This window comes from Agromyces sp. ISL-38, from assembly GCF_018613935.1.
Lineage (GTDB): Bacteria > Actinomycetota > Actinomycetes > Actinomycetales > Microbacteriaceae > Agromyces.
The window spans coordinates 1-41,978 of record NZ_JAGGPF010000017.1; the positions used below are offsets into that span (position 1 = coordinate 1).

The following is a 41,978-nucleotide window of genomic DNA, read 5'->3' on the forward strand; positions in this document are numbered from 1 at the left end:
CCAAAGCCTCAGCAGACCCCAGCTTCCAACCTGACGGACAAGTCGCCACGATCACCACCGCGGCCGATGCTCGGAAGCCCGCGAACCCGATCCTTACGTACCGAGCGGACGGGCGTCTGGACCGGATCAGCGACCCGCTCTCGAAGGTCACCGGCAGCGACCCCGCCCAGTACAATCGGGAGGTGCGGTTCGCGTACGGCTCGGACACCGCCACTAGTGTCGGCCTGTCCGGCTCGGACACCGACGGCACCGGCAAAGCCTGCCCGACGCCATCCACCGGCGGGTACGGGGCAGCACCGAGTGAGCAGCTCTGCCGGATCATCTACCCGGGCCATGTCGCCGGCGATGATGACACCACCAAGCTCCTCTACTCCACGACCGGGCAGCTGGTGCGAATCCTGGACCCGGGCAGCGCGAGTGCATCGTTCGGGTACGACATCAACGGCCGGCTCAGCGCAATCCGGAACGGCTTGGAGAACGACTGGCTTGCTGTGAATCAGGCCACTCCGGACCCGAACCTCAGCCGCACCGACATCACCTACACCAGCACCGGCAAGGTCGAAACCGTGACTCTCGCCGCCCCCGATGGGACTACCGCGGCGAAGCGACCGAAGAAGACGTACACCTACCAGACTGGGACCACGTACATCGACGTCCTCGGGCTGACTGTCCCGAACACGGCGCCATCCAACGGTCACGCTCGAACGGTCACCTTCGACGGCGCGCTCCGCCAGCTCACCGACTTGAGCGCGTCGGGGTTGATCGCCCAGACAGAGTGGAATCAGAAGGATCAGGTCCTATCCACCACCGACCCGGTGGGTGTCAAGTCCACCACCATCTACGACAGCCAGGACCGACCGACCGAAGCCTATGGTCCCGCGCCCGCCGCGTGTTTCAACCCATCCACACGCGTCCCGGTGACCCCATGCGCAGTCACCCCGGCACACTCCAAAACGGCATACGACGAACAGCTCACAGGGCTTGCCGCGACGTGGTACCAGAACGAACGCTTCAGCGGCGCACCCGCCTTGCACAGTCTCGGTATCGGACCGACCAGCGGGAACATCGACAAGACGTTCGGAAGCGGTGCGCCCATCACCGGGATCGACGCCGACGACTGGTCCGTGCGCCTCACCGGACTGATCACCTTCCCCACCACGGGCACGTACAACATGCGCGCCTACTCCGACGACATCACAAAACTGTGGATCAATGACGTTCTCCTGATTGATCACGAATCGTTCGACGGACCGGTGTGGTCCACGAGCGCCACAATCCAGGCCACCGCGGGACAGGTCGCCCGAATCCGGGTGCAGTACCTGCACACCGGCGGTGATGCGGCCCTGCGCCTAGCCTGGACCAAACCGACCGGCGGGGAAGTCATCATCCCCGGCACCGCCCTCGCACCGGCATACAACCTGATCACCTCCACGACCGCAGACGACAGCGTCCCCAGCAACAGCTACGGGCTCACCAATAGCGCAGCCCCGGCGATCAAGACAGCGACGAAATTCGGCACCAGCCCTTGGTTGGGCATTGCCCGGGAGTCGATCCTCGACCCCACTGGACTCGCGTTGAACACCCGCACCGATTACGAAGCCGAAGGCAGCGGTTACCTTCGCCGCACCGCACGCTACCTCCCAGGTGCTGCGGGAACATCCGCGACCGGCACCCTGTCCACGTACTACGGTGACAAGGAAGGCCTCGGCGCCGCCACATGCGGTGTCCCTGCTGGCACGAACCAGGCCGGGCTGGTGAAATCGGTCCGGCAACCTGTCCCTGGCGCAGGTCAGGCCGTGGAGACCTTCTATGTCTACGACAAGCTCGGCCGCACAGTCGGAACCAAACACACCGGCGACACGGCCTGGACCTGCACCACCCTCGACACCCGCGGGCGCCCGACCACGACCACATTCCCGGACACGACACTACGAACCGCCACATTGGGCTATGCCAGCGACACCGGTGATCCGCTCGTCAGCTGGGTGAAGGACGGTGCAGTCACAGGCTCGCCGACTTCAGGGAAGGTCACGACCAAGGTTGACCTGCTCGGCCGGACCGTCGAGTACACCGACGTGTGGAACATGAAGACCACGACCACGTATGCCGACCTGACCGGGCGAGTAACCAGCCAGGTAAGCAACGGGTCAGGGACCACGATCACCAACGCATATGAGTACGATCTCGACGGACGCGTCGAGATCGTGAAACTCGATGGCACCACCATCGCCGACCCCATCTACCAGAACGGCATCCTGACCAGCGTCAGCTACCCAGCCGGTGCGGGCAACGGCACCAGCCTGTCCAGCATCGAACACGACGCCACCGGTTCGACCATCGCGATGACCTGGTCCTACCCGGACGGATCCTCCGTCACCGACCGGGTCCTTCGCACCCAATCCGGCAGGATCGTCGCAAACACCCTCGCGCAGAACGGTGCCGCGACGCATAACGCCACCTACCAATTCGACCCCGCGGGCCGGCTCATCACCGCATCGATTCCTGGACATAGCCTCGCCTACAGCTACGGGACCGCCACTTGCGGCACGACCACGGCGGGAAAGAACAACAACCGCACCAAAACGACCGACACCCCCACGGCCGGACTGGTGTGGTCCACGAACTACTGCTACGACCCCGCCGATCGGCTCACCAGCACCACCACCACGAACGCGCCGGGCGCTGCGAACCCCGTCGCGGTCGGCATCGCAGCAGCAGCGATCAGCTACGACGTCCGCGGGAACACGATCACCCTCCCCGGCCAGCAGCTGCAGTACGACATCGCCGACCGTGCGATGAAGACCACAGCCGCCGACGGCACCGTCGTGACGTACGTGCGGGACGTGACCGGCCGGATCGTGAGCCGAACCCAAACCGGCCCCGCCGGCACCAATCCGACTACCACCAATTACCTTCATGCAGGCCCCGGCGAGGCACCCATCGCAATCACCAGCTCCGCTGGGCAGCTCGTCCAGAGCATGCATTCCCTCCCCGGTGGGGCGAGCGTCGCGAAGGACTCTTCCGGCTCGGCGACCTGGTCCTACCCGAACCTCCACGGCGATATCACGGTCACCGCAAACCAGACCGGTACAAGGACCGGGCTGCACGTGTACGACCCATTCGGGCAACCCTTGGATCCGACCACGAACGCGATCGGCATCACCACGTCAGACGATGCCGTCCCTAACAACCTCCCAGGCGATGCGGACAACGCCTGGTTGGGACAGCACAAGAAGCTCTACGAGCACATATCGTCGATCGCGACCATCCAAATGGGCGCCCGCGGATATGTCGCCGCGCTTGGCCGGTTCCTCGAAATCGATCCCGTTGAGGGCGGCGTGACCAGCTCCTATGACTATCCCGCTGATCCGATCAACATGCTCGACCTCTCGGGCGAGCGACTCGATTGCGGAACCTGCAATACGACGTACTACTCCAGTTTCGAGAACTCGCCCGGGGTGACAGGGCAGACCCGCCTAGACCCCTACGTTGCCCCGACGTACATCGACGGTTCGTGGACAGACCCACTTCTATGGACAATCGACGTGCAGGCAAACTTCTGCTTGATCCTCTGCATCGAGGGCGCACTCGGCATCACGGATACCTGGATCGATTGGTCCTTTGGCGTTGGGATCGGCGTCCAAGTCGGCGCCGGGGCGACCTTAGGCGAATCCTTCGGAAAGACACCTGGCTGGTCGCAGAACGTCAGCTGCACCTTTGCTGCCCCCGCCGGCGGCGGGTATTGGGAGGGCGGTGCAGGCTTTTCGGGTGCTCCGTACGCAAGCCCTTCCTCGATGGGATTCGCCGGTGGAGGAGCCGCAGCTGGGGCAGAGGTTGGATGCGCATATATGTTGGGAGGCACTACCAGGACGCGGTACACAGACATTTTTGGCTATTAGAGATGCAGAATGGGATTTGATGACAACGCAAACCTTTGCGGGGCTGGGTGGCATCGTCATCGTTGTCCTCGGCATATGGCTGATCGCGTATCCGAGGGTATTCCTCGACCTGAACGCGAAGGTCAGAAGCAGGACCCCCGGCCTCAGGCAATTCGCGCGGCAAGAGTATCCCGACTGGATCGCCAGAGCAGTAGGGTTCTGGTTCTGCCTCGTAGGCCTCGCCATCTGCTCGCTTTGGATCCTGTCGGCAGTCCGTGGTGCCTAACCATGACCATCACGAAGGGCTGGTGAACGTCGGAACGGACCTATTTTGTGACCTCTATCGCAGTGTTAGTACTCATCGAGGTCGTGGGAGGTGCGCTGGCGAAGTTCCCCGGGCCGATGAGAGCGTTGTTCACGAAGGAACAGCAACGCATGTCGTGGTTGATGGGCGAGCTGGGCCGGATAGAGACGACCGACGTCATGAATCGAACACAGAGGTCATTGCTGTTGCCATGGGGCTGTTCATTTTGGTCGCCGGCGTTCTCATACTCATGCTGAGGTCTGAATCGTGATTGTTCTCTCTGCCGCGCTAATTCTGATCGAATTGGCTATCGGGCTGAACCTGCTTCGAATGAGCCGACGTGAGGATGACTCGAAATCGAGGATGTTCAAGTTCCTCGGCATCGGTGTCCTCGCAACGTCAGTTTTCCCAGTGATCGCAATTATTCAGCTCGCCACTACGTGACCGCAGGAGTAGCGCCTCCCGGATGCCGTAATGAGCGGAATCCCAGCGCGGCATGCAATTAGCGACACGCGGGCTATGAAGGTGCAGTTCGACTGTCACGCTTTTGGGGCCATAGCCGGCGGCAGCGTCGGGAACCCCACGGGGACCTTGAGTTCTTCCGTGAAGACAACACGTTCTGGTTCTACACAATCCCAAGTCACTTGACGGATTTTGGCAAAACATGCAACTGGGACGACTGACGATGTCTATCATCTTGGCCCGAGGAGTCCGTGGACTGTTCGCCATCTCGCTGGTTTGGGTTCTGGCTGGCTGTTCGGTCAATTGGGATTCGAGTGGTGTGCGTGTCGAGTATGACGGACCTAAGCGTGGGCAGGTGAGTGCCTGTGCGAGGTTGTCACGCGGAATGGACCATCGAGCGGATCCGACCCATCTCCCGGAACTGCTGGAAACAAATCAGGTGCAGGTCAGCAACACCGGGCCAAACGAATGGCACGTCTCCGGCCTGACCGAAGCCCAGTTCCATGACCATCACGATGACTACGCCTGGACCTGTCGCGTGACAATAGACGAAGCGCAGCGCATCCTCACCGCCGATCTCCTGTCGATCGAAAAGGTCAGCCCGTGACTCGGGGAACGGCACTGACAACGCATCTGAGTGGTGTGGCCCTCATCACCATTGCGCTGGCGGCATGCACGCCATCTGGTGCTTCCGTCGAACCGACTTCCGTTGAACGCAATTCCTTCGAACTCACCACAGAACTGGGCAAGGGCGAGGAAGAGATCGCAGCGCCATGCGCCGAGCTCGCGATTGAGCTAGCCGGATGGTCAGCCGACGCACGCGACGTCCACGCCGTTGCCGGGGTCGGTCCTGATGGCCAGTACACGAGATCGTTCATCGGGTCCATTGAACTCCGGGGCGAGCGCCTCCAGTGGACTTGTCAGGTGAAGATCTACTCCCCCCACACCACGAAGTTCACTGCCGAGATCACTGAATTGCGGCCGGGATAGCAGCATGTGCCGTTGCGGCATGGCGCCTCTTCGGTTCTCCGAAGTGGGTCCCCGGATGAGGGGGACCCATCCGGGGACCGCTGCGGGGGTATCACGTGACCCGGCAAGGCGGCGCAGGTACGTGATCGGGGGGATCTTCCCGGCACCGCCGCGGAGCTGTCACATGACCGCAGCGAGACGGCGCAGGTACTCGATCGGGGGGATCCTCCTGCGCGCCTCATCTGAGAGACGCTCAGTTGCCCGAATCATGACGCGCGGCCGAAGTTCCGCCTGCTGCGTGGGTGTCGGCTCAGCCGAGCTGCTCCCGTCGGGGCTGCGTCGCTCGCCGGCGGAGCACCACGGCCAGGGAGGTCATCCAGGCGATGAACAGCAGCGCCGAGAGGCTCGCCAGGGGGAACAGTCCCTGTACCACGAACGTCGCGGTGCCGAGGATGCCGAGCCCCGCGATGGCGTAGCCCGAGATCCTCAGCACGCGCCCGGCGAGCCCCGCCCGCGCCAGCAGCACCGCGACGGCGATGAGCAGCACGGCGCGTGGGAAGCCGCTGAGCGCCACCGACAGTGGCATCACGCCGTCGAGCGCCTTGACGACCGCGCCGGCAGCGGCGCTCGTGTCGGCCGCGCCGATCGCCGGTGTGACCGCCGAGACGAGCGCGCCGATCGCCGGGATCAGGAAGCTGAGCACCCCGGCCGAGATGGCGGCGGGAATCAGCGGCCCGTCTACCACGCGGCGGAGGACCACCTCGAGACCGCCGAGGAACAGCAGCGCGAACGGGACGGGCAACATCATGAGGAATGTCCCGACGGCGACCATGGTGCCGGCGTCCCGGAAGCCGACGGCCGCCTCGACGGGCGTGGCATCCATCGCTGGGTGGCTGGTCGCGAAGAAGACGAACGTGAATGCCACCCCGATCAGGTATGTCAGGCCGACGAACAGCCCGCAGAGCAGCATCCGCCGCTCATCGCGAGCCGCGGACCCGGATGGCGCAGCTGCGCCGGGGAGGTGTGAAGTGGTCGTCGTGGTGGAAGGTGTCGTAGTCATGCCGACACTCTCGTGCTGGACCGGTCCGCGGCGCATGAGCCCCAGGTCACGAGGTGCATCGGGACATCCCGTCCCATGACAGCGGGACGCCCATTGCGGGAGGATGGCGGCGTGGGCTTCCTCATGGGTGTGCTGGCGGTCGGATCGGGGCTGGTCGGTGCCGCGCTGCACGCGGTCAGCGCCGCCGCCGGCCGCGGCGTCGAGCCGTCGTTCTGGCTCCTCTCCGCCCTCGGGGCGTTCGCCTTCGGGGTCACCGGTGCGGTCCTCTCCGCCCGCTCGCAGGTTCGGCGGATTCCCCTGCTACTCAGCGCCATCGGGCTCGGGCAGGGCCTAGCGCTGCTGTTCCGGGAGTACGCGCTCCTCGGTGAGGTGCCGCTCGACTGGCTCGCGCTCTGGCTGGGCTCCTGGCTGTGGGCGCCCTCGTACATCGCGTCGGCAGCCCTGCTTCCGCTGCTGCTGCCCGACGGCTTCCTCCCGTCATCGAGATGGCGACCCGTCCTGGTGATCTCCATCGTCGCGCTCGCGGCGCAAGCGTCGAGCTGGGCACTGATGCCATACGACCTCCAAGACGTACCCCTCGTGGTCCGAGACCTCAGGAATCCGGTGGGCGTCACCCTCGCGGCGTCGCCCGTCGTGCTCGTGGTGATCGGTGCGCTGACTGTGCTCGCGGTGGGGCTGGCGCTCACCTCCGTCGCGGTGCGCTGGCGCGGGTCGACAGGGGAGCGCCGGCAGCAGTTGAAGTGGCTGCTCGTCGGCGGCGCTGCGACCGTCGTCATCTTCGCGCTCGGCTTCCTGGTGCCACAGCCCGCGGGAGAGGTGGTCGCGGCGCTCGCGGCGATTCCGGTTCCCGCCGCGTGCGGCGTCGCAGCCTTGCGACACCGACTGTGGGACGTCGACCTCGTCGCGTCAGTCAGCCTCCGCTATGCCATCCTGTCCGCGGTGGTCATCGCCGTCTACGCCACCGTCGTCGCCGTGCTCGGCGCTTCGACGGGAGCGCCGGTCGTCGCGACCGCCGTGGTGGCGCTCGTGCTGCTGCCCCTGCACTCCCGGCTCCAGCGCTGGACGAACCGGCTCGTGCACGGCGAACCCGACGATCCGAGCACGGCACTCGCCCGACTCGGCGAGCGGCTGGAGGCCACCTCCGACCCGGCTGACGTCGCCGACCGGCTGTTGCCCGAGGTCGTGGCGCGGATCTCGGGTCTGCTGCGCTCGCCGTATACCGCGATCCATCTGGCCGACGGCGGCATCGTCGAGCACGGCACGAGGCCGGAAGACCTCGACCGCGTCCCGCTGCAGTACGGAGGGGCCGAAGTGGGAACCCTCGAGCTGGCTCGCCGCCCCCGCTCACGCGGTGAGGCCGGCAGGCTCGACCTCCTCGCTCGGCAGGCCGCCATCGCGGTTCACTCCGTACTGCTCACCCGTGAGGCTCGACGCTCGAGGCAACTCGTCGTCGTGGCGCGCGAGGAGGAACGGCGGCGGCTCCGCTGGGACCTCCACGACGGCGTCGGGCCCTCCATCGCCGCCCTCGCGCTGCAGGCGGAGACCGCGAGGGACCTGGTCGCCGACGACCCGGCCGCCGCCACCGAGATCCTCGACCGCCTCGTGCCGCGCCTCAACGGCGCGGTCGCCGAAGTGCGGGCGATCGTGCACGAGCTGCGGCCGCCGACGCTCGACGAGCTCGGGCTCGCCGGCGCAGTCCGGGAGCTGGCGACCCGCTTCGGCGGGCGCGACCTCCAGATCGAGGTCGACCTGTCCGACGTGGGGGACCTGCCCGCCGCGGTCGACCTCGCCGCCTACCGGATCGTCTCGGAGGCGCTCGCGAATGCCGTGCGGCACTCCGGCGCCGCCACGGTGCGCGTCACGGCGAAGCGAGACGGCCGGTGGCTGAGCGTCGAGGTCGCCGACGACGGCCATGGGATCCAGGCGGATGGCCGGGTCGGCGTCGGGCTGGCATCGATGCGCGCCCGCGCCGAGGAACTGAACGGGCGGTGCGTCGTCGGCGCCCCCGCCGACGGTCGGGGAACCATCGTGTCCGTCGTGCTGCCCCTGACCCTGGAGAATCCGACCCTGGAGAAGGAGCCCCGATGAGTCTTCGTGTTCTCGTCGTCGACGACCATCCGCTGTACCGTGATGGACTGGTCACCGCGATCGCCGCCATGCCCGAGATCGAGGTGATCGGGGATGCCGCCGACGGTGCCGCCGCCGTGCGCGCGGCGAAGGACCTCGCCCCCGACGTCGTCGTGATGGACCTGCACATGCCCGAGCTGAACGGCATCGAGGCGACGCGCCAGATCGTCGCGGAGCGGCCGGCCACCGCGGTGCTCGTGCTGACGATGCTCGACGGCGACGACTCGGTCTTCGCGGCGATGCGCGCCGGGGCGCGCGGCTACCTGCTCAAGGGCGCCGACCGCGCCGAGATTCGCCGGGCACTCGAAGCGGTGGCACACGGCGAGGTCGTCTTCAGCTCGGGCATCGCGTCGCGGGTGCTCTCGTTCTTCGCGGCCGGATCGGCCAAGTCGGCCCTGTCGCCATTCCCGAGCCTGACCGAGCGGGAGCGGGAGATCCTCGACCTCGTGGCCCGCGGTCTCACGAACGCGGCGATCGCGCAGCGGTTGGTGCTCTCGAGCAAGACCGTGCGCAACCACGTGAGCAACGTATTCACCAAACTGCAGGTGGCCGGCCGGGCGGAAGCGGTGGCCCAGGCGAGGGACGCCGGACTCGGCGCTCCCTGAGCACTCAGAGCAGCCCGAGCTCCATCGCGCGAGTCACCGCGCGGGTTCGGTCGTTCACCTCGAGCTTCTCGAACGCGTGCAGCAGGTGGGTCTTCACGGTCGCCTCGCCGATGTGGAGCTCGCGGGCGATCTCGGGGTTCGAGCGACCGGCGGCGACGAGGGCGAGCACCTCGAGCTCGCGCGGCGAGAGCGCAGGCACGTCGACGGATGCCGCAGCCGCCCGCACTCGCGAGACGAGCTTCGCGGCGATCGACGGGGCGAGCACCGTCTCACCCGCGGCGACCGCGCGGATGCCCTCGAGGATCTCCGCTTGCGGCGCCGCCTTCAGGAGGTAGCCGCTCGCGCCCGCTTCGATCGCGGCGAGGATGTGGTCGTCGGTCTCGTACGTCGTGAGCACGAGCACTCGCGTGCCGCTGCCGGCCGCCACGATGCTCGCCGTCGCGCTCGCTCCGTCGACGCCGGGCATGCGCAGGTCCATGAGCACGAGGTCGGGTCGTTCGGACTCGGCGAGGGCGACCGCCTCGGCCCCGTCGGCGGCCTCGCCGACCACCTCGATGCCCGCCGCCGTCTCGAGGAGTCCCACGATGCCGGCTCGAACGATGGGGTGATCATCGGCGACGACGACGCGGATGGGCTCGGTCATGTGGGACTCCCCTTTGCGGTTGGTGTCGACGGCGGCGCCGTGATCGGCGCGCCGGCATCCGTTCGGGGCACGACCACTCGCAGCACCGTGCCGCCCGTCGCGCCCGGCCCGAACGCGAACTCGCCGCCGACGAGCGCGACGCGATCGCGCATGCCGGCGACGCCGAATCCGCCCTCTCCCGGCACGGCGCCTCGGGGGCCGACACCGTCGTCGCGCACGACGAGCACCACCTCGGCGGGCCCCGCGGCGATCTCGATCGTCGCGTGCTCGGCGCGCGCGTGCTTGCGCACGTTCGCGAGCCCCTCTTGCGCACACCGCAGCAGCACGACCTCGAGCTCGCGATCGAGCGCGTCGGCGTCGGCCGCCACCGAGACCCGCACGCCCGTCTCGCGTTCGAAGCTCGTCGCGAGCCGGCGCAGCGCGTCGGCGAGCCCGGCCTCGGACTCGACCGGCGTGAGCGAGGCGACGAGCCCGCGGGCCTCCGTGAGCGCCTCGCGGGCCATCTGCTCGATGAGCTCCACGTCGCTGTGAGCGGATGCCGCAGCCTCGCCCTCGAGCGGTTCGAGCCGGTTGCCCGCCCGCTGCGCGACCATCACGAGCCCGGTCAGGCTCTGCGCGATCGTGTCGTGGATCTCACGGGCGAGCCGGCCCCGCTCCTCGAGGACTCCCGAGTCACGGTGCATCACGGCGAGCTGTCCCTGCGCGGCCTGCAACTCGTCGAGCAGGCGCCCACGTTCCTCGCCGTGCTCGGCGATCCTCGTGATCCACAGGCCGAGGGCGATGCTGAAGCCCACCGAGAACAGCGCTGTCGGCACACCGCTGAAGATGTCCCCGGGTCCGTCGAGCACGGCGTACCCGACGGCGAGCGCGACCGCGATGAGGAGGTTCGCGGCGATGGCGCTTCGGGTGCCCGGCGAGCTGAACCACAGGAACGGGTAGATGAAGGTCTGCATGATGGCGAACGCGGGTTCGAACCCGCATCCGAAGCCGATGATCGCCGCGAACACCACCGCTATCACGATGAAATGGCCCATCGGGGCGCCCGGCCCCGCGCCGGGGATGAACCAGCGCGCGTACGCGGCGTAGAACACGAGGAACGCCCCCAGGACGATCCACGTGCCCCATTCCTCAGGGCCGTAGGGCGGCTCGCGAAGGGTGATCAGCACGGTGACGGCCGTGACGGCCACCGCCGCGAGATCCCACCATCCGAGCCTGCGCATGCTGCTACCTTCGCACGCGGGCTAGGCGTCGCGCCGGATCCACCGGAACGTCAGCCGGCTGATGACGAGACCGATGACGAGCCAGGCGACGAGTGCGATCGCGACCCAGCCGAGGTCCCACTCCTGGTTCTGTTCGAGCACCTTGAAGTCGTCGGGCAGGAATGCGGCCCGCATGCCCTGCGCCATCCACTTGAGGGGGAAGACGCTCGCGAGGTTCTGCATCCATTCGGGCAGGATGTTGAAGCGCAGGTAGACGCCCGAGATGAACTGCAGCACGAGCACGATCGGGATGACGACGGCCGTCGCGCTCTTGCCCGAGCGCGGGAGTGCCGACAGCGCGATGCCGAGCAGCGCCGAGGTCGCGACGCCGAGCACGAAGACCCACGCGAACGTGAGCCATGCGTCCGTGGTGGCCGGCAGCGCGATGCCGAACAGGGTCGCCGAGACGAGCAGCAACAGGCCTGCCTGCAGCACCGCCGTCACGAACACCTGGCCGATCTTGCCGAGGAAGTACGAGACCGGTGAGAGCGGCGTGCCGCCGAGGCGCTTCAGCGTGCCGTCGCCCTTCTCGGTGGCGATGTCGACGGCGAGGTTCTGCACGCCCGAGAGCAGCATCCCCGCGGCGAGCATGCCCGGCAGGTAGTAGGCGCCCACCGAGATCCCTTCGGCGCCCGGTCCGGGCTGGATGTCGCCCGCTGCGCTGAACGCCGCGGTGAAGATGCCGAGCATGATGATCGGGAAGAGGAACGTGAAGAACACGGCATCCGGCGACCGGAAGTAGCCCTTGATCTCGTACGCGATTCGCGAGGCGCCGATCCGCAGCATGCCGGGCCGGGTCGCGCGGCCATGGCTTCCGCGGGCCGCGTGGGCGGCAGCGGTCGTGGTGGTCGTCGTCTCGCTCATGCGAGCGCCTCCTCGTCGTCGCGCGTCTCGGCTTCCGCCGCGCGCACCAGCTGCAGATAGATGTCCTCGAGGCTCGGGCGGATGACCTCGAGCCCCGCAGGCTCGCCGCCGAGTTCCCGGGCGACGGATGCCACGAGCTCGGCCGGTGCCTCGGTGCGCACCTCGCGCGTCACCCCCGAGCGGTCGCGCCACCGCACGATCGGCACTCGTGCCTCCCGCCCGCCGAGCTCGTCGACGCCTCCGACGTCGACGAGGCGGCCGCCGAGGATGATGCCGGCGCGATCGCCGAGCTGGGCGGCCTCGTCGAGGTAGTGCGTCGTGAGGAGGATCGTCGTGCCCTCCGCTTTGAGTCCCCGAATGAGGTTCCAGAACTCGCGCCGTGCCTCGGGGTCGAAGCCCGTCGTCGGCTCGTCGAGGAAGAGCAGCTCGGGGCGGCCGATGATGCCGAGCGCCACGTCGACCCGGCGGCGCTGGCCGCCCGAGAGCTTCGAGATCCGGGTGCCGGCCTTCTCCTGCAGTCCGACCGCCGCGATCACCTCGTCGACGTCGCGTGGGTCGGCGAAGAACCTCCCGAAATGGGTGAGCTGCTCGCGCACCGTGTAGACGCCCGACTCGGTCGCCGATTGCAGCACGATGCCGAGGCGCGCCTTCCAGTCGAGGTCGCCGTGCGCCGGGTCGATGCCGAGCACGCTCACCTCGCCGGCGGTGCGCAGGCGGTAGCCCTCGAGGATCTCGACGGTCGTCGACTTGCCGGCGCCGTTGGGTCCGAGCAGGGCGAAGGTCTCGCCGCGAGCGATGTCGAGGTCGATCCCGTCGACGGCGGCGACCCCGCCGTAGGTCTTTCGGAGCCCGCGGATTCGCACCGCGGCATCCGTGCCGGAGGCTGTCATGTCCATGCTTCGAGCATGCCCCTCCGGAGCGCCGCGCGGCAGCCTCTGCACGACTGATTCCGCCCTCCACCGATCGGTGGATGCCGACGTCAGCGCGCCGTGACCTCGGCGAGCCGGCGCCGCAACTGGCGCTGCTCGGCCTCGGTGGGGGCGAGCGCGAGCGATTCGTGCAGACGTGCCGCCGCGGCATCCGTTCGCCCGAGACGCACCAGCAGCTCGGCTTGCGCTGCGGGCAGCAGGTGATACCGATCGAGGGCGCCGGATGCCTCGAGCCGGTCGAGCTCGTCGAGCCCCGCTTGCGCGCGGCCCGCGAACCCGTGCGCGAGCGCCCGGTTGAGCGCGACGACCGGGGAGGAATCGAGTGCCGCGAGCTCGTCGTAGAACCCCGCTATGCGGTCGAAGTCGGTTTCGTCGGCGGTCGGTGCCGTCGCGTGGCACGCGGCGATCTCGGCCTGGAGCCGGTACGGGCCGCGGATGCCGCCGGTACGGCGCCCGAGGGCGCGCAGCACGGCGAGGCCCGACTCGATCTCGGCAGCATCCCAGCGGGAGCGATCCTGGGCGTCGAGCAACACGAGTTCGCCGTCGGCGTCGACGCGCGCCCGGCGCCGCGAGTCCTGCAGGAGCATGAGCGCGAGGAGCGAGGCGGCCTCACCCTCGTCGGGCATGAGCCGCACCACGAGACGCGCGAGCCGGATCGCCTCGTCGGCGAGCGCGCCGCGCCGCTCCGCGTCTCCGCCCGAGGCGGAGTAGCCCGCGTTGAACACGAGGTAGAGCACGGCGAGCACGCCGCCGAGCCGCTCGGGCAGCGACGCGGCATCCGGAACCCGGTACGGGATGCCCGCGTTGCGGATCCGCTGCTTGGCGCGCACGATGCGCTGCGCCATCGTCGGCTCGGGCACGAGGAACGCCCGCGCGATCTCCTCCGTGGTGAGGCCGCCGAGCGTGCGGAGCGTGAGCGCGACCCGGGCGTCGAGCGCGAGCGCCGGGTGACAGCACGTGAAGACGAGCCGGAGCCGGTCGTCGACGCCGTCATCGGACGAGTCGTCGGCGCCCTCGCCCCAGTCGCCGGCGGGGTCGAAGTCGACGAGATCGTCCGTCGCGGGCAACGGCACACCGGCACGACGACCCACGTTCCTGCCTCCTTCGACCTCGTCCATCTCCGCCGCCTCCCGCACCTTCGCCGCCTCGTTCGTGCGCCGGCGCAGCCGGTCGATCGCGAGGTGCTTCGCCACCGTCGTGAGCCACGCGCCCGGATTGCGCGGCACACCCTCGGCCGGCCACCGCTCGAGCGCGCGCGCGAACGCCTCCGCGGCGCAGTCCTCGGCGAGCGTCCAGTCGCCCGTGTGCCGGATCAGCGTCGCCGTCACCCGCGCCCACTCGTCTCGGTAGGCGCGGGCGACGGCGTCGTGGGTTGCCGGGGCTTGCGTCATCCGTCCGCGGCGGCTGCTTCGGCCCGCTCGCGCTCGTGGCGATCGCGACCGGGCTCGTGCACGTCCATCGGCCATGCCGGACGCAGTTCGATGCGGCCGAAGCGGGCCATCGGATGCCGCGACGCGATCTCGATCGCCTCGTCGAGGCTCTCGACCTCGAGGATGTCGTAGCCGGCCATCCACTCCTTCGACTCCGTGAACGGACCGTCGGTCACGAGCAGTTCGCCGCCGCGCATCCGCACGAGCGTGGCATCCGTCGGCGGTCGAAGGCGCTGGCCGCGCACGCGGATGCCACGCGACTCCAGGTCGTCGACCCAGTCGCCGACGTTGTCGTCTTCGGGCACGAACGGCTCGGCCTCGGGGTCGGTGGCGACGATCAGCAGGTACTCCATCGTTCACTCCCCACTCAGCGACACGTCGGCGACCGCGGGAGTCGGGACGGTGTCGAAGTCGACGGGCCACACCGGGTGGAGGGTGACATGTCCCGTGCGAGCTCGCGGGTGCCTCGACGCGACCTCGATCGCGTCGTCGAGCGAGTCGGTTTCAAGCACGTCGTAGCCGGCGATCCACTCCTCGGGCTCCGCGAGCGGGGCGTCCGTCACGAGCAGTCCGCCTGCACGTCGCTTGACGATCGTCGACTCGCCGTTCGGCTGCAGCCGGTTGCCGCGCACTCGCACGCCGTTGGCGTCGGCATCGGCGACCCATGCGGCGAAGTCGTCGAGCTCGGGTACCCACGCCTCTCCGTCGGCGTCCTGGTCGGTGATGAGCATCAGGTATTCCATCGTGTCCTCCTCATGGTCACGTTATGCACCTACGACGAACGGCGATACCCCGGATCGACACCTCAGGCTGATTCTTCGCAGATCTGAGGGGTCGAGGGCGCGCAGCCGGCGCGTGACCACGTGACTCAGTGCGGCAGGACGAGCGAGACGCCGAGTACGACCATCACGACCGCGATCAGGCCGTCGAGCACGCGCCACGCGCGCGGGCTGCCGAGCACGCCGCCGAGCAGCCGCGCGCCGTAGGCGAGGCCGAAGAACCAGACGATGCTCGCGATGCTCGCACCCGCGGCGAAGGCCCAGCGACCATCACCGTGCGTGTTCGCGACCGACCCGAGCAGGAACACCGTGTCGAGGTAGACGTGAGGGTTCAGCCAGGTGAGCGCGAGGCACGTGAGCACGGCGGCCTGCAACGTCGTGCGCGGCACTGCCGACGTCGCGACCACGGTGGGTGGTGCGGCCGCGACGGTCACGGATGCCGCGGGCGGGCGGCTGTCCCGGGCCACCTCGCTCGCGACATCCGTCACCGGCTCGACCGCATGGTCGGCCGACGTCGCCTCCGCGACGAGCGCCTCGCCGCTCGGACGCAGCGCACGTCGCGCGGCGAGCGCGCCGTACCCGACGAGGAACGCGGCACCCGCCCACCGGATCACGTCGACGAGCCACGGCACCGCCGTGAGCACCGCGCCGATGCCCGAGACGCCCACGATGACGAGCGCGAGGTCGCTCAGCGCGCAGATCAGGGCGACCGCGAACACGTGCTCGCGGCGGATTCCCTGGCGCAGCACGAACAGGTTCTGGGCGCCGATGGCGATGATGAGCGAGAGGCCGAGGCCGAGCCCGGCGAGGGCAGAAGAGAGGAACACGACTTCGACGCTAAGCGGCGAACGCAGATCAATCCAGCTCATGATTCTTCAGCGGCATTAGCATGGCTACAGATGGAGATACCGCTCGACCTCGCTCGCACCCTCGCCGTCGTCATCGACGAGGGCACCTTCGACGCTGCTGCTCGCAGGTTGCGGCTCACCCCGTCGGCGGTTTCGCAGCGCATCAAGGCACTCGAGCAGCAGCTCGGCCGCGTGCTCGTCGTGCGTGCGAAGCCTGTGCGTGCAACCGACGCCGGCGCCGCGGTCGTGCGGCTCGCCCGCCAGCTCGCCCTGCTCGAGCACGACACGCTCTCGGGCTTCGGGCTCGCCGCCGAGTCCTCCGGTCCCGTGACGATCGCGCTCGCCGTGAACGCGGACTCGCTCGGCACGTGGTTCCTCCCGGCACTCGCGCGGGCGATGGAGCGGCATCCGGTGGTCTTCGACCTGCACCGCGACGACCAGGACTTCACGGCGGGGCTGCTCGAGTCGGGTGCCGTCATGGGTGCGGTCACGTCGCAATCGGTGCCGGTGGCCGGATGCCTCGTGCGCCCGCTCGGCGTCATGCGCTACGAGGCCGTGGCGACGCCCGCCTTCATGGGGCGCTGGCTCCCCGACGGTGCGACCCAGGCAGCCCTCGCGGCAGCGCCGCTCGTCGACTTCGATCGCCGCGACGACCTGCAGCGAGACCACTTGCGCGCGATGGGCGTCGACCCCGAGGCGCCGCCGCGCCACTTCGTGCCCGCGTCCAACGACTTCGCCACCGCGGTGAAGCTCGGACTCGGCTGGGGCATGCTGCCGGGCTTCCAGTCCGACGCGGAGCTCGCCCTCGGCGACCTCGTGCGCGTGGGTGGCGACCCGATCGACGTCGCCCTGTACTGGCAGCAATGGAACCTGAGATCACCGCTCCTCGATGCGATCGCGGCCGAGCTCGTCGATGAGGCGCATCGCACCCTGCGTCCGGTGCATTCGGCGCGGGGAAGCGGCCGGTAGCGCAGCATCGAATGACTAGCAACTCGGATCGGCGCGGGCAAGCCCCTGCCGCTCACGCGCTCGACGGCGTTCACTTGAGAGGGCAGCAGACTGCTGCGTCCCGAAAGGAGCACGCCATGAGCGACCCAGGCGACCGGATCGAGAACGCCGCTGAGAAGGTCGGCGGCAAGGCAAAGGAAGCCATGGGCAAGATGACCGACGACGAGCAGAAGATCGCCGAAGGCAAGGCCCAGCAGTCGAAGGCTGACTTGAAGAACGCGGGTGAAGACGTCAAGGACGCCGCCAAGAACGTCAAGGATGCCTTCAAGGAGTAACCGTCGTCGGCGCATCATCCGACGATCGAACGGCCGCAACCTCCCACTGGATGGTCGCGGCCGTTCCGCGTGCTCGGCCCGTCGGCCGCAATCGCCGATCAGCGCACCCAGACGCGGAGTGCGCCGACGATGCCGAATCCGGCAGCGAGCGGGGCCGCGAGCCCGTCGTCGGGCTCCCAGCCGACGACCGGTCGGCCTGGGAACCGCGCTCGGGCCTCGGCGATGGCTGCACGGTAGACGGATGCCGCCGGACCGAACACGTTGGACACCCCGACGACCCCTTCGCCGTCGTTCAGTATCGCGCCGCCCGTCACCGCATCGCTGCTGCGAGCAGCCAGGATCGCGACGGCGGGCTCGTCGAGGAGACCCGACGTGAACGCGGCACGGTTGCCATGCGCCGACGCCCATTCCTGAAGGGCGGCCGGCGACCTGACGCGCTCGAGACGCAGGTGCTCGCCGGATCGCGCTGCAGCGGTCGCTCCGGCGGTGTCGAGGGCGATCCAACTCGCGTCGAAGAGCACGTGGAAGCCGTCTCGGCTGAGATCGAGGTCGGCGAAGGAGTCCTTGATGCTTCGTGCGCCGGCGGGCAGCGCCTCCAGTACGTCGGCGCGGACGATCCCGCGCTCGAGCGTGACCGCCTCGGGATATCCGGTGGGCATCACGCCGTGAGCGCGCCAGACCCCGTTGGCGACGTGCGACTCGACCGCGTTGTGGCGACCGACCACTGCGCACCACGCGGCGTTGTTCCGGGCGGCGACGCCCGCCACGTCGCCGGTATTCGGCGGCATCGAGCGTACCGGCGTCAGGCGAACAGGCGCTGCAGGCGCTCGATGCCCTCGAGCAGCGGCCCGTCGCCGAGCGCGTAGCTGAAGCGCAGGTAGCCGCTCGGCCCGAACGCCTCACCGGGCACCGCCGCGACGTCGGCCTGCTCGAGCATGAGGTCGGCGAGCTCGAGCGAGGTGGTCGGCGTCGCGCCGCCCCACGAGCGGCCGAGGAGCCCGGACACGTCGGGGTAGACGTAGAACGCACCCTGCGGAACCGGCACGCTGACGCCGTCGATCTTCGAGAGCTCGGCGACGATCGTGCGGCGGCGGCGGTCGAACGCGCGGCGCATCTCCTCGACGGCATCCTGCGGTCCGGTCAGCGCTGCGATCCCGGCGCGCTGCGAGATGTTCGACACGTTCGATGACAGGTGCGACTGCAGGTTGGCGGCGCCCTTGATCACGTCGGCGGGGCCGACCATCCAGCCGAGGCGCCAGCCGGTCATCGCATAGGTCTTCGCGACGCCGTTCACGAGGATCGTCTGGTTCGCGAGGCCCGGAACCGCCTCGACGATCGACACCGCGCGCGGCGGCACGCCGTCGACCTCGTCGGCGTAGGTCAGGTTCTGGTAGATCTCGTCGGAGACGACCCAAATGCCGTGCTCGAGCGCCCACTCGCCGATCGCCTCAACCTGCTCGGGTGCGTAGACGGCGCCCGTCGGGTTCGACGGCGAGACGAAGAGCAGCACCTTCGTGCGCTCGGTGCGGGCCGCCTCGAGCTGTTCGACGGTGACGAGGTAGCCCTGGTCGGCCCCGGCGAACACGTCGACCTGGCGGCCGCCTGCGAGCTTGATCGCCTCGGGGTAGGTCGTCCAGTACGGCGTGGGCACGAGCACTTCGTCGCCGTCGTCGAGCAGCACCTGGAAGGCTTGGTAGACGGCCTGCTTGCCGCCGTTCGTGACGACGACCTGCCCGGCACTCACTTCGAGGCCGGAGTCGCGCAGCGTCTTCGCGGCGACCGCCTCGCGCAGTTCGGGCAGCCCGGCCGCGGGCGTGTAGCGGTAGTTCTTGGGGTCGCGCGTGGCCGCGAGCGCGGCCTCGACGATGTAGTCGGGTGTGGCGAAGTCGGGCTCCCCGGCGGCATACGAGATGACCGGGCGCCCTTCTGCCTGGAGGGCCTTCGCCTTCGCATCGACCTTGAGGGTCGCGGACTCGGCGATGGCGGCGATTCGGGCGGAGAGGCGCGCGTGTTCGGTCACGACGACCAGCCTACGGCGAGCGGATGCCGCGTGGGGCCTCCAGATCGTCGGTTCCTGCCTGACCCGTCAGAGGTTCTGTCCGATGTCCCAGAGCCGGTCGGGGCGCCCGTCGATCGCCTCGGAGACCGCGAGCGCCTGGTCGTCGGAGAGCGAGGCGACGTAGTCGATCACCCCGCGGCCCACGCCGAGCGATTGCACCTCGGCCGCCTCTGGGAGCGGGATGCCTTCGGGGCGCTCATCGCGCAGTTGCGCATAGCCTGCGGTGGCGATCTCGACGAGCTCCTTCAGGCGCTGCGGAACGCGGTCCCGGTCGTGCTCGTCGTGCACCCATGCCGTGAGGCCCTTCACGGCGCGGGTGAGCACGCGGCTGAGCCCACGCTGGTACAGGACGATGTCGGAGCGGTCGAGGATGAAGTGCCGGTGCACGAACTTCAGGATCTCCACCTCGTGCCACGCGCGTCGGTCGAGGGTGACGAGCCCGGTGCGGGCCTCGTCCTTCGGCGCCGGCACGACCGAGGACTGCAGGTGGCTGATCCAGCGATTCGTGAACGACGAGAGCGCGCGCTCCGAGGCGATGGAGCCGTCGAAGGCGATCGCGAGCAGGCCGTCGACGAGGTCTTCGGCGACGACACCGACTGCGTCGGCGAATGCCTCGTCGTCGCTGATCCACGGATCGCTGCGGTGGAGCTTGCGCCGAAGGCCCTCGAGGGCGCTGCCGGGAGGAGAGCTGCGCGCCGCGATCGCCTCGTCGTCGAGGTCGCGCAGCTTCGAGCCGAACTTGAGCCAGCCCCGGAACTCGCGTGCCACGGCGCCCTCGCTGAGCAGGCCGGCGCGGTAGAAGTCGTCGACGTCGTGGATCGAGTACGCGATGTCGTCGGCGATGTCCATGATCGAGCACTCGATCGACTGCTGCGTCGGCGGTTGACCGCGGCGGGCCTGACGCAAGTCGCCGGCGTCGATGCCGTAGGCCGAGAACTTCAGCACCTCGATGCCGTTCGCCGTGCGACGCAGCCCGCGCGGCAACGGCCCGTCGCCCGCGCCCACCGCAGCCCCGTCGAGGTATCGGGTCCACGGGTATTTCGCGACGGCCGTGCGCACCGCCGCGGTGAGGTTGAGCCCGCGAGGGGCGGCCTCGCTGACGTCGAGCGCCGTGATGATCCGGTAGGTCTGCGCGTTGCCCTCGAACCCGTCGGCGAGTCCCAGGCTCTCGCGCGCGAGTCGGTCGAGCACGCGCTCCCCGAGGTGGCCGAAGGGCGGATGCCCGAGGTCGTGGGCGCTCGCCGCGGCCTGCACCACCACTGCGTCGCAGCCGTGCTCGAGCGCGAACGCACGAGTCGGCGACGCGGCATCAGTGAGCTTCACGGCGATCGCCCGCGCGACCGCGGTCACCTTGATGGAGTGGGTGAGGCGGTTGTGGATGAGCGGGCCCGCGCCGGGTTGTGCGATCACCTGGGTGACGGCCGACAGTCGCGAGAAATACGGAGAGAACCGGATGCGCTCGAGGTCGAGCCGGAACTGCGAGTGCTCGCCCGTGACCTCGGCGCTGCTGCGCGGCTCTGGCACCTGGCGTGAGGCGCGGTCCATGGGCATATGCCCAATCTATGCCCGACGTGGGAGGCGGATGCCGGGAGCCCGCGTGGCGGCATCCGCTCAGCTTTACTCTGCCTTCGAGGTCGCATACACTTGCTGAGGTTGTTGAAGTCAGCCAAGCTTTTCTGCGCCTATTTTCGGCATGGATTCCCAAGAGAACGTCGTGAAGCTTGTGCTGTCCAGACACCGGTGGTAACCCTCGGTCATACGGTGGTTCCATAGGGCGGTGGCTCAATTGGTAGAGCAGCGGTCTCCAAAACCGCAGGTTGCAGGTTCGAGTCCTGTCCGCCCTGCGAGCCGGCAGCGAACGCCGGCCCACGAAAGGTGTACGAGGTGGCCCGGAAAGTAATCGACGAACCCAGTGAGGACGTCGTTGCCAACGCGAAGCGCGATCGCGCAGCGCGTCGGAACCCCTTCGCCAGGTTCGCCCTGTTCATTCGACAGGTCATCGCAGAACTGAAGAAGGTCGTCACCCCCACCCGCAAGGAGCTCCTCAGCTTCACCGCTGTGGTGCTCCTGTTCGTCGTCATCATGATGGCGATCGTCTGGGGGCTCGACCAGCTGTTCGGATGGCTGGTGCTGTACGTCTTCGGAACTGCGGGGGCCTGATCGGGCCGCTCGGCCCGAAGCATCCGATGCGCCGTAGGCGGACGGAAGAAAAGGATTGAGAGAAGTGGCAAAGACAGAGCGCGACGACGTCGATTGGGCCACGGCTGCTGAGCAGTCGGCCGAAGACGACGAGGCCCAAGAGGGCAACACGCTCGAGCACGACGAGGAATCGGTCGAGGCGGCAGAGCACCGCGCCGTGCACGTCGTCGACGACGAGGGCAACGACATCGATCTCGACGCCGTGCTCGACGCGATGGCCGAATCGAGCGATCCCGAGGCTGACGCCGTGATCGACGACGCCCTCCACATCGATTCCGTCGACGGGGCCGAAGCGGCCGAGGCGGCCGTCGTCGAGGAAGACGAGGAGACGGTCGACCCCTACGCGGAGTTCCGCGCCGAGCTCCGCTTCCTCCCGGGCAAGTGGTACGTCATCCACTCCTATGCCGGCTTCGAGCGCCGTGTGAAGGCGAACATCGAGCAGCGACGCGAGTCGATGGCCATGGCCGACTACATCTACCAGGTCGAAGTGCCGATGGAAGATGTCGTCGAGATCAAGAACGGCCAGCGCAAGATGGTCACTCGCGTGCGCATTCCCGGCTACGTGCTCGTGCGCATGGACCTCAACGAGGAGAGCTGGTCGGTCATCCGCCACACTCCCGGCGTCACCGGCTTCGTCGGCAACGCGCACAACCCGACCCCCCTCCGTTTCGAAGAGGCCTTCGGCATGCTGAAGAGCCTCGTCGAGATCAAGGAGGTCGCCCCCGTCAAGGGCGCGAAGGCCACCGGCGGCGCCGGTGCGACCCGCGCGATCCCGGCCGAGGTCGACTTCGAGATCGGCGAGACCATCACGATCAAGGACGGCTCGTTCGCGGGCCTGCCCGGCACGATCAGCGAGATCAAGCCCGAGAGCGGCAAGCTCATCGTGCTCGTCTCGCTCTTCGAGCGCGAGACTCCGGTCGAGCTGAGCTTCGACCAGGTCACCAAGCTCTAGCCCTTTCCAGACAGCGCGCAGCCACCCTCCGGTATCATCGGAGGGTTGTGCTGCGTCAGAGGGTGAAGATTCAGCACAGAGATCACCGCATCCCGGAACGGCCGGGCCTGCGGGAGAGTGCCCCGGCAACCGGGGCGTTCGAACAGAAAGAAGGAAACAATGGCACCGAAGAAGAAGGCTACCGGTCTGATCAAGCTTCAGATCAAGGCCGGCGCCGCGAACCCGGCCCCGCCCATCGGCCCCGCCCTGGGTCAGCACGGCGTGAACATCATGGAGTTCTGCAAGGCCTACAACGCGGCGACCGAAGCCCAGCGCGGCAACGTCATCCCCGTTGAGATCACCGTCTACGACGACCGCTCGTTCACGTTCGTCCTGAAGACCCCGCCCGCTGCGGAGCTCATCAAGAAGGCCGCCGGCGTCGCCAAGGGCTCGGGTGTCCCGCACACCAACAAGGTGGGCCAGCTCACCCAGGCCCAGGTGCGCGAGATCGCCGAGACGAAGATGGTCGACCTCAACGCGAACGACCTCGACGCAGCGTCGAAGATCATCGCGGGCACCGCTCGTTCGATGGGCATCACGGTCGAATAGGCCTTGACTGCGGGTTGAGGAGGTCGCGCAGCGACCGTCTCGAAACCCGCGGAACGACGGATGCCGCGCGGCATCCGTTCACCAGAACTCAGGAATCCGTGGCAGCGCCAGCCAGGCGCAGATGACCACACTCTCTCAAGGAGAAACAACATGGCACAGAAGTCCAAGGCCTACCGGGCCGCGGTCGACAAGCTCGAGGCCGGCAAGTTCTACGCCCCGAACGAGGCCGTCGTCCTCGCGAAGCAGACCGGCTCGGCGAAGTTCGACTCGACCGTCGAGGTCGCGCTGAAGCTCGGCGTCGACCCCCGCAAGGCAGACCAGATGGTGCGCGGCACCGTCATCCTCCCGCACGGCACCGGCAAGACCGCCCGCGTCATCGTGTTCGCGACCGGCCCTGCGGCCGAGGCTGCGATCGCGGCGGGCGCCGATGAGGTCGGCGGCGCCGACCTCATCGAGAAGGTCGCCGGCGGCTACACCTCGTTCGACTCGGCGGTCTCGACCCCCGAGCTCATGGGCCAGGTCGGCCGACTCGGCAAGGTGCTCGGCCCCCGTGGCCTCATGCCCAACCCGAAGACCGGCACCGTGACGCCCGACGTCGCGAAGGCCGTCTCCGACATCAAGGGCGGCAAGATCGAGTTCCGCGTCGACAAGCACTCCAACGTGCACTTCGTCGTGGGCAAGGCCTCGTTCACCGAGGAGCAGCTCAACGACAACCTGAACACCGCCCTCGAAGAGGTCGTGCGTCTCAAGCCGTCGAGCTCCAAGGGCCGTTACATCCAGAAGGGCGCCGTGTCGACCACGTTCGGCCCGGGCATCCCGCTCGACGTCAACGCCATCTGACCCCGGTGGTCGAGTAGCCGCGTGTTGCTCACCCCGGTGGTCGAGTAGCGCCGCGCGAAGCGCGACGCGTATCGAATCCACGCACGAAGGGCTCGCCGGTTCGCCGGCGGGCCCTTCGTCATGCGGTCAGCCCGCGACGGGCCAGCCGACGATGCGGAACGTGTGCTCGCCGAGCGGCTCGCGCTCTGCGACATCCGTGCCGCTGACGATCGCGCCGGGAGGGCCGGCCGCGAACCAGTCGACCAGCTCGGAGACGGATGCCTCGTCGCCCTCGATCTCGGCCTCGACCGCGCCGTCTGCCCGGTTGCGCACCCACCCGGCCACGCCGAGCCGCTCGGCCTCGCGCCGTGCCGAGTAGCGGAATCCCACGCCCTGCACACTGCCGTGCACGACGACGTTGCGGCGGATCATGCTCTCGAGCGTAACGCGATCGCGGCACGGCTTCGAGGCTTCGATGTGCCGGATGCCGCGAGCGAGCGCCGAGCGTACGATGACGCCATGGGGGAGATGCAGGACTACATCGCGGGGCTCGAGGGCGCCGAACGCGAGCTCGTCGAGCGGATCCGGGCGCGAGCGGTCGAGCTCGTGCCCGATGCGACCGAGGGGATGAGCTACGGCATGCCGGCCCTGCGCTACAGGGACTCGCCGCTGCTGAGCGTGATGTCGGCGAAGGACCACATCGGGCTCTACCCGTTCAGTCCGGCCGTCGTGTCGGCCGTGGAGCGGGCGCTCGAGGGCTACTCATGGTCGAAGGGCACGATCCGGTTCACGGCGGAGCATCCGTTGCCGGACGCCCTCGTCGATCGCATCGTGGAGCTTCGGCGCGACGAGATCGACGCGGCGAAGCAGCGCTGAGACGGCGGAGCACCGCCGAACGACCTTCCCGGATCACGCCAGCCCGGAGCCACCGATCCCGTCACAGATCAGCTCGGCGAGCGCCTGGAGGTCGGGTGCTGCGTCGTCGGTTGCGACGCCGGCATGGTCGGCCGACGGTCGAAGCGTCAAGATGGCCACCCACGCCACGGCGGCGGTGCGCAGCGTACGTGCGGCGATCGGCCTGAGCACGCTGCCGCTCAGCACTCGCTCGACGACAGACTGCACCTGCACGCGGTGTTCGCGCAGCTTCGCCCGCACCTCTGGGTGCGTGCGCTGCTCTCGCCAGATGATGACGCGCAGCACGGGCGAGTCCGCTTGGATCTCGGAGAGCTTTCGCTCGAGGTTCAAGAGGGCGCGCACGGGATCGCCCGGCTCGATGAGCAGGTTCGCGTCGATCGGTCCGAGGTCGAGTCGCTCGCCCACGAGCGCGCAGAGCAGGTCGGATTTCGTCGGGAAGTAGTAGAACAGCAGGCCCTTGGGCACCGCTGCGAGCTTGGCGATGCTCGACGTCGGCGTGGCATCGAAGCCGCGTTCGGCGAAGAGCCTCTCGGCCGCGTCGAGAATGCGCCCGCGCGCCTCTGGAGTCTCCTTCACGACCGACTCCAAATGTCAGGCGGGGACGGCAGTCGGCTGCCGTCCCCGCGTGCGGTAGCGGTCAGTGGGTGATCGCGTCGTGGTGGGCGCGCATGCTGGGCCGGATTGCGAGCGCGGCGACGATGACGACGACCGCCCCGCCGATCCACGACACCCATGCGGCAGCGTCGCTCGTGCCGGCGTATCCGCCGATCCACGGCGAGATGATGAGCAGCAGCCCAAGGACGCCCTGCACGTACTCCATCGCGACGAGCCCCGGCGAGGCGAGGTTCACGAGACCCGAAATGATGAGGAGTATGCCGAGCGAGACCATCATCGCGACGGATGCTCCCATCGGGGGGACGAACAACGCCGACAGAGCCACGGCAAGACCGACGACGACAGCTACCCAGTCTTCCCATCGGGTCCACTTCTTCATGGCAACCAGCCTCCTTCGAGCGGTGGCTCCCCATTCGGGGGTTACTACAACGATAGAACTGACTGACCGGCCGGTCAAGATGCTTTGGAGGTCCCGGACGACATCACACGCGAGGTGCATCGGTTCCTGCGCTCGGTTGAGCAGGCCGCTTGATCGCGGATGCGGATCGCGTCTGTTCCGGCAGTCGAAGCATCCGGTATGACAGGGCCAGTCGTGCGGGGAACAGCAGGCCCAGCACGATGCCGCGTTGCGCGAGTCCGGCCCAGTCGTGCAGCGGGGCGTCGTCGGGTATCACGAGGATCCCCATGATCGGGTTGCTGACCAGCATGAGGATTCCAGCAAGCCGAACCGGGATCGCCAACTTGCGCCACTCGGTTTGCTTCGAGAGGGCGAAGGAGATCACGAGGAGTGCGAGAGCGCTGGATGTGAAGAACACGAATCCGACCGCCTGGTGACCGCCTGGGTCGTAGGTTGCTCCGGCGGCGTCCTCGCGCAGCGGGAACGCCGTGCCGACGAGAATGTTCGCGATTCCGCTGACGAACATCAAGGCGGCGCCGACCATGCCAGGTTTCGACGGCTGCAAGACCCCATACAGGCCAGCCGCGAACGCGATCGTCAGCAATCCGAGCACGACGAAGTTCGCGCTCTGGATCCATCCGTTCGGACCGGCCGCCAGGGCGCTGACCGTCTCTTCGATCGGGCTGTACTCATCGATGCGGGCGAGTTCCTGTGCCACGTAGGTCAACGTGAACACGATTGGAGCGGCCAAGCCGGCCCAAGCCGCCCAAGTCACCCAGGTCGTCTGGGTTCGACGTGTTGTTGACATTGCCATCGCCTCCATCGAGTGTTCCTGATGTCGACGATCCCGCTTCTGAGTCGGTTCGGTCAGCGGGAGAACTCCCGGGTGGCCAATCCGTGCTGCATCGCGTACACGGCCGCAGCGGCCCGGGTGGAGACGCCGATCTTCGCGTACACCTGCTGCACGTAGTGGTCGGCCGTCTTCGGCGTCACCTCGAGCGTGCGACCGATCTGCTTGGTCGCCAGACCGTGCGCGAGCAGGGTGAGCGTTTGCATCTCCCGCGGCGTGAGGCCGTCTGGGTGGGCGATCCGCTCGGGTGGGTGTCCGGCCGCTTCGAGTACGCCGGTCACGGCGTCGGGGTCGAGTGTCCCGGCCCTGGCCGCCTCGCGCAGCCGGGCGGCGGCGGCGTCGCCGGAGAGCGCGGGACGGCCCGGGCGGTTCTGCGTCAGCTCGCTGTACGCGTCGGCCGCGGCGAGTAGCCGAGCGGAATGTGTGAGTCCGGCTGCTGACGTGCCGCGGTAGTAGCCGCTGCCGTCCATCCTCTCGTGGTGGTAGCCCGCGACCTCGCCGAGCTCGGCCAAGTACGGGGAGGCGGACAGGATCTGCTCCGAGTGGTAGGGGTGCAGCCGCACCTTCTCCCAGTCGGCCGCCGAAGGCGGGCCCTCGTGGTGCCAGATCCGGAACGGGACTGCGACCTTTCCGAGGTCGTGGACGAGCGCGGCGCGGCGCAGCATGGTCACGTCGTCGTCGGTTCGTCCGAGGTACTCGGCGGCTCGGCCGGCGAGGTCGGCCATGCCAGCAGAGTGCCCCGTCACGTCGGCGAGGTCGGCGAAGGCGGCCAGCGCTGTCAGTGCTTCATCGATCTGGGCACCCCGCAGGTTCAGGTGCGGCTGTGGCTCGGCGTCCATCAGCGACGCCCAGTCGGCGGACTCCTCGAGCACCAGCAGGTCGGGAGTCAGTGCGGTAACGATCTCGGGGTCGAATGCTCCGCCGGCTCGCTCGCGCACTACATCGACGGCTCGTGCCGGCCCATGCAGGTGGCGCTGGAAGTCGGCATCTCGGGCGACGTGCACGATCCGTATCGCGAGCGGAAGGTCCTCTGCGGACGCGCGCCGCAGCGGCCCCTCTCCGTCCCACCGTTCGGTCATCAGTCGGAACATCTCCGACACCGTCGGCGGCAGGCCGACTCCGCTCGCGAGCATCTCGGCGACCTCGCACAGGGCCTCGGTGTGGTGCTTGAAGCCACGGCCGGTCTGCGGGAACTTCGCAGCCGCCCGCAGGGTACGGCGAACGCGCCCGCCATCGCCTGCGCCCAGCGCGCGGAAGACGCCGGCCATCGACTGGCGCTGGCTTGCGAACATCACCGCCGTCCAGCTCTCGGTGAGCCCGTCGGGAAACAACTCGGCTTGGACATCGGCATCGGTGGTGCAGCCGGCGTAGAACAGCAGGCAGCCGTAGTACGTCTGGACCGCCGTCGCCTCATCGACGCCGATCCGATCCGCCAGGCGCATCGCGACGACGGTGCTGTGCAGCCCGTGCCCGAACGGCAGGGCCATGCCGAGATCAGTGGCCAGGCACAACGAACCGACCACTTCCGCCACGCGCAGCGAGTCGGCAGCCACGGTTCGATACTGGCACAGCCAGGCCATGACGGCGAGGTGAATGGTTCCCCTTCGCTGCGGCCCTCCGCTATCGTGACTCGCCGCTCGTGAGCATGACACGCTCACGCGCTGATACGCAGAAGCGCTGACCCGCGATCGGCGCCCGGGACCGAATCCCCGAGCGCCGCGCGAGCGCGAAGAGGGTCAGCCGATGCGGATCAGCTTCTTGTTGACGAACTCGTCGGCCCCGAAGCGGCCGAGCTCACGGCCCGAACCCGATCGCTTGACACCGCCGAAGGGCAACTCGGCCCCGTCGGCGAGCACGACGTTCACGAACACCATTCCGGCTTCGATCCCATCGGCCACTCGCAGCGCCTGTTCTTCGTCGGTCGTGTAGACGTAGGAGCCCAAGCCGTAGGGGGTGTCGTTCGCGATGCGCACGGCGTCGGACTCGTCGGCCGCGCGATACACCTGGGCGACCGGCCCGAAGAACTCCTCCTTCGACGCGGGGTTGTCAGGCGTGACATCCGTCAGCACCGTCGTCTGGAAGAAGGCACCGTCACGGATGCCGCCGCGCACGAGCTTCGCGCCGTGCTCGACCGCGCGCTTGACCTGCTCGTCGAGGTTCTCGGCCGCCTTGAGCGACGAGAGCGGGCCGAGCGCCGAGTCGGGCGAGGTCGGGTCGGATGCCTCGACCTCGGCGAGCTTCGCGGTGAACTTCTCGAGGAACGGCTCGTAGAGCTCGTCGACCACGATGAAGCGCTTGGCCGCGTTGCACGATTGGCCGCTGTTGTCGAGACGCGCGTCGACGGCTGCCTGGGCGGCGGCGTCGAGGTCGTCGGTGGACAACAGGATGAACGGATCGGAGCCGCCGAGCTCGAGCACGACCTTCTTCAGGTGACGGCCCGCGATCTCGGCGACCGCAGCGCCTGCGCGCTCGGAGCCGGTGAGCGAGACGCCCTGCACGCGCGGGTCGGCGATGACCTTCTCGATCTGGTCATGCGACGCGTAGATGTTGACGTAGGCGCCGGCCGGGAAGCCGGCGTCACGCATGATCTGCTCGATCGCCGCGGCCGACTCGGGGCACTGCTCGGCGTGCTTCAGGAGGATGGTGTTGCCGATGATGAGGTTCGGTCCGGCGAACCGGGCGACCTGGTAGTACGGGAAGTTCCACGGCATGATGCCGAGGAGCACGCCCAGGGCGTTGCGACGGATGATCGCCGAGCCGTCGCCGGCGAGCAGTTCAACATTCTCGTCCTTCAGGAAGTCGGCTGCATGGTCGGCGTAGTAGGTGTAGATATCGCCGGCGAAATCGGCCTCGGCGAGGGCCTGCTCGATGGGCTTGCCCATCTCGCGCACGATGATCTCGGCGAGCTCCTGGCGGCGTTCGACGTGCAGTTCTCCGACACGGCGCACGAGCGCGGCGCGCTCCTCGACGGTGGTCGTGCGCGACCACGTGCGTTGCGTCTCGTCGGCCGAGGCGATGGCCGCGTCGAGCTCGGCATCGGTGATCGTGGGATAGGTCGTGACCGTCTCTCCGGTTGCCGGATTGACCACGGCGTAATTGCTCATGGGGCTCCTCTGTCGCTGGTGCACGGGGGCTCGCCAACCGGTCGGCGACGGCGGTGCACACCTGTGTGCAAGCCTATGCCGCGGTGCAGCGAGCAGGAATCGACATGGCGGCGGATTCACGGCATCCGATGGACGGCGTGTACATCGGAGGCATCCGCGGTGCTGAGTATCGTGGCGTGTGGGGCGAGCCGAGGAGGGCCGAATGGGTCGAGGCATCCTGAGCGGCATCCGCGTCGCCGACTTCTCACGCGTGCTCGCGGGGCCCTACGCCACCATGATGCTCGCCGACTTCGGCGCCGACGTCGTGAAGATCGAGGCGCCGTCGGGGGACGACACCCGGCACTGGCGCCCGCCCGTCGACGCACACGGCCGCTCCACGTACTTCGGCAGCGTGAACCGCAACAAGCGGTCGGTCGTGCTCGATCTCGCGGATGCTGCAGGGCTCGCCGAGGCGCGCCGGCTCGCGGCATCCGCCGACGTGGTCGTCGAGAACTTCCGCGCCGGCGTCATGGAGCGCTTCGGGCTCGCCTACCCCGACGTGCGCGAGGCGAACCCCGGCGTCGTGTACTGCTCGATCACCGGATTCGGCACGGGGGAGGGCGCGGCCCTCGCCGGCTACGACCTGCTCGTGCAGGCCATCGGCGGGCTGATGAGCATCACGGGCGACCCCGACGGCGAACCCGCGAAGGCCGGTGTCGCACTCGTCGACGTGATCGCGGGGCAGAACGCGCTCGCCGGCATCCTGCTGGCACTCCGCGAACGCGACCGCACCGGGCTCGGCCAGCTCGTCGAGGTGAACCTGCTGCAGAGCCTGCTCTCGGCGCTCACGAACCAGGCGGCGGGCACGCTCGCAACGGGCGTCGCCCCGACGCGGCTCGGCAACCAGCACCCGAGCATCGCGCCGTACGCGCTCTACCGTGCGGCCGATCGCGAACTCGTGATCGCGGTGGGCAACGACAAGCAGTTCGCGGCGCTCGCGGGCGTGCTCGGCGGGGGCACGCTCGCGACAGATGCCCGCTTCGCGAGCAACGCGGCTCGCGTCGAGCATCGTGACGAGTTGCGTGCGCGCATCGAGACGCGACTCGCCGCGGCATCCGCTGCGCACTGGGTCGCCGCCCTCACCGCGGTGGGGGTGCCTGCCGGTCTCGTGAACGACGTGGCCGAGGCGCTCGCCTTCGCCGAGGCACTCGGACTCGAACCCGTCGCCGAGATCGCGCGCGCCGGCGCCGACGGCGGCACGAGCCGCACCGTCGCCAATCCCATCGGCCTCTCCGCCGCGGGCGCCGACTACCGCAGCCCGCCACCCGGACTCGACGAGCACGCCGGCGCCGACTGGCTGCCGCCCAGCTGACCGAAAGGACCACCCGATGACCACGATCGCCCCGCGGATCGATGCCGTGTTCGACCTCGACGCCCTCATCGGCGACGAGGAGCGCGAGTGGCAGCTTCGTGCGCGGCGCTTCGCGCAGGAGCGCATCCTGCCCGTCATCGAAGACGACTTCGAGGCTGGGCATTTCCGCCGCGAGTTCGTGCGCGAGCTCGGCGAGCTGGGTTTCCTCGGCATGCACCTTACGGGCTACGGATGCGCCGGCGCCGGCGCGGTGGCATACGGCCTCGTGTGCCTCGAGCTCGAGGCGGCCGACAGCGGCTGGCGCACGTTCGTGTCGGTGCAGGGATCGCTCGCGATGAGCGCCATCCACAAGTACGGGTCGGAGGAGCAGAAGCGGCAGTGGCTGCCAGGCATGGCCGCCGGTGAGCTCATCGGATGCTTCGCCCTCACCGAACCGCACGGCGGGAGTGACCCCGCCGGCATGACAACTGTCGCGCGCCGCGACGGCGATGGCTGGGTGATCGACGGCGCGAAGCGATGGATCGGGCTCGCGAGCGAGGCCGATGTCGCCGTCGTGTGGGCGAAGATCGACGAGACCGGCGCGGGCGGCGGCGGCGGCGTGCCGGGCGGCGCCGTGCGCGGCTTCCTCATTCCCACGGCGACGCCGGGATTCACCGCGACGCCGATCGACGGCAAGCTCTCGATGCGCGCCTCGGTGCAGTGCGACGTCGCCCTCGACAGGGTGCGCGTCGGCGACGAGGCGCTGCTGCCCGGGGCATCCGGTCTCTCGGGGCCGTTCAGCTGCCTGAACGAAGCCCGCTACGGCATTGTCTGGGGCGCGATGGGTGCCGCCCGCTCGTGCCTCGAAGCGGCGCTGGCACGAGCCACGAGTCGCGAGGTCTTCGGCAAGCCGATCGGGGCGAACCAGCTCATCCAGGCGAAGCTCGCCGACATGTTCGTCGAGGTCGAGAAGGGCATCCTCCTCGCGCTGCACCTCGGGCGCCTGAAGGAACGCGGGGCGCTCACGCCCGCGCAGATCAGCGTCGGCAAGCTCAACAGCGTGCGGGAGGCCCTCACGATCGCGCACGAGGCCCGGAGCATCCTCGCCGGCGACGGCATCACGAACGCGTGGCCGGTCATGCGTCACGCGGCGAACCTCGAGTCGGTGCGCACCTACGAGGGCACCGACGAGATCCACCAGCTGATCCTCGGCCGGGAGCTCACCGGACTGAGCGCGTTCTGAGGGCACTTCGGTCGGCGAACGCGCCGCGGCTCAGTTCACGCCGGGAATCACGATCCAGTGCTGCGCGAGCACGATCCACAGGATGAACAGCACGAGCGCGACGACGGTGACCGCAACGCCGCCGCGACGGCGGCCGCCGCGAAGCACGAGCTGGATCACGAGTAGCACGGTCGTGATGATCGCGAGCACGAGCGATCCGAACGGGATGCCCGGGAAGAACAGCGACAACAGGAAGAGCACTGCGGCGATGATCTCGATGATCGCGATCACTGAGGAACCGCGCCCGCGGGCGCGGGTGATGCCGTCGATCACGGCGAAGATGCCGGCGGCGAGGGCGATGACGAAGAGCCAAGACAGGATCATGTGAGTCCTTCGGGATGGCGGGGGACCGCGACACGGGAGAGGGCTCCTGCGCAGACGCCAGCATAGCGATGACATGCGTCAAGCGGAATGACTCAGGCTTCGACGAGCGGATGCCGCGTGAGGGGGAATGCAACGCGGGGTCATCGGGTTTCATCCTGAGGCCGCCGCGTGATGGACTCGTTGCATCGGGGCCGACCGAACGAGAGCCCCAGCTCACTTCCCCCATCGTACGAATGGAGCACCACACATGCCTCGCGCCCGCACGCTGCTCGGCCTCGCCGCCGCATCCTTCACCGTCATCGCACTTGCCGCCTGCTCGAGCGCGGCGCCCGAGTCGAGCGAGTCGGCCGCCGGCGACGACTACGGCCTCGTGAACGCGGGCACCCTCACGGTCGCGACCGAGGGCACGTATCGCCCGTTCAGCTTCCACGAAGACGGCAGCGGCGACCTCGTCGGCTACGACGTCGAGGTCGCCGAAGCGGTCGCCGACAAGCTCGGGCTCGAGATCGAGTTCCAGGAGACCCAGTGGGACGCGATCTTCGCGGGGCTCGATGCCGGCCGGTTCGACGTGATCGCGAACCAGGTGTCGATCAACCCCGAGCGCGAGGAGAACTACCTCTTCAGCGAGCCCTACACGGTGTCGCCCGGCGTCATCGTCGTGAAGGAGGGCGACACGTCGATCTCGAGCTTCGCCGACCTCGCCGGCAAGACCACCGCGCAGTCGCTCACGAGCAACTGGTACACCCTCGCCCAGGAGAACGGCGCGAACGTCGAAGCCGTCGAGGGTTGGGCTCAGGCCGTGACGCTGCTCGAGCAGGGACGCGTCGACGCGACCATCAACGACAAGTTGACGTTCCTCGACGACCAGCAGACGAACGGCGATCGCGGCCTCACGATCGCCGCCGAGACGGATGACCCATCGCTGAGCGCATTGGCGTTCACGAAGGACAAGGCCGACCTTGTCGCCGCGATCGATGCCGCCCTCGAAGAACTGCGCGCCGAGGGCGTGCTCGCCGAGCTCGGCGAGAAGTACTTCGGCGCCGACGTCTCCGAGTAGCTCGGCGATGAGCGGCTGGCAGCTGTTCCTCGACTCCTTCTGGCCGATCGTGGTGGGCGGGGTGAGCGGCACGGTGCCGCTCGCCCTCGCCTCGTTCGTGATCGGGCTCGCGCTCGCGCTCGGGGTCGCGCTGCTCCGCCTCGCCAGGAACCGGGTGCTCTCGGGCATCGCCCGCTTCTACGTGTCGGTGATCCGGGGCACGCCGCTGCTCGTGCAGCTCTTCGTGATCTTCTACGGCCTGCCGTCGCTCGGGCTCACCATCGACCCGTGGCCGAGCGCGATCATCGCCTTCTCGCTCAACGTCGGAGGATACGCCGCCGAGATCATCCGTGCCGCCATCCTCTCCGTGCCGAAGGGGCAGTGGGAAGCCGGCTATACGATCGGGATGTCGCACGCCACCACGTTGCGCCGCGTCATCCTTCCCCAAGCCGCCCGCGTCTCGGTGCCGCCGCTCTCGAACACCTTCATCTCGCTCGTGAAGGACACCTCGCTCGCCTCGCTCATCCTCGTGACCGAGCTCTTCCGCGTGGCGCAGCAGATCGCCGCGTTCAGCCAGGAGTTCATGCTGCTCTACCTCGAGGCCGCGCTCGTCTACTGGATCTTCTGCCTCGCCCTCTCGAGCGGGCAGAGCGTCATCGAGAAGAGGTTGGACCGCTATGTCGCACACTGACGATCCGCTCGCGCCGCCGGCCGCCGCATCCGATGGCGGGATGCTGCTCACCGTGCGGGGCCTCAGCAAGAGCTTCGGCGACAACCAGGTGCTGCGTTCGATCGATCTCGAGGTGCGCCGCGGCGAGGTCGTCGTACTCATCGGGCCGAGCGGCTCGGGCAAGACCACGGTGCTGCGCTCGCTCAACGGGCTCGAGACGCCCGACGGCGGCACGATCGCCTTCGCCGGTGCGACGCAGGTCGACTTCAGCCGGCCGCTCTCGAAGGCCGACCGCTTCGCCTTGCGCGACCGATCGGCGATGGTGTTCCAGCACCACAACCTCTTCCCGCACCGCACCGTGATCCAGAACGTCACCGAGGGGCCGGTGCGCGTGCAGCGGATGCCGAAGGCGCAAGCCGAGGCCGAGGCCGAGGCGTTGCTCGACCGGGTGGGGCTGCTCGAGAAGCGCGACGCCTACCCCTTCGAGCTCTCTGGCGGGCAACAGCAGCGCGTCGGAATCGTGCGAGCACTCGCACTCAAGCCCGAGCTGTTGCTCTTCGACGAGCCGACGAGCGCGCTCGATCCCGAGCTCGTGGGCGAGGTGCTCTCGGTCATCAAGGAGCTCGCCGACGAGGGCTGGACGATGGTGGTCGTCACCCACGAGTTGAGCTTCGCGCGGCAGGCTGCCGACGAGGTGCTCTTCATGGATGCCGGGGTGGTCGTCGAACGCGGCGCGCCCGGGCAGATCTTCACGAAGCCGAAGCACGAGCGCACGCGCCGCTTCCTCGACCGCATCCTGCGCCCGCTCGACGGAGCGGACTGAGTCGACGGAGCGGACTGAGCGAGGCGCGCTCACGACCTCCAAGGTGCGGCAGTGGTGCAGGGCGTACCGTGGAGGCATGCCCGCTCGCATCCCCGGAGTCGCAGCTCCGGGAGCGCGGGCGATGGGGGCGAGAGAGGCCAGGCAGGCGCTCGGCGTGTTCCGACTCCTCGTCGCGGCGCTCGAGGTCGTGGCGCTCATCGGCAATTTCCAGTACGTGCTGGGCTTCCGATTCTTCGCGACCGCCAACTTCTTCAGCTACTTCACCATCCAGTCCGCGATGATCGCCGTCGTGACGCTCGGCATCGGGGCGGCGTTCGCGCTGTTCATGCCGCGGGATCCCGCGTGGCTCGGGGTGCTGCGCACGATGGTGACGGTCTACCTGCTCGTCTCGGGGATCGTCTTCGGACTCATCGTCGTGCAGGCGTCGTCGCGCGACTACCGAGTCGACGTGCCGTGGTCGGACACCCTCCTGCACTTCATCGTGCCCGCCCTCGCGATCGTGGCGTGGACGGTCGACGGCGTCATCGGCGTGAACCCGCGAGTGCCGTGGACGACGATGGGCTGGGTGCTCCTCTTCCCGACGCTCTGGCTCGTCTACACGCTGATCCGCGGTGCCGACGTGGGGTGGTACCCCTACTTCTTCCTCGATGAGGCGCAGGTCGACGGTGCGCTCGGCGTCGCGCTCTACTGCGCCTTCGTGCTGATGATCTTCGTGGGGCTCACTGCTGGTTTCGTGGCGCTCCATCGGAGGCTGTGGCGTAGGGCACGAGATCGTCGAGGATCGCCTCCCGAAACTCGTCGTCTTCGAGCTCCTCGAGTCGAGTCGCCTGCGTCGCTGCGATGAGGCCGAGGAGGGTCGGCTCGCCCGACTCCGCACCGACATCGACCCACGCCGAGACGGCGACTGGCTCCCCGACCACGGTGAGCAGCTCGATCGGCGGCACCGACGCGACGGCGGGTTCCGACCGCCAGAACGCCGAATCGAAGCGCAGCCAGACGGTGTCGACGAGGCCCATGCCGAGCTGTGAGATCGCCCGCTGGTGCAACAGCGGCAGTGCGGGGCTGAACTGCAGGGTGTCGGTCTTCAGCACGCCGAGCGGCACGGTGACGATCGCACGGTCGGCGGTGAGCGACTCGCCCGAGTCGAGGCGCAGGCTGACGCGCTCGTCGCTGTAGGCGACGCGCGTGACGACGCTCTTCGCGGCGACGTCGACCGTGCTCGCGAGCGCATCGACATAGTCGGCGAACCGGCCGGTGACGATACGCACGGGGTCGTCGAACCGTGACGGGTCGAAGCCGCGGGCCGACACCCGGCTCGGGGTGGCTCCGGTCGTCGGCTCCACCGCGGTCACGATGGTGTGCGCGAGCCAATCGGCCGGGCTCACCCCGGATGAGTCGGATGTCACGGGCAGGGGCACGGCGCCCGAGCCCACGAGCGCGGCGGCCAGCGAGACCTGGCCCGGCTGCGTCACCGCCCACGAGTACGCCCGGGCGATCGCGTCGGCGCCGGTGGAGGGGATCGCGACCGGCACGCCGCTTGCGGTGCGCGCCTCGATCCTCGGGTGGAACAGGCTGGTGTCGACGGATGCCTCGGCCAGGCCATCGACGAGCGGGGAATGATCGTCGATGAAGGCGGCGCCGAGCTCGACCGAACGTTCGAAGGCGTCGTCGTCGACGGAGCGCACGCGGCCGCCCACGCGATCTCGCGCCTCGAGCACGACGACCTCGAAGCCCGCGTCGATGAGCTCGCGAGCCGCCGTGAGCCCGGCGATGCCCGCGCCCACGATGACCACGCGCTCGCCGGGTTCGGCGAGTCGCGCGACGTCGGCGGCGGCGCGCAATCCGGAGCTCCTGGCCCCGCGCACGGTGCCCGGGGCATCCGTGTCGCATGCCTCGCCGGCGAAGAAGAGCCGCGACGCGACCGGCTCGGAAAGTGCGGCGCGCAAGGTCGGGTCGACGCCGGCCGCGTCGAAGCTGAACGCACCGCGCGCGAAGGGATCTGCGCCCCAGCGCGAGCGATGCATCGCCGTTGGCAGGGGCACGCCGTTCGTCGGCGTCGCCGAGGGTGTCGGTGTCGGCGCGGGCGTGGGCGTGGCTGTCGGCGGTGGCGTGGGGGTGGGCTGCGGCCCCGTGCAGCTCGCGAGGGCGACGGTCGCGAGGCCCGAGAGGGAGGCGGCGAGGAAACTTCGCCGGGGCATGCCGCCGGGCGTCGCCCGTGAGTCCATGGATTCAGGCTAGCCGAAGCTGCCCCGGTGGTTGAGTAGGCAGCGAAGCAGCCGTATCGAAACCACCTTGCTCGCACATGGTGGCCTCGACACGCGTCGCCTTCGGCGGCGCTACTCGACCACCGGGCCGCCTCGGCCGCCGCGCCTCAGCCGGCGACGTACCCGTCGGCGATGCCGAGCGCGTCATCGATGATGTCGAGGCCGCGCACGAGTTCGTCTTCGGCGATGATGAGCGGCGGCGCGACGTGCAGGCGGTTGAAGTGCACGAACGGCCAGAGGCCGGCCTGCTTGCACGCTGCTGCGACGGCGGCCATCGGCGCGGCATCCGTTCCCGACGCGTTGAACGGCACGAGCGGCTCTCGGGTCTCGCGGTCGCGCACGAGCTCGATCGCCCAGAACAGCCCGCGCCCGCGCACGTCGCCGACCGACGGGTGCGCCGCCGCGATCTCGCGCAAGCGGGGTTCGACGACCCGCGACCCGAGGTCGCGCACGCGATCGAGGATGCCGTCTCGCTCGAACACCTCGAACGTCGCGACCCCTGCCGCGCACGCGAGCGGATGCCCCGAATAGGTGAGGCCGCCGGCGAACGCCACGGTGTCGAAGTGCGACGCGATGCGTTGCGAGATGACCACGCCGCCGAGCGGCACGTAGCCCGAGTTCACGCCCTTGGCGAAGGTGATGAGGTCGGGCACGACGCCGAACGCGTTCACCGCGAACCACTCGCCGACCCGGCCGAAGCCGACCATCACCTCGTCGGCGATGTAGACGATGCCGAACCGGTCGCACAGCGCCCGCACGCCGGCGAGATAGCCGGGCGGCGGCACGAGCACGCCATTGGTGCCCACTATCGTCTCGATGATGATCGCCGCGATCGTGCCGGCGCCCTCGAGGGTGATGACCTGCTCGAGGTGGGCGAGTGCTCGCTCGGTCTCCTCGGCCTCGCTCGAGGCGTGGAACGAGGAGCGGTAGGGATACGGCCCGAGGAAGTGCGCGACGCTGCCGTCGGAGGGCTCGTTCGGCCAGCGGCGCGGGTCGCCCGTGAGCGAGATCGCCGTGGCCGTGCCGCCGTGGTAGCTGCGGTACATCGAGAGCACCTTGCGCCGGCCCGTCACGGCCCGCGCCATCCGCACGGCGTATTCGTTGGCGTCGGCGCCGCCGTTCGTGAAGAACACCTTGTCGAGGTCTCCCGGCGCGACCTCGGCGATGCGGCGGGCCAGTTCGCCCCGCACGTCGTTCGCCATCGACGGCTGGATCGTCGCGAGCCGGCCCGCCTGCTGCTGGATCGCCGCAACGAGGTCGGGGTGCTGATGCCCGAGGTTGAGGTTCACGAGTTGGCTCGAGAAGTCGAGGAAGGCGTTGCCCTCGTAGTCCCAGAAGGTCGAGCCCTCGCCCGCGGCGATCGGCAGCGGGTCGATGAAGGCTTGCGCGCTCCACGAGTGGAACACGTGTGCGCGGTCGTCGGCGCGCACCTGCGCCTCGGCTGCGGCGTCGGGCTGCGGATGCCGCGTGGCGTGCCGGCCGGCGTACGTCGCCGTCGCGGCATCCGTCACCTCGACGACGTCAGAATTCAGGACCTGACTCATGAGATTCCTCCGTTCGGGTTGCAGAATTCAGGAGACGAACGGTCGGGTCGCCGGTCAGCGGGGAGAAATCGCGCCAGCCCAGTGCTGGCCGACGGACGCTTCCTGAATTGTGGAAGCGCACCCCGCAGGTCTTCCTGAATTTTGAGGATGGGATCAGTGGTTGCTCGGGAAGCCGAGGTTGATCTGCGACTCGCTCGGCTCGGGCCAGCGCGAGGTGACGACCTTCGAGCGGGTGTAGAAGTGCACCGACTCGGGGCCGTAGATGTGCGAGTCGCCGAAGAGCGAGCTCTTCCAGCCGCCGAACGAGTAGGCGCCGATCGGCACGGGGATCGGCACGTTCACGCCGACCATGCCCACCTCGATGTCGAACTCGAACCGGCGGGCGGTGCCGCCGTCGCGCGTGAAGATCGCGACGCCGTTCGCGAAGCGGTTCGCGTTGATGAGCTCGACGGCGTCTTCATAGGTCTCGACGCGCACGACCGAGAGCACCGGGCCGAAGATCTCGTCGTCGTACACCTTCATGCCGGGCTTCACGTGGTCGACGAGGCTGACGCCCACGAAGAATCCGTCGCTGTCGAAGGCCTGGGTCGTGCCGTCGACCACGACCGTGGCGCCCTCGCCCGCGGCACCGGTGACGTAGGAGGCGACCTTGTCGCGGTGCTCGCGGGTGATGAGGGGACCCATCTCACTCGCGGCATCCGTGCCGTCGCCGATGCGGAGCGCGCCCATGCGCGAGCGCACCGCCTCGACGAGATCGTCGGCGACATCACCCACCGCGACGAGCACCGACACGGCCATGCACCGCTCGCCGGCCGAGCCGTACGCGGCCGAGACCGCGGCATCCGCTGCGCCCTCGAGGTCGGCGTCGGGCATGACGACCATGTGGTTCTTCGCGCCGCCGAGCGCCTGGACTCGCTTGCCGTTGCCCGCGGCCCGCTCGTAGATCGACTTCGCGATCGGCGTAGAGCCGACGAAGCTCACCGCGCGAACATCGGGGGAGTCGAGGATCGTGTCGACCGCGACCTTGTCGCCGTGCACGACGTTGAGCACGCCGTCGGGGAGTCCGGCCTCCTGGAAGAGCTTCGCGAGGAAGAGCGAGGCGCTCGGGTCCTTCTCCGACGGCTTCAGCACGACGGTGTTGCCGCAGGCGATGGCGGACGTCACCATCCAGAGCGGCACCATGACCGGGAAGTTGAACGGGGTGATGGCGCCGACGACGCCCACGGGCTGCTTCACCGAGTGCACGTCGACTCCGCGAGCGACCTGCTCGGAGTGCTCGCCCTTCAGGAGGTGCACGAGCCCGGCGGCGAACTCGACGTTCTCGATGCCGCGCGAGATCTCGCCCGCGGCATCCGAGAGCACCTTGCCGTGCTCGCTCGTGAGGATCGCCGCGAGCTCGGGGGTGCGCTCCTTCAGCAGCTGGCGCAGGCGGAAGAAGACGTCGGCACGCCTGATGAGGCCCGTCGAGCGCCAGCCCGGCAGCGCCGCCTTCGCCGCGGCGATGGCCGCTTCGACCTCGGCGACCGAGGCGAATGCCACGTCGTGCTGCTGCTGCCCGGTGGCCGGGTTGAAGACCGGACCGGTGCGCTCGGCGTCGGCCGACTCCTGGCCGTTGATGAAGTGACGGATGAGGCTCATGGAGTTCCTTCGGTGGCGTGGGTGTGCGTTCGGGGTGGCGTGTGTGATGGCGTGCGGGGTGGCGTGAGTGACGGATGTCTCGCCGCCGTGTATCGGCTCCGGACAGAATGCCCGACCGCTCGACTAGGCTGGTGCTCCCAGTGTGCCAGAGGCGAAGGGTCGAGCCGATGCCAGAACGTCGCGAAGATGACGTGATCCATACGGATCGTCCGGGCACGCTCGTTGCCGACGATGCGCTCCCGACCGTGCGCGAGATCATCGCGCTCGACGCCGTGGCGAACGGGGTTCCCGAGGTGGTCTCGGGCGGCGACGACGCGCTCGACGCACATGTTCGCTGGGTTCACGCCTCCGACAGCGCCGGGGTCGCCCGCCTCCTCGACGGCGGCGAGTTGCTGCTCTCGACCGGATCGGGCTGGCCGACCGATCCCGCCGAGCTCGAGGCGTTCATCGCCGGACTCGTCGAGGCCGGCCTCTCGGGCCTCGTTCTCGAACTCGGCGCCCACTACCGGTATGTGCCGGCGATCGTCGAAGCCGCCGCCCGCGCGCACGGGCTCGCGCTCATCGCGCTGCACCGGGAGGTGAAGTTCGTCGCCCTCACCGAGGCGGTGCACAGCCGCATCATCTCCGAGCAGACGGCCGCGCTCCGTGCGCGCGACGAGGTGCGGGCGCGGTTCACCGCACTCAGCCTGCGCGGCTCGCCCGCCGACTTCATCGTGCAGCAGCTCGCGCAGACCCTGGGCACGGCGGTCGTGCTCGAGAACCTCGCACACGAGGTGGTCGCCGCCGATGCCCCGTCACCCGCCGAGGAGGAGCTCTTCACCAACTGGGAGGCGCGGTCCCGACTCGCGCATCGGCACGACGAAGAGCGCCGCCGCCGAGGGCTGCCGTTGCCGGCCGACGAGTTGCGCATCGTGCCGGTCGAGGCCCGCGGCATCCGCTGGGGTCATCTCATCGCGCTGCCCGGGCCGGCGCACCCCGCCGGCCGCACGAGCGTGCTCGAACAGGGGGCGATCGCCCTCGCGCTCGGGCGTCTCGCCGACGGCGACGCCGACGAGTGGGTGCGCATCGGCCGGCAGCGCCTCGTCGACGCGCTGCTCGCGGGCCGGTTCGCGGGTCTGCCTGGCGCGGC

The 41,978-nt window shown here is 68.8% G+C and carries 41 protein-coding genes, 1 tRNA gene and 1 pseudogene; 21 read left to right on the forward strand and 22 right to left on the reverse strand.

The features are described 5' to 3' along the window. Positions 1-182: 182 nt before the first annotated feature. From J7E25_RS17025 to J7E25_RS17040, 4 genes are all read left to right on the forward strand, one after another. Positions 183-3,899 (forward strand): PA14 domain-containing protein, encoded by a 3,717-nt coding sequence (locus J7E25_RS17025; protein ID WP_214871365.1) that lies wholly within the window; start codon positions 183-185, stop codon positions 3,897-3,899. Between the two features lie 19 nt (positions 3,900-3,918). After that, entirely contained in the window at positions 3,919-4,164 is a 246-nt protein-coding gene (locus J7E25_RS17030; protein WP_214871366.1) for a hypothetical protein, read from the forward strand. A gap of 865 nt (positions 4,165-5,029) precedes the next feature. Then, a complete protein-coding gene (locus J7E25_RS17035; RefSeq protein WP_214871367.1) occupies positions 5,030-5,251 on the forward strand; it encodes a hypothetical protein in 222 nt (73 codons plus the stop codon). A gap of 35 nt (positions 5,252-5,286) precedes the next feature. Continuing rightward, complete coding sequence (locus tag J7E25_RS17040) at positions 5,287-5,634, forward strand: hypothetical protein (protein ID WP_214871368.1); 348 nt, start codon at positions 5,287-5,289, stop codon at positions 5,632-5,634. 289 nt (positions 5,635-5,923) lie between these two features. Here J7E25_RS17040 and J7E25_RS17045 read toward each other — a convergent pair whose 3' ends face one another. Then, entirely contained in the window at positions 5,924-6,673 is a 750-nt protein-coding gene (locus J7E25_RS17045) for a hypothetical protein (RefSeq protein ID WP_214871369.1), read from the reverse strand. A 111-nt stretch (positions 6,674-6,784) separates the two neighbouring features. Here J7E25_RS17045 and J7E25_RS17050 point away from each other — a divergent pair, with 111 nt between their 5' ends. Further along, positions 6,785-8,761 (forward strand): histidine kinase, encoded by a 1,977-nt coding sequence (locus tag J7E25_RS17050; protein ID WP_214871370.1) that lies wholly within the window; start codon positions 6,785-6,787, stop codon positions 8,759-8,761. Continuing rightward, positions 8,758-9,405 (forward strand): response regulator transcription factor, encoded by a 648-nt coding sequence (locus J7E25_RS17055; protein WP_214871371.1) that lies wholly within the window; start codon positions 8,758-8,760, stop codon positions 9,403-9,405. Before J7E25_RS17050 ends, J7E25_RS17055 begins: the two co-directional genes overlap by 4 nt. Positions 9,406-9,409: 4 nt before the next feature. On the opposite strand, the gene J7E25_RS17060 is transcribed toward J7E25_RS17055, so the two are convergent. From J7E25_RS17060 to J7E25_RS17095, 8 genes are all read right to left on the reverse strand, one after another. Further along, positions 9,410-10,048 (reverse strand): response regulator transcription factor, encoded by a 639-nt coding sequence (locus tag J7E25_RS17060; RefSeq protein WP_214871372.1) that lies wholly within the window; start codon positions 10,046-10,048, stop codon positions 9,410-9,412. Next, positions 10,045-11,268: a sensor histidine kinase gene (locus tag J7E25_RS17065; protein WP_214871373.1), complete on the reverse strand. Its 1,224-nt coding sequence runs from the start codon at positions 11,266-11,268 to the stop codon at positions 10,045-10,047. Before J7E25_RS17065 ends, J7E25_RS17060 begins: the two co-directional genes overlap by 4 nt. Positions 11,269-11,289: 21 nt before the next feature. Then, the gene (locus tag J7E25_RS17070; RefSeq protein WP_214871374.1) at positions 11,290-12,171 is read right to left on the reverse strand and encodes an ABC transporter permease; all 882 of its coding nucleotides are present in this window, start codon (positions 12,169-12,171) and stop codon (positions 11,290-11,292) included. Beyond that, positions 12,168-13,061, reverse strand: coding sequence for an ABC transporter ATP-binding protein (locus tag J7E25_RS17075; RefSeq protein ID WP_214871403.1), 894 nt, complete (start codon positions 13,059-13,061; stop codon positions 12,168-12,170). The genes J7E25_RS17070 and J7E25_RS17075 overlap by 4 nt, the downstream gene beginning before the upstream one ends. A gap of 89 nt (positions 13,062-13,150) precedes the next feature. Then, complete coding sequence (locus J7E25_RS17080) at positions 13,151-14,491, reverse strand: RNA polymerase sigma factor (RefSeq protein ID WP_214871375.1); 1,341 nt, start codon at positions 14,489-14,491, stop codon at positions 13,151-13,153. Next, positions 14,488-14,883 carry a YciI family protein gene (locus J7E25_RS17085; protein WP_214871376.1) on the reverse strand — a complete coding sequence of 132 codons (396 nt, stop codon included), beginning with the start codon at positions 14,881-14,883 and terminating at the stop codon, positions 14,488-14,490. The genes J7E25_RS17080 and J7E25_RS17085 overlap by 4 nt, the downstream gene beginning before the upstream one ends. Positions 14,884-14,886: 3 nt before the next feature. Further along, the gene (locus tag J7E25_RS17090) at positions 14,887-15,273 is read right to left on the reverse strand and encodes a YciI family protein (protein WP_214871377.1); all 387 of its coding nucleotides are present in this window, start codon (positions 15,271-15,273) and stop codon (positions 14,887-14,889) included. 125 nt (positions 15,274-15,398) lie between these two features. Next, complete coding sequence (locus tag J7E25_RS17095) at positions 15,399-16,178, reverse strand: LysE/ArgO family amino acid transporter (RefSeq protein ID WP_214871378.1); 780 nt, start codon at positions 16,176-16,178, stop codon at positions 15,399-15,401. Positions 16,179-16,208: 30 nt separating this feature from the next. On the opposite strand from J7E25_RS17095, the gene J7E25_RS17100 reads away from it, so the two are divergent. Together J7E25_RS17100 and J7E25_RS17105 are read left to right on the forward strand one after the other, a co-directional pair. Then, a complete protein-coding gene (locus J7E25_RS17100) occupies positions 16,209-17,126 on the forward strand; it encodes a LysR family transcriptional regulator ArgP (protein ID WP_214871379.1) in 918 nt (305 codons plus the stop codon). A 116-nt stretch (positions 17,127-17,242) separates the two neighbouring features. Continuing rightward, positions 17,243-17,440 carry a CsbD family protein gene (locus J7E25_RS17105; protein ID WP_214871380.1) on the forward strand — a complete coding sequence of 66 codons (198 nt, stop codon included), beginning with the start codon at positions 17,243-17,245 and terminating at the stop codon, positions 17,438-17,440. Between the two features lie 98 nt (positions 17,441-17,538). On the opposite strand, the gene J7E25_RS17110 is transcribed toward J7E25_RS17105, so the two are convergent. The 3 genes from J7E25_RS17110 to dgt all read right to left on the reverse strand — a co-directional run bounded on the left by J7E25_RS17110 (position 17,539) and on the right by dgt (position 21,050). Continuing rightward, a complete protein-coding gene (locus J7E25_RS17110) occupies positions 17,539-18,228 on the reverse strand; it encodes a hypothetical protein (protein ID WP_214871381.1) in 690 nt (229 codons plus the stop codon). Between the two features lie 14 nt (positions 18,229-18,242). Next, a complete protein-coding gene (locus tag J7E25_RS17115; RefSeq protein WP_214871382.1) occupies positions 18,243-19,460 on the reverse strand; it encodes a pyridoxal phosphate-dependent aminotransferase in 1,218 nt (405 codons plus the stop codon). A 66-nt stretch (positions 19,461-19,526) separates the two neighbouring features. Beyond that, a complete protein-coding gene (dgt, locus tag J7E25_RS17120; RefSeq protein ID WP_214871383.1) occupies positions 19,527-21,050 on the reverse strand; it encodes a dGTP triphosphohydrolase in 1,524 nt (507 codons plus the stop codon). 220 nt (positions 21,051-21,270) lie between these two features. Here dgt and J7E25_RS17125 point away from each other — a divergent pair. The 5 genes from J7E25_RS17125 to rplA all read left to right on the forward strand — a co-directional run bounded on the left by J7E25_RS17125 (position 21,271) and on the right by rplA (position 24,078). Then, a tRNA-Trp gene (locus tag J7E25_RS17125) sits at positions 21,271-21,343 on the forward strand. Between the two features lie 40 nt (positions 21,344-21,383). Beyond that, positions 21,384-21,659: a preprotein translocase subunit SecE gene (gene secE, locus J7E25_RS17130; protein WP_214871384.1), complete on the forward strand. Its 276-nt coding sequence runs from the start codon at positions 21,384-21,386 to the stop codon at positions 21,657-21,659. 64 nt (positions 21,660-21,723) lie between these two features. Next, on the forward strand, positions 21,724-22,650 hold the full coding sequence (gene nusG, locus J7E25_RS17135) for a transcription termination/antitermination protein NusG (RefSeq protein ID WP_214871385.1): 927 nt from the start codon (positions 21,724-21,726) through the stop codon (positions 22,648-22,650). Positions 22,651-22,809: 159 nt separating this feature from the next. Then, on the forward strand, positions 22,810-23,238 hold the full coding sequence (rplK, locus tag J7E25_RS17140) for a 50S ribosomal protein L11 (protein ID WP_214871386.1): 429 nt from the start codon (positions 22,810-22,812) through the stop codon (positions 23,236-23,238). A gap of 150 nt (positions 23,239-23,388) precedes the next feature. Further along, positions 23,389-24,078 (forward strand): 50S ribosomal protein L1, encoded by a 690-nt coding sequence (gene rplA / locus J7E25_RS17145; protein ID WP_214871387.1) that lies wholly within the window; start codon positions 23,389-23,391, stop codon positions 24,076-24,078. 126 nt (positions 24,079-24,204) lie between these two features. On the opposite strand, the gene J7E25_RS17150 is transcribed toward rplA, so the two are convergent. After that, positions 24,205-24,489, reverse strand: a complete 285-nt coding sequence (locus tag J7E25_RS17150; protein ID WP_214871388.1) for an acylphosphatase — start codon at positions 24,487-24,489, stop codon at positions 24,205-24,207. A gap of 87 nt (positions 24,490-24,576) precedes the next feature. Between J7E25_RS17150 and J7E25_RS17155 the strand changes: the two genes are divergently transcribed. After that, the gene (locus J7E25_RS17155; RefSeq protein WP_214871389.1) at positions 24,577-24,933 is read left to right on the forward strand and encodes an iron chaperone; all 357 of its coding nucleotides are present in this window, start codon (positions 24,577-24,579) and stop codon (positions 24,931-24,933) included. A gap of 33 nt (positions 24,934-24,966) precedes the next feature. On the opposite strand, the gene J7E25_RS17160 is transcribed toward J7E25_RS17155, so the two are convergent. The 5 genes from J7E25_RS17160 to J7E25_RS17180 all read right to left on the reverse strand — a co-directional run bounded on the left by J7E25_RS17160 (position 24,967) and on the right by J7E25_RS17180 (position 29,938). After that, positions 24,967-25,548: a TetR/AcrR family transcriptional regulator gene (locus J7E25_RS17160; protein ID WP_214871390.1), complete on the reverse strand. Its 582-nt coding sequence runs from the start codon at positions 25,546-25,548 to the stop codon at positions 24,967-24,969. Between the two features lie 61 nt (positions 25,549-25,609). After that, a complete protein-coding gene (locus J7E25_RS17165; protein WP_214871391.1) occupies positions 25,610-25,966 on the reverse strand; it encodes an SPW repeat protein in 357 nt (118 codons plus the stop codon). A gap of 103 nt (positions 25,967-26,069) precedes the next feature. Then, a complete protein-coding gene (locus tag J7E25_RS17170; protein WP_214871392.1) occupies positions 26,070-26,720 on the reverse strand; it encodes a DUF998 domain-containing protein in 651 nt (216 codons plus the stop codon). A 131-nt stretch (positions 26,721-26,851) separates the two neighbouring features. Further along, complete coding sequence (locus J7E25_RS18400) at positions 26,852-28,387, reverse strand: HD domain-containing phosphohydrolase (RefSeq protein WP_214871393.1); 1,536 nt, start codon at positions 28,385-28,387, stop codon at positions 26,852-26,854. Positions 28,388-28,570: 183 nt separating this feature from the next. Beyond that, positions 28,571-29,938 carry an NAD-dependent succinate-semialdehyde dehydrogenase gene (locus J7E25_RS17180; RefSeq protein WP_214871394.1) on the reverse strand — a complete coding sequence of 456 codons (1,368 nt, stop codon included), beginning with the start codon at positions 29,936-29,938 and terminating at the stop codon, positions 28,571-28,573. Between the two features lie 202 nt (positions 29,939-30,140). Between J7E25_RS17180 and J7E25_RS17185 the strand changes: the two genes are divergently transcribed. Together J7E25_RS17185 and J7E25_RS17190 are read left to right on the forward strand one after the other, a co-directional pair. Then, positions 30,141-31,289 carry a CaiB/BaiF CoA-transferase family protein gene (locus J7E25_RS17185; protein WP_214871395.1) on the forward strand — a complete coding sequence of 383 codons (1,149 nt, stop codon included), beginning with the start codon at positions 30,141-30,143 and terminating at the stop codon, positions 31,287-31,289. A 16-nt stretch (positions 31,290-31,305) separates the two neighbouring features. Then, the gene (locus tag J7E25_RS17190; RefSeq protein ID WP_214871396.1) at positions 31,306-32,511 is read left to right on the forward strand and encodes an acyl-CoA dehydrogenase family protein; all 1,206 of its coding nucleotides are present in this window, start codon (positions 31,306-31,308) and stop codon (positions 32,509-32,511) included. A 30-nt stretch (positions 32,512-32,541) separates the two neighbouring features. Here the strand turns inward: J7E25_RS17190 and J7E25_RS17195 are convergent, their stop codons facing one another. Then, on the reverse strand, positions 32,542-32,874 hold the full coding sequence (locus J7E25_RS17195) for a hypothetical protein (RefSeq protein WP_214871397.1): 333 nt from the start codon (positions 32,872-32,874) through the stop codon (positions 32,542-32,544). 247 nt (positions 32,875-33,121) lie between these two features. On the opposite strand from J7E25_RS17195, the gene J7E25_RS17200 reads away from it, so the two are divergent. The 4 genes and pseudogenes from J7E25_RS17200 to J7E25_RS18055 all read left to right on the forward strand — a co-directional run. Beyond that, entirely contained in the window at positions 33,122-33,931 is an 810-nt protein-coding gene (locus J7E25_RS17200; protein WP_214871398.1) for an amino acid ABC transporter substrate-binding protein, read from the forward strand. A 7-nt stretch (positions 33,932-33,938) separates the two neighbouring features. Further along, complete coding sequence (locus J7E25_RS17205; RefSeq protein WP_214871399.1) at positions 33,939-34,601, forward strand: amino acid ABC transporter permease; 663 nt, start codon at positions 33,939-33,941, stop codon at positions 34,599-34,601. Beyond that, positions 34,588-35,403 carry an amino acid ABC transporter ATP-binding protein gene (locus J7E25_RS17210; protein ID WP_285289876.1) on the forward strand — a complete coding sequence of 272 codons (816 nt, stop codon included), beginning with the start codon at positions 34,588-34,590 and terminating at the stop codon, positions 35,401-35,403. Before J7E25_RS17205 ends, J7E25_RS17210 begins: the two co-directional genes overlap by 14 nt. Before the next feature lie 277 nt (positions 35,404-35,680). Continuing rightward, positions 35,681-36,091: pseudogene (locus J7E25_RS18055) on the forward strand (Pr6Pr family membrane protein); the annotation flags it as partial. 31 nt (positions 36,092-36,122) lie between these two features. Here J7E25_RS18055 and J7E25_RS17215 read toward each other — a convergent pair. The 3 genes from J7E25_RS17215 to J7E25_RS17225 form a co-directional block, all read right to left on the reverse strand. Then, positions 36,123-37,628, reverse strand: coding sequence for a flavin monoamine oxidase family protein (locus J7E25_RS17215; RefSeq protein ID WP_214871400.1), 1,506 nt, complete (start codon positions 37,626-37,628; stop codon positions 36,123-36,125). A 146-nt stretch (positions 37,629-37,774) separates the two neighbouring features. Then, entirely contained in the window at positions 37,775-39,211 is a 1,437-nt protein-coding gene (locus tag J7E25_RS17220; protein ID WP_214871401.1) for an aspartate aminotransferase family protein, read from the reverse strand. Positions 39,212-39,364: 153 nt separating this feature from the next. Then, complete coding sequence (locus tag J7E25_RS17225) at positions 39,365-40,849, reverse strand: CoA-acylating methylmalonate-semialdehyde dehydrogenase (RefSeq protein ID WP_214871402.1); 1,485 nt, start codon at positions 40,847-40,849, stop codon at positions 39,365-39,367. Between the two features lie 167 nt (positions 40,850-41,016). Here J7E25_RS17225 and J7E25_RS17230 point away from each other — a divergent pair. After that, the coding region (locus J7E25_RS17230; protein WP_251039220.1) for a PucR family transcriptional regulator ligand-binding domain-containing protein at positions 41,017-41,978 on the forward strand (962 nt) is incomplete at its 3' end.

Bases quoted from the DNA above. Each gene is read 5' to 3' on its own strand.
- J7E25_RS17030 (WP_214871366.1), top strand. From the start codon at position 3,919: ATGACAACGCAAACCTTTGCGGGGCTGGGTGGCATCGTCATCGTTGTC.
- J7E25_RS17035 (WP_214871367.1), top strand. From the start codon at position 5,030: ATGGACCATCGAGCGGATCCGACCCATCTCCCGGAACTGCTGGAAACA.
- J7E25_RS17045 (WP_214871369.1), bottom strand. From the start codon at position 6,673: ATGACTACGACACCTTCCACCACGACGACCACTTCACACCTCCCCGGC.
- J7E25_RS17055 (WP_214871371.1), top strand. From the start codon at position 8,758: ATGAGTCTTCGTGTTCTCGTCGTCGACGACCATCCGCTGTACCGTGAT.
- J7E25_RS17060 (WP_214871372.1), bottom strand. From the start codon at position 10,048: ATGACCGAGCCCATCCGCGTCGTCGTCGCCGATGATCACCCCATCGTT.
- J7E25_RS17065 (WP_214871373.1), bottom strand. From the start codon at position 11,268: ATGCGCAGGCTCGGATGGTGGGATCTCGCGGCGGTGGCCGTCACGGCC.
- J7E25_RS17070 (WP_214871374.1), bottom strand. From the start codon at position 12,171: ATGAGCGAGACGACGACCACCACGACCGCTGCCGCCCACGCGGCCCGC.
- J7E25_RS17075 (WP_214871403.1), bottom strand. From the start codon at position 13,061: ATGACAGCCTCCGGCACGGATGCCGCGGTGCGAATCCGCGGGCTCCGA.
- J7E25_RS17080 (WP_214871375.1), bottom strand. From the start codon at position 14,491: ATGACGCAAGCCCCGGCAACCCACGACGCCGTCGCCCGCGCCTACCGA.
- J7E25_RS17085 (WP_214871376.1), bottom strand. From the start codon at position 14,883: ATGGAGTACCTGCTGATCGTCGCCACCGACCCCGAGGCCGAGCCGTTC.
- J7E25_RS17090 (WP_214871377.1), bottom strand. From the start codon at position 15,273: ATGGAATACCTGATGCTCATCACCGACCAGGACGCCGACGGAGAGGCG.
- J7E25_RS17095 (WP_214871378.1), bottom strand. From the start codon at position 16,178: ATGAGCTGGATTGATCTGCGTTCGCCGCTTAGCGTCGAAGTCGTGTTC.
- J7E25_RS17100 (WP_214871379.1), top strand. From the start codon at position 16,209: ATGGAGATACCGCTCGACCTCGCTCGCACCCTCGCCGTCGTCATCGAC.
- J7E25_RS17105 (WP_214871380.1), top strand. From the start codon at position 17,243: ATGAGCGACCCAGGCGACCGGATCGAGAACGCCGCTGAGAAGGTCGGC.
- J7E25_RS17110 (WP_214871381.1), bottom strand. From the start codon at position 18,228: ATGCCGCCGAATACCGGCGACGTGGCGGGCGTCGCCGCCCGGAACAAC.
- dgt (WP_214871383.1), bottom strand. From the start codon at position 21,050: ATGCCCATGGACCGCGCCTCACGCCAGGTGCCAGAGCCGCGCAGCAGC.
- rplK (WP_214871386.1), top strand. From the start codon at position 22,810: ATGGCACCGAAGAAGAAGGCTACCGGTCTGATCAAGCTTCAGATCAAG.
- rplA (WP_214871387.1), top strand. From the start codon at position 23,389: ATGGCACAGAAGTCCAAGGCCTACCGGGCCGCGGTCGACAAGCTCGAG.
- J7E25_RS17150 (WP_214871388.1), bottom strand. From the start codon at position 24,489: ATGATCCGCCGCAACGTCGTCGTGCACGGCAGTGTGCAGGGCGTGGGA.
- J7E25_RS17155 (WP_214871389.1), top strand. From the start codon at position 24,577: ATGGGGGAGATGCAGGACTACATCGCGGGGCTCGAGGGCGCCGAACGC.
- J7E25_RS17165 (WP_214871391.1), bottom strand. From the start codon at position 25,966: ATGAAGAAGTGGACCCGATGGGAAGACTGGGTAGCTGTCGTCGTCGGT.
- J7E25_RS17180 (WP_214871394.1), bottom strand. From the start codon at position 29,938: ATGAGCAATTACGCCGTGGTCAATCCGGCAACCGGAGAGACGGTCACG.
- J7E25_RS17185 (WP_214871395.1), top strand. From the start codon at position 30,141: ATGGGTCGAGGCATCCTGAGCGGCATCCGCGTCGCCGACTTCTCACGC.
- J7E25_RS17190 (WP_214871396.1), top strand. From the start codon at position 31,306: ATGACCACGATCGCCCCGCGGATCGATGCCGTGTTCGACCTCGACGCC.
- J7E25_RS17195 (WP_214871397.1), bottom strand. From the start codon at position 32,874: ATGATCCTGTCTTGGCTCTTCGTCATCGCCCTCGCCGCCGGCATCTTC.
- J7E25_RS17200 (WP_214871398.1), top strand. From the start codon at position 33,122: ATGCCTCGCGCCCGCACGCTGCTCGGCCTCGCCGCCGCATCCTTCACC.
- J7E25_RS17205 (WP_214871399.1), top strand. From the start codon at position 33,939: ATGAGCGGCTGGCAGCTGTTCCTCGACTCCTTCTGGCCGATCGTGGTG.
- J7E25_RS17210 (WP_285289876.1), top strand. From the start codon at position 34,588: ATGTCGCACACTGACGATCCGCTCGCGCCGCCGGCCGCCGCATCCGAT.
- J7E25_RS17215 (WP_214871400.1), bottom strand. From the start codon at position 37,628: ATGGACTCACGGGCGACGCCCGGCGGCATGCCCCGGCGAAGTTTCCTC.
- J7E25_RS17220 (WP_214871401.1), bottom strand. From the start codon at position 39,211: ATGAGTCAGGTCCTGAATTCTGACGTCGTCGAGGTGACGGATGCCGCG.
- J7E25_RS17225 (WP_214871402.1), bottom strand. From the start codon at position 40,849: ATGAGCCTCATCCGTCACTTCATCAACGGCCAGGAGTCGGCCGACGCC.